Origin of the sequence: Acinetobacter sp. SM34 (genome assembly GCF_022012365.1) — a bacterium.
GTDB lineage: Bacteria > Pseudomonadota > Gammaproteobacteria > Pseudomonadales > Moraxellaceae > Acinetobacter.
Genome location: NZ_JAKLTP010000012.1, coordinates 57,672 through 114,883, shown reverse-complemented (window position 1 = coordinate 114,883; position 57,212 = coordinate 57,672). Strand labels below are relative to the sequence as shown.

Here is a 57,212-nt window from a genome sequence, read left to right as displayed (position 1 = left end):
CAAATAGAATCTTATAAGGACTTAGATAAAGCCAGGATTTTAGAGGTGGCTTATGACGATTTATATCTGCAATTGATTGGAACTCAAGTTGAGCCAGGTTTTGCCCAGCCACGGTTACGCCAGTTATTGAGTTTGCGCAGTCAAATTGATTTTGAAAAACAGCGTCAACAACCGCTACGGCCGAAAATGGATCCGACGCAGGCTCATGATGCACGGCATTTTTTGCTAACGATGGGCGAAGTGCAGGGTGAAAAATTTATTGAGCTGGGACAGCGTCAGGCTTATCATGACCTGATTGATCCGCAAGGCGGTTTTCGAACCGGTACCCAGTTATTGTTCTGGGATGGTTCAATCCAGTATCGCGATGATGAATTGAAACTGGAGCATTTTGATTTTCTGAACGTGAATTCTTATAACCCGCTAACTCCCTTTAAAACGCCACTCAGCTGGGGTTTTAATTTTGGCTGGAAGCAGGAGGCTTTGGATCAAAATGGTCAGTTCAGTGAACATGAGCAACATGGTATTGCCAATTTACAGGTTCAGATGGGCTATAGCTATGCAAACCCGGAGCGTGAGCATTTGTGCTATATCCAACTGCAAAATCATATACAGGCAGCTAAGGCTCTGGATCAGGGCTGGCGTATCGGTATGGGGCCGACACTAGGCTGTCAAAATATCTGGTCAGATCACGTGAATAGCTTGGTACAGCTTGAATTACCGTATTGGCAAGATAGTCAGCAATGGCAACTTAAACTGAATACCCAGTGGCAATATGTCATTAATTCACAAAATGCACTTCGATTGAATTGGCAATATCAGCAACAAGACCATAAGGACTGGATGAAAACCAGTCTGGGATATGTGCGTTTCTTTTAGAATAAGTTGTTCAATAAATGTAAGTTTTTTCTCATTATTCATATAAAGCAAGCATGAGTTCACACGGTATTTTTTATCATTATTTGTTATATTAATAACGTAATTTTCTCGCTCTCTAAAAAAGTCTTGGAATAAATGGTATGAATACTGAAAGTATTGCCGTGCTTGCTGCGCAATGGAAGTCGGTTTGTCAGGACTTTTTAATAACTGATTTAAATGACACTTTTCAATTTATTCAAGCGCATTCCCAGACACTGGTTTATGAATTTTATAAAAATATCATGCAGGAAAAGGAAGCTTCCTATTTTTTATCCGATGATATTGTTCAGAACCGCTTAAAAACCACGCTTAATCAGTGGTTAATAGATTGCTTTCAGGTGCCCTTGCAGCAGAACTTTACTGAGATTGTAGAAAAACAGCTGATGGTCGGAAAAGTCCATGCACGTATCGGTATTCCTTCCTGGCTGATTATGCGGGGTATCGGTGAAATTGAAAAGAAAGTCTTTTTGCTTCAGACCGAGCAGACGCAAGAAAACCGTCTGACCATTGCAGCGTATATTGTGCAGATACTGGGTTTTGCTTCGGAAATTATGTGTCGCTCCTATGAAGTCAATCTGGAAAAAAATAATGATACAAAACATACCTATCGTTTATTTTCTGCCATGCAGGATGTGTCGGCGCAAAAGGACAAGCAACGCAGCTCATTATTAGACTGGGAAAATGAGCTGATGTTTAAGGTATTTTCGGATGAGCCGAAATTTACACATCCTTTGCTGTCAAAATCTGAATTTGGCTTATGGTTTATCCATAAAGCTGCTTATGCATTTACCGGGACCGAGCAGGTCTCGACCATTATTGACCGTATTCACCAGATTGATCTGCTAAGCCAGCAGGTTTTAAATGCTGCCAAAAAAGATAAAGCCATTCAGTTGATTCAAGAGATTCGTGATAAAAATAGAGAAATTCAGCATCTGGTCGATCAACTTTTTCAGGTGGCAGACTATATCGACTCGGGCAGTGATTCCCTGACTCAACTGCTCAATCGACGTTATTTGAGTACCATTGTTTCGCGTGAAATTAATTTTTCCCGTAAAAATAATGCGCCGCTGTCTTTGCTGGCCCTAGATGCAGACCACTTTAAACGGATTAATGACAAATTCGGACATGCAGCGGGTGATTTAGCTTTACAGTTTATTGGTGAAGTCCTGCTGGAGTCCATTAAGGGAAGTGATTATGCATTCCGGATTGGCGGGGAAGAGTTTTTATTGTTGCTGGTTGATAGCGATTTAATCCGGGCAAAAGAGATTGCAGAACAGATCCGTAGCCGGATTCAGGAAACCACTGTTGGTAACCGACAGGGCAGCAGTTTTAATTTTACCGTTAGTATCGGTTGTGCACTTTATGATGGCCATCCCGACTATCAGCGTTTTCTGGATGCTGCTGATACTGCACTGTACGCAGCCAAGAATAGTGGCCGAAATCGGGTCTATGTGGCTCAAACCGAGTTACAAGCCTCAACTATGACTGTACAGAGTTAACAAAGCGCCTAGCTATTGGACTGCTGAAGCCAGGCTTTGAATTTCTGTTTCTGTGCTACATATTCGGGATGGGCTTTGGCTGCATCCCATTTTTGTTTAAAAATTCTTGCCGCTGCCGCTTTGATGGAATCTTCTGTTTGACGCGGCAATTGCTCACGCTCATGTGCACCGCTTAACCCTTTTTTATCATTAGGCACAGATCCATCATATTTTTTTCCACCTTTATGATTGGCATAGCGCCGTGCGCGGGTATAACCCATTTGTAAAAACTTGCGCGCTATATCGGCACCGACAAAATCGTGCTGTTGTAAATAGCCTAAGAAAAGCTGATAAATTTTTTCACTGCTGATTCGGGCTTTATCTTCATCGGCAAAACGCCAGTAGGGCAGGATTTCTGATTTATAAGGTTCAACCAAAAGCACGCCTTGTTCCCCACGACCAATTCGGTACAGTTCAGGCTGTTGTCTAAAATCAATTTTCTTAAAGTCGAGTGAGTAGTCAAAGCTTGTCGAGACAACCCGTGATTCCCGACGTGGCGTGGCCTCAGAAAAGGTTTTTCTGGTCATAGTCTCTCTGTGCTTTTTAGCCCTTTAAGTCATTATGAATAAGACATGCGGCATGATGTTATCTAAATTTTGTTCAGATTTTTATCTACTATTTTTCTGATGCTTTCATTTGTGTGATCATTCAGTTAAACGTTTAGAAGAATGTGATCAGTAATAAGCTAGAGAGAAGGGTTCATGTTATAAAATGTACTGAGTACGCGACTGATTACTCGTTTAAAATTTTTATAAAAACCTGAAAGAAAAAAACCAGTATCCACAGGTTTTAAGCTTCAACCACCACGAAATATTTTTTAACCGCTTCAACCACTTCAAATTTTCCAGTAAAGCCGGGTGGAATAATGCCAGCCTCACCTGCTTTAATTTCGACAAAACTTTGCATATTGGCATCATGCAAGCGTACTACACCTTCAATAACTTGAAAGAATTCCTGTTTGTTGGCAGCAAATACAATATTCCATGCACCTGCTTCGCAGCTCCAGATGCCACAGTTCATATTGGGATGTTTATATAAACTTTCGGTTAGGCGTTTAGGATTGCCCGCAACCAGACGATCAGGACGCGGATAATCAACAGTTACTTTGCTCTGCGTTAAACCTTGACCTGCTAACCAAATAGATGACATGATTTATCCTTAAAATCGAAAAGTTGCATAAACAAAAGAAATTAAAGCACAAATAAAAAAGCCTCAACAAGTGTTGAGGCTTTTCAATGATGAATTAATAAGATTCAGGTAGCGCACTTAAAAACTCTCGGCGTTCCTCTTTATTGGTTTTAAAATCACCGACAAAAGAAACCGTACGGGTAGTGGATTCCTGTTTGCCTACACCACGCATCATCATGCACATATGCGCAGAATCAATCATCACCGCCACACCACGTGCTTTGGTCACTTCAGCTACGGCTTCTGCAATTTGCTGAGTCAGGTTTTCCTGAATTTGCAGACGACGGGCAAACATTTCGGTAATGCGTGCAAATTTGGATAAACCCAACACATTGCCTTCAGGTAAATAGGCAATATGCACACGGCCATAGAACGGCAGTAAATGATGTTCACAGAGTGAATAAAACTCGATATTTTTGACCAATACCATTTCACGGTTATCGGAAGGGAAGACCGCACTATTGGTCACTTCTTCCAAAGTTTTGCTATATCCAGACGTTAAATACGAAAAAGCTTTAGCAGCACGCATTGGCGTATCTTTAAGACCAGGACGATTAAGATCTTCACCAACGGCAGTTAAAATGTTGGCGTAGGATTGCTGCATAGACATAAGACGTGTTCACTTACACTGATATTGAACAAGGACGGCATTGTAGCAGAAAACCACTCCAATGCCTGCTTTTGAGGAAAAATCCGATTACTGTTTGAATTTTGGGTTCTTTTCTGCACGTTTCAGCAGAACCAGAACTGCACCCGTGCCGCCTTGCTTTTCAGGAGCACTGACAAAGGCCAAAACATCACGGTGCTGACGTAGCCAGCCATTCACATAGGTTTTTAAAATAGCTTCAGGCCCTTTGCCATGTACAATCTTAATGACGTTCTGATTTTCATCTTTGGCCATTTGAATAATCTGTAGTATAGCTACACGGGCTTCTTCTACGGTACAGCCATGTAAATCGACTGCTTCAAACCAGCGCAGGTTGCCTGCTTTTAAATCTTCAAAAACTTTATGCTGTAACGTGGCAATGCGATAGCTTAACGCCGCTTGGCTGGCTACCGGATTAAGCATGGCTTGAGTATCCGACAGCTCCGCCTGATCGGTTTCCATAGGGCCGGTTGCGGCTGCACGTTTGGCTAAAATTTTTGCATCCGGTTTTTTCTTTTTGTTCTTTTCAATCTTTGCAATATTACTGCTGTCGATTTTTTTGACACCTTGCATCGATTTCTGGAACAAAGCGAAATCATCTTCCTGCTCTTGCTGAGGCTGAGCTTTAGGCTCAGGTTGCTTGGCAATGGCAGGTGAATGCGGATTGGTAATTTGCTTTTTAAAAGATTTCAGTAAATTGTACTGATCTTTCGAAAGCGAAGAATCATGTTTACTCATAATCTTAATTATTCATCAAACAGTTTCAGGCTGACCAAACAATGCCGTGAAGGCATGGTCTGGACGAGGCTGTTTCATAAAACTTTCACCCACAAGGAAGGCATGAATATCATGTTCTTGCATTATGTGGACATCATCTGGAGTGGCAATACCACTTTCAGTCACCAGTAAACGTGAAGGCTCAAGCAATTTTTTCAAGCGTAGTGATGTGTTTAAATCGACATCAAAGGTTTTTAAATTACGGTTATTCACGCCTAACAGACAACGCTCTGAAAGTCTCAGTGCACGTTCAAGCTCAGCTTCATCATGCACTTCAACCAGTACATCCAGATTGTGTTCAAAAGCGGTTTTAGACATTTCTTCGAGTTGCTGGTCAGACAGGCACGCCACAATTAAAAGAATGCAGTCAGCATGCAGGGCACGTGCTTCAATCACGCCATAAGGGTCAATCAGGAAATCCTTGCGTAATGCAGGCAGGGCACAATGCGAACGGGCAATCTGGATATTTTCGTCCGCACCTTGGAAAAAGTCCACATCTGTCAGTACAGACAGGCAAGCAGCACCTGCCTGTTCATACTGCTGGGCAATTTCAGCAGGATTAAAGCTCTCGCGAATCACGCCTTTCGAGGGGGAGGCTTTCTTGATTTCAGCAATCACGCCTGGACGCTTGTGTTGTAAAGACTGCGCAAAACCACGCACAGGTGTTGCCGCTTGAGCCAGTTCTTCCACATCTTTATAGCTGTGTTGCTTAAGACGAGCAGCAAATTCTTGCTGTTTACGATCCACAATTTTGCCTAAAATTGTATTTGCGATATCTACCATGATCTTTGTCCTACCGTCTTAAGCTTCGTATTCTTTTAAAGTTTTTGTGTATTCAGACAAAATGCCCATTTTTTCCAAAGCTTGACCGCCATAGATAATGTCATGTGCCAAAGCAACGCCTTGCTTATAGCTGTTGGTCAAACCTGAAACGTAGATCCCTGCACCGGCATTCAGTGCCACCATATTTGCCGCTTTTTCACCCAGGGCAGACTTTTTCTTGCCTAATGCATCTTTAATCAAAGCCAGACTTTCAGCTGCGCTATCTACAGAAAGGCCAGTTAAGGTTTGCGATTCAATATCGACCGCTTCGGGTTGAATTTCCCATTCGGTAATTTCACCATCTTTCAGTTCAGCCACATGAGTGGAAGATGCGAGACTGATTTCATCCAGACCATCTTTAGAATGCACCACCATGACATGTTCTGCGCCCAGCTGTTTCAATACTTCAGCCATCGGAAGACAAAGTTCGGTAGAAAATACGCCAATCACAAAACGTTTTACCCCGGCCGGATTCGTAAGCGGGCCAAGCAGGTTGAAAATACTGCGGAAGCCAAGTTCTTTACGCGGGCCAGCAGCATATTTCATCGCTTTGTGATGATTGGGTGCAAACAGGAAACCGACGCCCATTTCACGGATGCAACGTTCAGTCTGTTGCATGTTGAGATCAAGGTTAATTCCGGCCTGTTCTAAAAGATCAGATGAGCCTGACTTGGATGACACACCACGGCCGCCATGTTTGGCAATGGTTGCCCCAGCAGCTGCAATGACAAAACTTGATGCAGTCGATACGTTAAACAGGTTTTGACCGTCACCGCCGGTACCGACAATGTCGACTAAATGTGGAAGATCGCTGACATCAATTTTAATCGCAAATTCACGCATTACACGAGCAGCTGCGGTAATTTCGTCAATGCTTTCGCCTTTTAAGCGTAGGCCCATCATTAAAGCACCAATCTGTGCATCAGTGGCTTGACCATTCATGATGGTACGCATCACTTCTTCCATTTGCGGTTGAGTGAGCTCGATATTTTTAGTGATGTTATTTAAAGCTTGTTGAATATTCATAATCTTGATAGCGCTCGTTATGCGTAAATTTCTAAAAAGTTTTTGAAGATTTGGTGACCGTGTTCACTCAGAATGGATTCAGGATGGAACTGCACGCCTTCAACCGGCAATGTCTTATGTTTCACGCCCATGATCTCTTCCATAGAGCCATCTTCTTCATTGGTCCAGCAGGTCACTTCTAGGCATTCTGGCAATGTCGCCTGATCAATCACCAGTGAGTGATAGCGCGTTGCAGAAAACGGGGAAGGCAGATTGCTGAAAATCCCTTTATTGCTGTGATACATGTCCGATAAACGTCCATGCATGACTTTTTTGGCGCGAACCACATCTCCACCAAAGGCTTGTCCAATACTTTGATGTCCCAAGCACACTCCCAGTAAAGGAATTTTGCCGGCAAAGTGCTGAATTGCAGGAATGGAAATGCCTGCTTCGCTTGGTGAACACGGGCCAGGACCAATAACGAGATACTTCGGTTGCCATCGCTCGATATCTTCCAATGTAACGGCATCATTACGGACTACTTTTACTTCCTGATTTAACTCGCCAAAATACTGCACGATGTTATAGGTAAAAGAGTCATAGTTGTCGATCATTAAAAGCATGAGCTAACCTATTGAAATTTGCGCACTTAACTGTGCTCGAATAGTCCAAGAATACTCGCATGATTCGAGTTTTCACTGCATAGTCTTATTTAAACTAAAAGCAGTCAAAACGGCTAAAAAAATGGAGTGCGAATAATCATAGCAAAAAATAAACATTTTCTGCTGAACTATTTCTATGATAATGATTTTAGAGAAATCACTGCGAGTGAATAAGCTGATTTATTTGCATTTTATGGTGAATGAAATTCATTGAAGATTGTTTCAATAATTTGATGCTATTTTGAAATACGATGCAGGGGGAGAGGGCGATATAAAATCAATGAAGAAAAATCAGTCAATATATTTTGGTAATATGCTATCTATAAGTAAGTAAAATGGCTAAATTTGATTCATTGGAATTCCTTCATAAATCATTTTCCAATTACGATAAGTTATTCTTGAGGCCAAAATTAAACATAGATTTTAGCAAGTATTGGAGTCACGAGTGCGGCATGGATGTCACACGTTTTCCATCATTTGGGGCAGTGCTGATTTTAAAAATCGAATATTTTTTGACTTACGTAAGTTATCTATTGAAGCTTGGCTTCATAAAGGAACATAAATTACTGGACATTAGATTTATATGTTGTCACCAAAATGGCGCAGAGTGTTTCATAATTTTGAAACTTTAAAATAATTAAAGTTTAACAGCTGAAAAAATAAAAAATATATAAATAATAATAAGATATAATTTATTTGTGGTTTAATGGGTTTTTAGCTTAAAAATTAAAATTCTGAAAATATTTATTAATGAAATCATTAATATGACAGAGAAAAAAATTATTAAGTATTTATTTTAAGCGGAACCGATACATATTTAGTCAAATGGCAAGTAAAGCAGGGCTTTTATTAGAGGTAGAAAATAAATATGCACCAATTTAGTACATTAAAAGCAGCTTTTTAAGTAAAAGCAATTAAGAGTGTTTGAATATGGTGCATTTGCTTTTGTACACAGTATAATAGCCTCAAAGCAAAGCGATTAAATCTTCTATTCTGATAAAGAATTCAGTATTTTATCTTTGTTTTTTTAAAGTTGGTATGAGAATTGCTTAACAGATACCAACTACTAACACGCACTTAGCAGGTGCAACAAAAATCATCGGAGCAAAATGAGCATGGCGAACAAGGTCCTTCAACTCATCCAAGAAAGTAGCGCAAAATGGGTCGATTTTCGCTTTACTGATACTAAGGGTAAAGAGCAGCATGTAACTTACCCTGCAGATTCAATCGACGAAGATACATTTGAAGACGGTAAAATGTTTGATGGTTCTTCAATCGCTGGTTGGAAAGGCATTGAAGCATCTGACATGATCTTACGTCCAGATGCAGAAACTGGTTTTGTAGACCCGTTCTTTGCTGAGCCTACAGTTGTTGTGACTTGTGACGTAATCGAGCCATCTACTGGTCAAGGTTATGAACGCGATCCACGCTCAATTGCTCGCCGTGCAGAAGAATACTTAAAATCAACAGGTATTGGTGATACTGCATTCTTCGGTCCAGAACCAGAATTCTTCGTATTTGACGAAGTGAAATGGGACATCGACATGTCTGGCGCGCGCCACACATTGATCGCTGAAGAAGCTGCTTGGTCTACTGGTAAAGATTACGAAGCTGGTAACTCAGGTCACCGTCCACGTGTTAAAGGCGGTTACTTCCCAGTTCCTCCTGTAGATTCTTCACAAGATATGCGTGCTGATATGTGTGCTCGTATTGAAGACATCATGGGCCCAGGCCGTGTAGAAGTACATCACCATGAAGTTGCATCTTGCCAGTTAGAAATTGGTGTGAGCTTCAACACCATGGTTCGTAAAGCGGACGAAGTTCAACAGTTTAAATATGCGGTTTGGAACGTTGCTCACCAATACGCTAAAACTGCGACTTTCATGCCTAAACCAATGGTAGGTGACAACGGTTCTGGTATGCACGTTCACATGTCTATCTCTAAAGATGGCAAGAACTTGTTTGCTGGTGATGAATATGCAGGCCTTTCTGAAATGGCATTGTACTTCATCGGCGGTGTGATCAAACATGCTCGTTCATTGAATGCAATTACTAACCCTTCTACAAACTCGTACAAACGTTTAGTTCCGCACTTCGAAGCTCCGATCATGCTTGCTTACTCAGCACGTAACCGTTCTGCTTCTATCCGTATTCCTTACGTTTCTAGCCCTAAAGGCAAACGTATTGAAGCACGTTTCCCTGATCCAATGATGAACCCGTACTTAGGTTTCGCTGCATTGTTGATGGCCGGCCTTGACGGTATCCAAAACAAGATCCACCCAGGTGAAGCTGCAGACAAAAACTTGTATGATCTTCCTCCTGAAGAAGAAGCTAAAATCCCTACAGTGGCTCATAGCCTAGATATGGCGCTTGAAGCTCTTGCAGCTGATCATGATTACCTTCTTAAAGGTGGCGTGTTCACTAAAGAAATGCTTGATGCGTATATCGAACTTAAAACTGAAGAAGTACGTCGTCTTAATACGACTACTCACCCAGTTGAATTTGATATGTACTACAGCTTGTAATTCATATTCGAATTTAAGTTCAAGAAAAACCCGCGCTTGTCGCGGGTTTTTTGTATGATGGGGTGAAAATTTACAAGAGTCATCACCTTATGGCGAAGCCACGTAAAAAACAGACCAGCTTTTATCCTTGGATTGATCCGCTTGATCACGACAAGGGATTTAAAATGAATTTCTCGACTGTGGAATACATGGAAGTGGGTCGTACAGTTGAAGGTTATAAGCAAGCAGAGTTTATAGGGCTTAAAAATCCTGAATTGGCTTTGGATTATACTTATCCTGAATCATTTTATTTAAGTGCTGAAGGCATGATTTTAATCAAGACTCCGCAGGGGAAATTTGAAGTGATAGCCAAGACAGACAACTGTTAAATCAAGATTTTGTTTTAAATTGAATGATGATAAGTAAACTCAAGTCTTCTGAATATCATTTAAACTGTGTATAAACTTCCACATTTTCAAGAGCTTTAACGTTATGCGTGAACCGCGTGCATACGCAAATCAAAATTCAATCATTTTACCTGTATTAAAGCCGTGGTTATATGCTTCAGGTTCACTGACACAGCAATTAACCGATTTTGCGGGTGGGGTATTCAAGGTTCAGCCCATTGAAGAGCATTATCAGCGGCTTCTACGTGCAGATGCGCAATGGATGAATATGCCGCATCAGCATACTTCGTGGGTGCGTGAAAGCTATCTATATGGCTGTGAAGATGCACCGTGGGTCAAAGCCAAAAGTATCTTTCCAATTTTAAGTTTGCAATCCCGGGCACGCATCTTTCAGCATATTGGTAAAAAACCAATCGGATGGTTTCTATTTCAACGCACCAATCCGGTTTGTCAGCGGCGGGTAATTCTACTTGAAGATGGCTGGACACGACAAAGTTGCTATACTTGGCATGGTTGTAAATTCATTGTGCAGGAAACTTTTTTGCCTGCATTTGAACGCTTTATTCAACAAAAAATTAAACAGTAACCTGGTTAAGGAATGTCATGGCAACTGCGCATCAAATTACCTGGCTTGAACGTCTGGAAGCTTATTATTATCTCTGTCGTTTTGATAAGCCGATTGGCACGGAACTGGTGTTCTGGCCAACCATGTGGGCACTTTGGGTGGCTAATCAGGGAATCCCAGGCATCGGGATTTTAATCCCCATGATACTAGGTACCATTTTTATGCGTGCTGCGGGTTGTGCCATTAATGACTTTGCTGACCGAAAAGTGGATGCGCACGTAGAAAGAACAAAAAACCGTCCTTTGGCTACTGGTGTGATCAGTGCCAAAGAAGCCATTTATGTCTTTTTGATTCTTGTGGCTGCCAGTGCCTGTATGCTGTTTTTCTTGCCTATTGAAACGTTCTACTGGTCATTTGGGGCGCTGTTCCTTGCATTTATCTACCCCTTTATGAAGCGCTATACCCATTTGCCACAAGTCTTTCTTGGCGCGGCATTTTCATGGTCCATTCCGATGGCTTATACCGCAGTGGGACAGACACCGGATTTAAGCTGCTGGCTTTTGTACTTTGGCAATTTGGCATGGACAGTGGCGTATGACACGCAATATGCCATTACCGACCGTGAATATGATTTAAAGATCGGGGTGAAATCGACGGCCATTTTATTTGGCAAATATGACATCGAAATCATTTCTTTATTACAGGTCAGCAGCCTTGTGTTAATTGGCAGTGCCATGTATTTGGAAAATCTGTTGATGCCATTTGGGCTGATTGTACTGCTGGCAGTTGCTGCTGATTTTATCTATCAATGGAGCAAAACCCATGACCGTGATCCGCATCACTGCTTCTGGGCGTTTCGGCATAACCGCTGGGTAGGGGTCATGATTTTTGCTGGAATTTTCCTCGCTTTGCTTTAGCGATCATTTGAAGTAAAAATCGTCAAAAAAAGTATCGATAGGGACAATGCTATCCCACAATTTAAATTTTATTTCAGTATTGAATTAACATGATGACCTGTTGTTTTTAAATATATGATATTTATATTTATATTTAATTTTTTTTACAGCCTTGTCTTTTCTTTAAAAGTTTAAGTGACTTTGTGTAGGCTGAACCCTACTTTTGACAGACCAAAAGTAGGCAAAAGTCTTTATTCCCCATACACGACATCCTGTCGTGATGGGGAATGTGTGGCATCCCTGCCACACTCACGAATCTAACACCTGGACTTTAACTCGGTGACCGTAGTATCCATGCGGATACTTTTTTATTATGGGTTGAAGATACAAGCATCAGCTCAATTGAGTTTGCATTTTCAGCTCCTTAGTAATGAACTGAAGTGCGGTATTTTTTGAGTTTTTCCTGAAACTGGCATACAGCTGCAAGGTAGGAAGCTCAAATTCGGTCGCCACCACCTGCACATGATCGCCTAGAAATTTCAACAGATATTCCGGAACGAAACTAAAGCCCATGCCCATATTGATCATGTTGATATGTTGCAGGACATTGGTCACCCAAAGCATCTGATGATGCGGTAGATGTTTAAGCTGCAATTGTTGATTGATCTTTTCATAAAATACTGGCGAAGCACTTTGTTCGCACATGATGATGTTCTGTTTGCTCAAGTATTCACGACTGATTTGATGTTTGGAAGGATGTAATTTTGCTGCTGCAACGACATAGATTTTTTCAGTCAGTAGGCACAGGTTTTCATAATCATCATGCTGAATGGCGTAACGGGTAAAGGCTAGATCCAGTTCAGCATTTTTTAGACGCTGAATCTGTTCAAGACAGGTCAGGCTTTGCACATGGATCTGCAGATCCGGAATTTGCTGCTTGAGTTTGTCCAAAATCAACGGCATGACCTTCAGTTCTGCCACATTTAAAAAGCCAATATAAATCTGGTTGTTTTTATTGTAGGCAACTTGACGTGCAGCAGAGATAGCTAGCTGGGCATTTTCCAGCGCATTCTGTGCATAAGGTAAAAAGGCTTCACCTTCATCGGTCAGACGGATTTTTTTAGAGGAGCGATCAAATAGTAATACTCCAACTTCTTCTTCCAGATCTTTAATCTGCTGGCTTAATGAGGGTTGTGCAGTAAACATCTTTTCAGCAGCTTTGGTGAAGCTGCCTTGCTGGGCCACACTGACAAAATATCTTAAATGACGTAATTCCATAACTGACCGCACGTTTAAACCCGATTGCGCAGCTTCATCCTATGCTGATACTGCGAATACGATTATGAAATGTAACAGACTTAGAAGCTATGCAACCATAGTTTAAGCCTATGGGTGTTCTGTAAAATAAGGATGTTGCATACACTGAGATCAGACAGCTGAAGGGTAGCATGGAAAAGGAGTATGTGATGTCTGAGCAATTTGATGCGGATGTGCTGGTGGTAGGAACAGGTCCTGCTGGGTCAACCTTGGGACTGGCATTGGCCAATTATGGCATTAAAGTCCAGCTTTTTACCCAGTTTAGCTGGCTGGCCAACAGTCCACGTGCGCATATTACCAATCAGCGTGCCATGGAAGTATTACGTGATCTCGGTATAGAAGAGCAAGTCAAGCAAATTGCCACGCCTTGGGAACAGATGGGAGAAAGCCTGATTACTACTAGTCTGGTCGGGGAAGAAATAGCCCGTCTTAGCGCCTGGGGTACTGGGGATGAGCGACATGGCGATTATGTCAAAGGCAGTCCATGTCCGCTGGTAGATTTGATCCAGCCTAAAATGGAAGCATTGTTAGCAAAGAATGCCGCCGAACGCGGTGCGATTTATAACTTTAATACCGAATATCTGTCTCATACCCAGGATGAACACGGTGTGACGGCAACTTTTCTAAACCGGATTACCAATACCGAGTTTAGCTTGCGGGCCAAATATCTGGTGGGTATGGATGGTGCACGTTCTAAAATTGTCGAGCAGTTAAATCTGCCGCTGGAAGGCATCATGGCACGTGCTGGTACAGTGTATGTGACCTTCAAGGCGGATTTAAGCCAATATGTGCAGCATCGTCCGGCGATCCTGCAATGGATTGTCAATCCCGAAGCCAGCTTTGGTGATTTGGGGATGGGGCTGTTGCGTGCCATTACGCCATGGAATCAATGGATCATGGGCTGGGGCTTTGACATCAGTAAAGGTGAACCGCAGGTGACTGAAGCACAGGTACGTGCCCGCCTGAATGCCTTTGTCGGGGCGGAAGTTCAGGATGTAGAAATTGAAAAATTGTCTTACTGGTATGTCAATCAGACCTGGGCCACAGAATATTCGGTAGGGCGGGTATTTTGTGGTGGTGATGCCGTGCATCGTCATCCACCTTCTAGTGGTCTGGGGTCAAATACCTGCATGCAGGACGCATTCAACCTGGCTTGGAAACTGGCCTATGCTGTTCGTGGCTGGGCCAAAGAAAGCCTGCTGGATTCTTATACGGTCGAACGTGCACCTGTAGGCAAGCAGATAGTCGCCCGTGCCAATCAATCCCGTTTTGACTATAAGTATCTGAAAGAAGTCTTTGGTTTTGATCATGGTGTAACGACACAGGCAGAGATGTTACAGCGAATTTTTGCTGAAGATGATTCTGGTGCTGAAATTCGTCAAAAATTATTCAAAGCTCTGGAAATTAAGCATTTCGAATTTAATGCGCAAGGGGTAGAGCTGAATCAGCGTTATGATTCATATGCGGTGATTGCCGAGGTGACAGCAGAAACCTTTGCTCAAGACTCACAGCTTTACTTGCAGGCAACGACACGCCCGGGTGCAAAACTGCCACATACCTGGCTGATTGATGCTAAAGGACAGAAGCAATCAACCCTGGATATCGTGGGACATGGCCGTTTTAGCTTGCTCACCGGACTGTCTGGTACAGGCTGGAAAAATGCGGTACATGCCCTGAATCTGCCTTATCTGGACGTGATTCAGATTGGTTCCCGGGAATATCGCGATGTTTATGGGACATGGAACCAGAAATCTGAAATCCATGAAGCGGGGGCTGTACTGGTACGTCCGGATGGTTATGTGGCTTGGCGGATGCAAGACAAACCGGAAGCTGACTTTGATTATCAAGCAGCCTTACGAGAGGTACTGTTAAAAATTCAGCTTACTGTTTGACTTTGATGGGTTTTGACTGGGAAAAAGCCGGTTTCGACCGGCTTTTTTTATAAGAATCTAAAAAACTAGGCTGATAAGTGGTTGAGACAGTTTAGGGTTTTGTTATATTGGACGGTAAATTTAGTGTGTAAATAAACTGACAGGTATTGATTATGTCGCAATCAGGGTCGAAGCCAAATCCCAAAAAGATGATCATTCTGATGAGCCTTGGGCTACTTATTCCGATTTTTCTTGTCTCTATGGCCTATCTGGCAGTCAGTAGCGATGAGAAAAACCAGCAGAAATATAAGCAGCAACAGGCTGAAATGCTGGAACGGATCAAAGCCCGTGAGGCGGCAGAAAGATCTGCTTCTGCGGCGACTGTAGAACCTTCTACTTCTACCCAGCAAGGCAATAAATAATTCATCGTTATATTGAGCTTATTGTATTGGGAGCCACCGCATCATACGGTGGCTTTTTTATGACGAGCACAGATTAATTGAGAATATCTTTTTTTAAGCTATGAACACTGGGGATATCGGTATAGCGATAGACCTGATAGCCGGCTTCATGCAGCATGGCATCGCGTTCGGCATCTTCCTGCTCTTTGCCTATATGGCTTGGATCATCCAGTTCAATAATAGCGACTACCTCAAGTTTTTGATTGAGTAAAACGAAGTCGGTGACTTTACGATTAAACTTGTTGCGGATTTTAAAGTTATTGTTGGTGATGAGAGCGCTAAAAGCCACTTGAGCCAGAAGATGATGTTGGGGGAAGGTTTCTTTGAGACGAATAAACATCTTGCTTTCGAAAGGCGTGATTACGCGTTTGGGAAAGAATTTTTGCCGTGGCTTGAACAGTTGCTGAAAAACAAGGGTCAGCAAGGCTAGGCTGGCAATACAACCAATAAGGAAAAAAGTGAATTGACTTGAATCGAACACAGCACAATCTTGATATAAGAAAAAACCCACTCAGTTGAGTGGGTTTTTAGAATCTGGCTCTCCAACCTGGGCTCGAACCAGGGACCTGCGGATTAACAGTCCGTCGCTCTACCGACTGAGCTATTGGAGAATCTGGTACGCATTCTATGTATCTCAGCGTACAGGGTCAAGGGCTGAGGGTTAAAAAAACCATGAAAATGAATTGAATGTTTTAAAAATAAACTTATTACTGATTATTTAAGTGCTTTTATTAGGTTTATATAATTTTCTTTGCTTTGTAAGGGCTCTGCAGCACGGCATTCATTGATCAATTTCATCAGCTCGGCTTGGCTGAGCTCAGGCTTGAGCTGTTGTTGAATGTGTTTTAAAACCTCCGGGTTCTTTTGCGGTAAATTACGGGTGCAATGAAATAAGCGTTCATACATGAGCGCGGAAGCCTGCTTTTTATTTTCAGAATTTTGGCTGCATTGAAACACTGCGAACATGACAACAATCAAAATAATCCAAAAAATGAGAGATTTTAACCAGGTTGCATTCATAGAGTTTTATTAAAGTCTTTTTATTAGAATGAACATAACTAAATTTTAATCGGCGAACAATAGATAGGTGAATGGTCAACAATTTGGAGGCTGGTAGTTAAGCCAAAAGTTTAAAAAAGTATGGGTTATATAAGAAGCGAAGCGAAATTTAACCAATAAAAAAAGCCCACTTCATCATGAGTGGGCTTTTTAGAATCTTGGCTCTTCCACCTGGGCTCGAACCAGGGACCTGCGGATTAACAGTCCGTCGCTCTACCGACTGAGCTATGGAAGAATAGATGGCTCTCCAACCTGGGCTCGAACCAGGGACCTGCGGATTAACAGTCCGTCGCTCTACCGACTGAGCTATTGGAGAATCTGAAGCGCATTTTAGGGATGAAAACTCAAGTCGTCAACCAGATAATGTAAAGAAATGAATCATTTGCTTTATTAATATTCATTTAGAATGCAAAAGCAAAAAAATCACCCATAAAGGGTGATTTTTTAAACGGAAAAATAAAATAATTTCAAATCTTATTTTTCAACGCCCGCAGCTTGACCTGCAAGTTTAGCGTTAGCGTAGTCCCAGTTTACCAAACTTTCTAGGAAAGTTTTGATGTAAGCAGGACGTGCATTACGGTAGTCGATGTAGTAAGCATGTTCCCAAACGTCAATAGTCAACACAGCAACTTTACCGTGAGCAAGTGGAGTATCAGCATTTGAAGTTTTAAGAATAGATAAGTTGCCATTTACTTGGTCAGCAACTAACCAAGCCCAACCTGAACCGAATTGAGTTGTTGCAGCAGCAGCAAATTCTTCAGCAAATTTTTCGTAAGAACCGAAAGCTTCATCAATTTTAGCAGCTAAAGCACCAGTCGCTTTACCGCCACCGTTTTTAGCCATACAGTTCCAGTAGAATGTATGGTTCCAAACTTGAGCAGCATTGTTGAATACGCCAGCTTTAGCAGCATCACCAGCAGTTGCAGTGATGATTTCTTCTAAAGTTTTACCTTCAAGGTCTGTGCCTTTGATCAGGTTATTCAAGTTTACAACGTAAGTGTTGTGGTGCTTGTCGTGATGGTATTCTAAAGTTTCTTTGCTGATGTGCGGAGCAAGATCTTCATAACCGTATGGAAGTGCCGGTAAAGTAATCGTTGTCATGTTTTCAATTCCTTGCATTTTGCTGGGTTTTAACATTAAGTGGCTTTATTGTAATAGATTCTTGAGGGAAATTGCGCATTGCTTATAAATAACAATACAGAATAAAGCCTGAATTTATACGTATAAAGAAAATGTAAAACCGCTCATGTTGAATTAAATCGGATTGTTTAATTCGAAGTAACTATACTCAATATCAAACTGTTCTGAAATAGCTTTTGCCAGCCTTTGCACACCATAACGCTCGGTTGCATGATGTCCGCAGGCATAATAATGCACATTCAATTCCTTGGCTTCATAAAACGTCCGTTCACTGACTTCACCGGAAATATAGGCATCACAGTTTTGCTCCGCCGCTTTGCCAATAAAATCTTGCGCGCCACCGGTACAGAAACCGATTTTCTGGATTGTTTTTTTATCCGCAGCAAGATGAATGGCATTAAAACCTAAACATTCCGATATATACTGCTTAAAGTCTTCGGCAGACATGGGCTGTTTTAAATAACCAATATTGCCAATCGGGTTGCGCTCGCCAGGATCTAAAGCTTCAATCTGTTCAAGTTCTAAAATGTCAGCAATGGCAGCGTTATTGCCTAAAGCAGGATGTGAATCTAAGGGCAGGTGATAGCCTACCAAAGAGATATCATGTTGAATTAAGCTTTTAATGCGTTTGCCGCGCATACCCGTAATTGGGTAGGGTTCACCTTTCCAGAAATAGCCATGATGAACCAAGAGCAAGTCCGCACCTTGTGCAATGGCTGCGTCAATCGCATCTTGTGATGCAGTCACCGCACACAAAATTTTATTGACCTCGGGTTTGCCTTCAATTTGCAAACCATTTGGTGCATAGTCTTTAAATTCGTGTGATTTCAGGGTCTGATCACACCACTGAATAATCTCGTTGAGCTTTGCCATAAATGTCCCGGAAGCCTAAATATTTAATCTCATCAAACCATATTTTAAATTGTAACTAAAGCATCACAAAACTCTTGAATTATTTTTATGTTTCCATCTCTATTTCATTTTACAATGACACATAAATTACTTAGTCATCAACGAATTAAAATATTGTTAGAGGAAATTAACGTGCGTCGCACCTTTTCGTGGTTACCTTGGGTTTTACTCATTTTGGTTACTCTCGGTTTTCTAGTATGGCAGCAAAATCAAAAGCCCAAAGCACCTGTTGCGGCTGATGGTATAAAAATGCCTGTGGAAAAAGTAGAGCCATTAGTCAATACCAACCGAACAGGTGGAGTCAGTTCTTATAGTGCAGCAGTGAAAGTTGCAGCACCTGCCGTGGTGAATATTTTTACTACTCAGAAAGTGAATAAGGCTGAGCATCCGCTGTTAAATGATCCTGCATTTCGTGAGTTTTTTGGTGATCAGGTTCCAGAACAATTTGGTCAGGAACCAAATGAAAATAGCCTGGGTTCAGGAGTTATTGTTCGTGCAGATGGTTATATCTTAACCAATAATCACGTAATTGCTCAGGCTGAACAAATTGTGGTGGGATTGAATGATGGACGTCGTGCAGTTGCAAAAGTGATTGGCACAGACCCGGATTCAGATCTTGCTGTGATTAAGATCGAGCTGGATAAGCTTCCGGTGCTACCTTTTAAATTGAGTGGAAATGAAGTCGGGGATGTGGTGCTTGCGATTGGTAACCCGTTTGGTGTGGGACAAACCGTAACCCAAGGGATTATTTCTGCAACCAACCGTTCGGATTTGGGTATCAATACCTATGAAGACTTTATTCAGACCGATGCAGCCATTAATCCGGGTAACTCTGGTGGTGCATTGATTGATGTAGCGGGTAATCTGATTGGTGTAAATACCGCTATTTTCTCTCAATCCGGTGGTTCGCTCGGGATTGGTTTTGCCATTCCAGCCAAGGTTTGCCAGCAAATCCTGAATTCAATTTTGAAAGATGGTCGTGTGGTTCGTGGCTGGCTGGGTATTAGCCTGATGCCGGTGCAACAGGAAAACATTCTTGAGCCTAAGCAAAATGGTGTGGTGGTTGCAGACGTGTTGCCGAATGGTCCGGCTGCAAAAGCGGGTATTCACAAAGGTGACAAGATTATTCAGGTCAATGGTGAACTCATTACTTCAGCTTCTCACCTGATTAATTATGTCGCGTTGCAAGCCCCGAATAGCCGCATTAACGTTGAAGTGGTACGTGATGAGAAACCATTAACGCTGAATGTGGTGGTGACCGAACGTAAAGCACAGAATAATAATTCACAATATATTCCTTTACCTCAGCAATAAGGCAATCTTTAGATTGATCAATATTGAGATGGGGTAAATAGATAAAAAGCGCATTTCGATGCGCTTTTTTATTGGGTGATTTTCATGGTTATTAAAGCAGAGTTACAAATAATCAAGGCAAAAAAAAGCCCGCTTTAGTGCTGCGGGCTTTTTCGTATTTGGCTCTCCAACCTGGGCTCGAACCAGGGACCTGCGGATTAACAGTCCGTCGCTCTACCGACTGAGCTATTGGAGAATCTGCATGCGATTATAAGGAGATTTTTCAGGGGGTCAAGCTAAAAGTGTCATGATTCCTTAATTTTTCTACCGTATGCTTTTTATTTAAACAACTAAATTGAAAATGTTAAAAAAACTTGCACAGCCAAAATGGGCTTGTTAGATTAAATTCATAACAGAGCGTTTGAATGAAAGTTCAAACAGTGTGGATTTCAACCAACTTGCCAGCACTAAAATGGCTAAACAGGAGAAAGCGAATGCATACGCTGACCATTGCCGAAATTTTTTCAAATTTATCTTTTTATCAAGACAATTACCTTTCAATTATTCACGATCCAGAGTGCTATCAAACAGCCGTAGAGGATGCTTATATTCAGGTCTGGCCTGTGGGCACTCAGGCTTTATATCTGGGCGATTTATTGCAGTTGTGGTTTAGTGATAAATGGTTAATCGATTCACCCTGTCAATTGCTCCTGGACAGCTATTCCAAGGGACGTAAGCAGCCCTTGCAGCGTGAGCATGACCTGTATTTGTATCAATTAAATGGTAGTGCTTTATCGGGACGCAATAACTCTAAAGTCTGGTCTGTTTCAGAACAGAAGAAACTCTCGGTTTCTCTGGATAGCGTATTTAAGTATTTATGTATCTATAAGGGAACTTCGCGTCCGGAAGTGTCTTTATCAGCACTCACAAAATCGTTTAAATCAGCCGTTTAATTATGCATAAACAATCATGCATTAGCATAAGAGCTTAGGAAATGACTTAAGCTCTCTCACCATCTTTCAATACTCATTGAATGATCAGGATGTGCTATGGACGGATAATCATGCAAGTTGCAGTGGCATGAGCATAAAGTTTGCCATCTTCATCGACAATTTTCCCTTCAGAAATACCCAGGTTCTTACTGATATTAATGATCGTGCCAATTGCGAGGAGTTCTTTGTTCTGCGGAATTGGACGGCACATTTTTACATTTAAATCGATTGTGCCGTAGCCAATGCCTGCTTCCAGCATGGAAAAAACTGCACATCCGGTAACTGAGTCTAAGACTGTGGCGGCAAACCCGCCGTGCACGCCGCCAAGCGGGTTTAAATGGCGCTGATCCGCTTTGACTTTAAAATGCACTTCACCCAGTTCAACTTTTTCAGTCAGCATGGGAATGGTTTCGCTCATTGAGGGTGCTGGAAGTGTTCCGGCGCACATTGCCTGCATAATTTCTAAGCCAGACATTTGTTGAGGATTCATTCTGTTCGTCCTTAATTTGAATTAGGTTCCTTTTTGGAACTTAAATCCAATTAATCAAAAAACAGACTGAACGTCAACGCGTGTAAATGGAACGGTCAGTCCATTCCATAGGATTTGAATTTGCACTTATAAGATAGATAGATTTATTTAGTGGCTATAAGACAGATAAGTTTTATCAAAGCTGTCAAATTGCTGCAGAATTTTCATGGCGATTTCCTCGCCTGTGGCCCAAGTGGTGACTGATGTTTTTGGGTTAACATCAATAATGTCTAGATTCAGACAGAGGGTCTGCGGGCTTTCAATAATAATAAACTGAGGCGAGCGGGACTTTAAGCACTTGGCAATATAGCGTTTAATATTTTCTTTTTGATATACATCAATAATTTTATAGCGCATGTGCTGCCCTCGATTGTCTATCTGCATTATTTGAACGTATTTTAAAGTTTAAATGAAACTTTTTACAAAGGTATTAAAAAGTTAAATGTATCAAGAAAGTATTTTATTAGATTTGAACAGTAAGAAATCATGCAGCTTAAGCGTCGATTTTAAGTGCTTAGTGAGCTGAATGTTGCTGTGCTATTTTAAGCTGGCTAATCTATGAATTGAATAAGCATAAGTAGAAAAGCCTTATGGATTTCATAAGCGGAATTCGCTATATCTAAGCGATGCTGTTGAATAGGGACGCTCAACCATGTTGCTTAAAATCATGATTGCCATGCTGGCTTTTGCTGCGAATTCGGTTTTATGTCGTCTGGCGCTTGCAGAACAGCAGATTGATCCCATGAGTTTTAGCCTGATTCGGGTATGCAGCGGTGCAGCTGTTTTGTTGCTGCTCTATATGCTTTCTGGGCATAAAGCCAAAATAAGATGGAATATTAAAAACGGATTTTTTCTAGCGCTGTATATCATTGCTTTTTCATTGGCTTATTTGCATATCGATGCAGGTGTAGGGGCATTACTGTTATTCGGCACAGTCCAGTTAAGCATGGTTGGCTATGGCTTGTGCCATGGTGAAAAAATCAATATGCGACGTGGCTTAGGATTAGCTATTGCGATTTTAGGCATTCTGATTCTTTTACTTCCTGGCGCCTCGGCACCTCATTTAGGTTATGCCGCGATAATGGTGCTTTCAGGAATAGGCTGGGCGATGTACAGCATTGCGGGCAAGAACATGCAGAATCCATTGGCAAGTACATTGGCAAATTTTGTGATAGCCATTCCTTTTGTGTTGCTGGCGTACATCGCTTTTTACCCCCAGAGTTTTGTGCATATTCAAGGGATACTTTTGGCACTGTTATCTGGCGGTTTAGCTTCCAGCGGGGCTTATGTGCTGTGGTATAGCATTGTGAAGCGTATTGATCGTGTAACAGCCAGCAGTGTGCAATTGTCTGTACCTTGTTTAGCTATTTTAGGTGGTGTGCTGTTTATTGGTGAGACTTTAAGCTGGAGAATTATTATTTCTGCGGTGATTGTTTTGGTGGGAATTGCGCTGGTTGTTTGTGATAAGTCTGTGTCAAATTCAGCGCTTAAAGTGAAATCATAATTTAAAATTTTAGCTATTTTTAGTGTTGTTTATAATTCTTTACATCTGAAAATATAAAAAACCCGCTTCAAGAGCGGGTTTTTCTCATCAAACTTATTGCTAAGTCAGATTATTTTTCAGCAGCAATTGAAGCAATCGCAGCGTCAACGCCTTCGATTGAATCAGCAGCTTTCTTGATACGAGCAAGCGCATCTACAAGTACTTCGTCAGCAGTTGCATAAGAAATACGCATGTAACCGCCTAGACCGAATGCATCACCAGGAACAACGGCAACACCAGTTTCTTCCAATAACCATGCAGAGAATTCTGTGCAAGATTTTAAACCTTTGGCACGAATTAACGGTTTGATATTGGCATAAGCATAGAATGCGCCGTCAGCAGGTAAGCAAGTAATACCGTTGATGTCGTTCAAGCCTTTCACAACCAGGTCGTGACGGCGTTTGAATGCTTCAATCATTGGTTCAAGAACGTCTTGAGGGCCATTTAATGCAGCTTCAGCAGCAACTTGTGAAATTGAAGTCGGGTTAGAAGTGGATTGAGATTGGATTTTTTTCATTGCGCCAATCAATTTAGCAGGACCCGCTGCATAGCCAATACGCCAGCCAGTCATTGCATACGCTTTAGACACACCATTAAGTACGATTACGCGATCGTAAAGGTCTGGTGCAACAGTAGCGATGTTATAGAATTCGTCGTCCCAACGGATTGGTTCGTACATATCATCAGAAGCAACGAGAACTTCTGGGTATTTACGAAGCACTTCAGCCAAAGCTTCTAATTCAGCTTTAGTGTAGATCATGCCAGTCGGGTTAGATGGGCTGTTTAATACCACTAAACGAGTTTTGTCTGTGATCGCAGCTTCTAATTGAGCCGGTGTGATTTTGAAACGTTGTTCTTCACCACATTTAACAACTACAGGAACACCTTCAGCAATGATCACCATGTCTGGATAGCTTACCCAGTATGGTGCAGGGATGATGACTTCATCACCTTTGTTTAACAAAGCAAGTGCCAGGTTAAAGAAGGATTGTTTACCACCGCAAGAAACCAGGATTTGGTTTGCTGCATAGTCAAGGTTATTGTCGCGTTTAAATTTCGCGATAATCGCTTTTTTAAGACCTGGAGTACCGTCAACAGCGGTATATTTAGTAAAACCGTTGTTAATAGCAGTAATGGCTGCATCTTTGATGTGTTGTGGGGTGTCAAAATCTGGTTCACCTGCGCCCAAACCAATTACGTTTTTACCAGCAGCTTTAAGTTCAGCAGCTTTATTGGTAACAGCAAGTGTAGGGGACGGTTTGATGGCATTTACACGATCAGAGAGACGTACGTCCACGGCAGTATTCCTTCTTATAGGGATTAAAAAATAAAAAGCACACTATCTTAGCCTAAATTGCGCCAAAAAGGGGAGCTCGAATATAGCAATATTGGAAAAAAGTATTTAATCCGGTTGAATCAGCTGAGCAATAAAAATTAATAATTAAGTATTTAGTCTGAATAAAAGGGCTGAGAATGACTGAAAAATGGTGGTAAAAGTGATAATTAAATGTGAAGGACTAAGTGAAAAAGAACACTACAATTAGATGGTGCACTATTTAATTGTAGTGTGTGTAGTGTTAGCAAGTTGTCACAAAAATAAAACATCAATAAGCATAATTCAGATCGGTATAATCATTTAAGGATTTTTGCAGATGGGTATTAATGAACTCATGTACATCAGCAGTAGTCATCGGTTGCCCCTGTTTGGTAATGACATGTTCAATCGGCTGCTGACCTTGGGCTGTTAATGGTATAAACAAAATTACGCGTCACTTTGAAACCTGCTTCTTCTTTGAGGATGCAAGTCACATAACGATAGCTATGCTCAAAGTTTAAATCGGTATGTGAAAATACAAACTGATCAAACAGTTTCATATTTTGACCGTCAGCCAAAGCTTTGAGTTCATCCACAATGCTGGAACTAAATTTCATGCCGTAACGTTCAGAGATAGGCTTTTGATCAATCAGTAGTGAAACGGTGTCATCATCATTTTGGGTTACGGTGACATTGCTAAAATCGGACATGAAAAATCCCTATGTTAAATTGAATTGTGCTGCAGTATGTGGAAAATAAAGTGAAAATCAATTGAGGGTGGTACAGATTTTCAGCAAAATGTTTAACTGAAGATGACTTCAAATAAAAATGGCTACAACAGGTGCAGCCATTTAAATCAATTTGAAATGAATTTATTGATTAAAGCGTGACAGATCTTCTTCAGGACGTGCAGTCAGTATTTCAACACCGGTTTTAGTCACTAAAAGGGTATGTTCATATTGTGCTGACAAGCTGTGGTCTTTGGTCACCACCGTCCATTTGTCACCTAAAATTTTGGTTTTCCAGTCGCCGCCGTTTACCATCGGTTCAATGGTAAAGGTCATGCCTTCTTCAAGCACCATACCGGTATTGGGTTGACCATAATGCAAAACTTGTGGTTCGTCGTGGAATACGGTGCCAATACCATGACCGCAATATTCACGTACGACGCCAAAGCGTTCTGATTCAACATATTTCTGGATGGCATTGCCAATATCACCAATGGTAGAACCTGGTTTTACCGTCGCAATACCGAGGTACATGGCTTCTTGCGCCACTTTGCATAAACGATCGGCAAGAATTGAAGTTTCACCGCCGACGATATACATCATGTTGGTGTCGCCGTGATAGCCGTCTTTAATGACAGTGACATCAATATTCAGAATATCGCCTTTTTTCAGGATTTTGCTTGCAGCTGGAATGCCGTGACACACTACATGGTTGACTGAAGTACAAATGACATGCTGGAATGCCGGGCGGCCAGGTGCTGCACCATAACCAAGACAGGCAGGAATGGCATCCTGTTTATTGACGATATAATCGTGGCAGATGGTATCCAGTTCGAGTGTAGATACACCCGGTTTGATATGCGGTTTGATCATATCCAAAACTTCTGCCGCCAGTCGACCCGCCACACGCATTTTTTCAATTTCTTCAGGGGTTTTAATGAGTCGACGGGGAGCTTCGTAAGTACTGTTCATGATCTTTAAAAACTTTTGGAAATTTGTGTGTGACTATGGTATAAATAGCCGCCCATTTTATCAAATGCTTTTTCGTGAATAAATTTCACGGGCTTTGTGCGATGGGGCAATAAAATCCGCACATATATCGACACATTTCTCTGGGTGCTCGCAAGAGTGGAGAATGCGGATATATGGAGGCCTAACCCAAACTTTAAGGTAAAGAAAATGGCAGATTACAACGTAAGCATGCGCGACCTTCTTCAAGCAGGCGCTCACTTCGGTCACCAAACTCGTTTCTGGAACCCAAAGATGCGCGAATACATCTTTGGTGCGCGTAACAAAATTCACATCATCAACCTTGAGCACACTGTTCCTGCGTTAAATGATGCTTTGAACTTTGTTAACAATCTTGCAAGCAAAAAGAACAAAGTATTGTTTGTTGGTACTAAACGTGCTGCTTCTAACATCATTCGTGAACAAGCTCAACGCGCTGGTCAACCATATGTAGACCACCGCTGGTTAGGTGGTATGTTGACGAACTGGAAAACACTTCGCCAATCTATCAACCGTTTAAAAGATCTTCAAACTCAATCTACTGACGGTACTTTCGCTAAGCTTACTAAACGTGAAGCGTTAGAACGTACTCGTGAAATGGAAAAACTTGAACGTGCTTTAGGCGGCGTTAAAAACATGGGTGGTTTACCTGACGCATTATTCGTAATTGACGTTGACCACGAATCAATCGCGATTAAAGAAGCTAAAAACTTGGGTATTCCTGTAATCGGTATCGTTGATACAAACTCTAACCCAGACAACGTAGATTACGTTATTCCTGGTAACGACGATGCGATCCGTGCGGTTACACTTTACGCTTCTGCTATGGCTGATGCTATCCTTGCTGGTAAAGAGTACGCTCAATCACAAGCAAATGCTCAAGCTAAAGGCGAAGAAGCTGCTAAAGAAGCTCCAGAGGCTTAATGCGTTTTGACGCAGAATTGTCATTTTTGCGACATGTAATCGTGGCAAATTAAGCGTCAAGCAAGCAAAACGGCCCAGAGAACACTTTGGGCCGTTTTTGTTGAACAGATTCATTTTCTACCGTATTTAGGAGAATAACATGACTGCAGTTACTGCGAGCATGGTAAAAGAATTGCGTGACCGTACTGGCCTAGCAATGATGGAATGTAAAAAAGCATTAACAGAAGCGGACGGTGATATCGAATTAGCGATTGATAACCTTCGTAAATCTGGTCAAGCAAAAGCAGCTAAAAAAGCTGGTAACATTGCTGCTGACGGTGCAATCACTATCGTTCAAGAAGGCAACAAAGCGATTCTTGTAGAAGTAAACTGCCAAACTGACTTCGTTGCTAAAGACGAAAACTTTTCTGGTTTCTCTGCTAAAGTTGCTGCTGCTGCTCTTGCTGCAAATGAAACTGACGCTGCTAAAATTGCTGAATTGAAACTTGAAGATGGTTCTACTGTTGAAGAAGCGCGTATTGCTCTTGTTCAAAAAATCGGTGAAAACATCCAAGTACGTCGTGCGAAAATTGTTGAAGGTGAAAACCTTGCAGTTTACAAACACGGTTTAAAAATCGGTGTTGTTGTATCTTACAACGGTGATGCTGCGACTGGTAAAGGTATTGCAATGCACGTTGCTGCGTTCAACCCGGTTGCTGTAAATGCTGAAGGCGTATCTGCTGATCTTATCGCTAAAGAAAAAGAAATTGCTGAAGCGAAAGCATTAGAATCTGGTAAACCAGCTAACATCGTTGAAAAAATGGTGACTGGTTCAGTTGAAAAATACTTGAATGAAGTTGTTCTTGAGCGTCAAATGTACGTAATCGACAACGACAAGAAAGTTGCTGATGTTCTTAAATCAACTGCTACTACAGTTGTTGAATTCGTTCGCTTCGAAGTAGGTGAAGGTATTGAGAAAAAAGCTGAACTTTCTTTCGCTGAAGAAGTTGCTGCTGCTCAAGCTGCTGCAAAATAATCTCTGATTATTTGCAAAAAAAGCCCTCTAACGAGGGCTTTTTTTATGAATAGTTTAAAATTTTGAGGGAAGAATAAAGATGGCGAATAAAGCCCAGATGGGAATCGGTGTGGTGATTATTGTTTTAATTGCTGCCTATTTTGGAGTGGATTTACAAGAATAATTTTCTTTCACTCCACCTTTTTAAGACTTAAAACCACAAAACCAAATTCAGGTAGAGGAAGAATGTCCTCAAGCTCACGAGGATTTTAAATCTAAAAATTTACCGTTTGGCAATGATAATGCAAAAATTCAGCAGGCATTTCGAGCACAAACAAGCAATATTCAGGTACAGGCTACCGGACGAGCCAAAGCGGTTTTAGCGGATGATAATAACCGCTCACGCCATCAAAAATTTATTCTGCAATTGCAGAAGGGCTTAACCGTTTTGGTGGCTCATAATATTGATTTAAGTTCCCGTATTGATGGTTTGCAAAAGGGAGATGCAGTCGAGTTCTATGGGGAATATGAATACTCTGAAAAAGGTGGAGTAATTCACTGGACTCATCATGATCCACAACAAAGACATGTGGATGGTTGGTTGAAATATAAAGGAAGAACCTATCAATAAAGGTTCTTCAGAAGGCTAAAACGATAATAGGTCTTAAATTGCGCTGATTTGCGATTTTTGACGTGTTTTATATTTTGGTAGTAGTTTGCTTAGATAGGTATTCATGCACCATGCAGGGTCAATGAGGAGGAATTGGAGGTCTTTGAAGAATGAAGGTTTTTTCCCTTCGACTTTGTGTCCATAAAATTGCCCAATCCAGGCTAAAACGAAAAGTGCAATATAAAATCCTGTTCCTACAGGCAAAATAAAAATAAGCCATACCATGACTGCAATAAGAGTAGCCATTGCGACAGCAAGGACTAAGTCTAGGCGTACATAAAAGAGCAAAGTTAAAATCAAAAGTAGGGCTGTCAATAACGCGCTGAAATGAGCCAAAATGCCAATAATGGAAAACAGGATGGTGGGCACGCAAACCCAGTGAATGGCTTTGTTGGTTTTGTTCTGATGGCTCTCACTATATTCATCTAACCATTCTGTCATTGTTTTCATTTTTCACTCCAGTTTTTTATTGATGAGCATCCATCAATCTAAACCTTTTTTATTGAGATAAAATATAAACGAGAAAACAGTGCCGTTCAAAATTCAGCACCAGCAATTCATCACTCATATGATGCACGGTGGAGTGATGCTGCATCACAAAGTGAGGGAGAAGGCGGAGGGATTGCACTTTTGGCCAGGCATTAAAAAAGCCACAAGAAGTGGCTTTTAAGTCAAATGTATCAGGAGTCTGGCAAGTTCTTATGAATTTGGACCATCTACACGTTCGATATTCACTTTTGCAGTACCTGCATTGGTAATACCTAACTGTTTTGCAGCGCCATAAGACAAGTCTAGAACACGGTTACCATGGAATGGGCCACGATCGTTTACTTTTACGACTACGCTCTTACCATTGTTTTTATTGGTTACGCGAATATAACAGTTCAATGGCAAGCTACGGTGAGCTGCAGTCAAACCATTCATATCGTATGTTTCACCACTTGCAGTTTTACGGCCGTGGAATTGACGACCATACCAAGAAGCGGCACCAGTCTGGCTAAATTTACGTACTGTGTTAGATGCGACAGTATTTAGCTTTTCAATCACTGAAGGCTCATCGTTAGGGATTTCAATTTTCGAAGCAATGGTTTGACGACGAATTTTATCACCAGAACGCTCAGTGATTGAGAGGCTGTTTAAGTTTGAAAAGTGCGAGTTAAACGTTTGAGCATCTTTATTTAATACACGCGTGGCTAAACGTGAGTTGTCATGATCCGTATTGAATGATGACTGTACCAGTTCTGCTTGAGACTGACTCAGGGCAAAAGTGGCCGATAAGGCTAAAATATATTTTATTGAAGACTGCATTATTAAACTCCTAAAGACCGTTGCTTTTATTTCAATTAAGCGATTGAAAGTTAAGCTATCAAGTCTGTTAATTCTCTTTTGCAACTACATTCGACGAGATGGATAATATTCATGCCAAGCTAAAGCTGTCTACTCTTTAATTAAAATAATTACAAAAACCACAGAAATACATCGTTTTTTGATCAAAATATGATCAATATTGTAACATTGTATGTAAAAGGTCTAATTTGTGAGCTAATTTATAAAAAAAATTATTGACTTTATTACTTTTTGGTAAAAACCAGCCTTAACGGCTGGCGATTTCAGTGCCTAATTGCCATACCGCTGTGGCATACATTCGACTCTTGTTATACGTCGTAATCACCTGAAAATTTGGATAAGTAATATAGTAAATAGGGCCATAACTATCTTGAAGTTGAATAATATTTACCATATCCAGGTCATCAATTTTTACAATCGGATTGGTTGGAGTAATGCCTTGATTTTTTAAGGCACCATAGGGAGTAGGTTGTTCCAAATCTTTGGCAATAATAGAAGTAGGATTATTGCCACTATAGCGGCCAGCAAAGCCGATCGGTTGGTTACGTTGCCATCCATGTTGGGCTAAATAGTTGGCAATAGAGCCAATGGCATCCACGGCAGAATTTCTTAGGTCGATATGTCCATTTGCATCATAGTCCACCCCCAATTTTGTAATGTTACTCGGCATAAATTGCGGATAGCCAATAGCACCGGCATAGGATCCTACCACCGAGCTGGCAGGTACCCCATCTTTATAGGTCCATGCAATCAATGCCGCGAGTTCATCCTGAAAATATTGCGCACGACGTTCATAGCCAAAACCTAGGGTCGCCAGGACATCACGGGTGATGAAATTGCCTTTATTGGCCCCAAAACCGGTTTCTACCCCTAAAATGCCTAAAATGACCGATTGTGGTACACCAAACTGCTGTTCGGCACGGTTTAAGGTATCGGCATACTGAGTTTTAAAGTGCACCCCACGCTGAATGGTGCTTTCGGCCATAAAATTGGTTTTATATTCGTACCAGGGCTTACTTTCCCCAGGGCGATTCATAATATTGATGATATTAGGCAGGTTTTTTGACCCATTCATGGCCCAGTCGACTTGTTCTGCACTTAAGCCATAGGTCTGCATGGTTTTTTGCTTAAAGCTGTTATAAGCAGGATCGTTGTAAAAATCATTGGCCTGGCAGAAACTGGTGATGGAAAGTGCACCGAGAAGTAAAGGAAGACGTTTCATTTTGTTATAAAAGTTGATACTTAACATATTACTCAAAGTTCCAAAAACATAATCAGTGTGTGTAAATCGACATCACGATGCTAAAAGACAGCATTACAAATATAATTGCCGAAAATCCATCTCATGAAAGATAACGGAATTTTTCTAAGGGGCTAAGATAGCATTGACCAAGGCTATATCAACAAGTATGCATACAAAAAAAGACAAACATGGAGAGACTGCGCGTAAATCCACCTCTCAGGCGGATACTCTAAGCCGGGCTTTATTATCCTGATCAGAACAATAAAAAAATTGAGCAATTTTCATCAATCTGACCTAATCTTTACATGACTTATCATAATACGAGCTATCTCGGTTTCGAGTAAGGAATTTAGTCACGATTGGACATTTTCAAATGGTGTTTGGTTGAAAAACCGTCAGTCTTTATCACTATTTAAAAAGTTAGAAATAGCACACTTACGTATCAATAATAGCTAAGGATGTGGAAGTTTAATCTTGCTCTTTATTCACCTTGCTATAGAAGTTGGAATAGGTAAAATTTAGGAATAAGTCATACTCTAAGAGAAAACAAAATCGGGCAGAATTCAACTTTCATCATCACTTTATATAGCAATAATCTGGATATAAAAATAAAAGGAAAAAAGTAATGCAGAAGATGTTTCTGAAATCAATACAGTAAAAATCGTAAAGTAGGAATTGAGTCAAGTTAAAGGCTCATAAAATGATGAATTCTTTATCATTTGAGCATGAAATTGGACAATAAAAAACCTAGCCATGGCTAGGTTTTCGATGGTTTTATAAATGCTTAAGCATGGAATAAAGTATCGTGATATTCAGCAAGTGCCTTCAACTCATCTTTATTCAGATTTGGAATGATTTTATCCACTGCAATATGCACGGCTTTAATCACTGCAGCAGAACCAAGATCTGCCGCTTTGCGTTTAATCATGCCTAAATCAAGGGTCTTGTTAAAGTCGCTCATAAAATGACGTACAGTCGCTTCAGCAAATTGCTTATACGATTCCGTGAGCGCTGCCTTATTGACGTCATTCCCGGCTTTGATTTCCGCATAACTATGCTTAAGATTAGTCACCAGGCTTGCATCTAATGACTCACCTACGCGGAAGTTGCCTTCAGCATCTTTAAACAAGCTTTTTTCAGAAAACTCAATCGATTGCTTGACCACATCATTTGAAGATTTACTCATTAACTGTTTCAATAAAACAGCAACGGTTGATTTGATATAACCCGCAAGTTTTTCAGCTGTATCACGTTTATCACTGGCTGGAAAACGACGCACAAGCTCAGTCAAAATAGCATCAATGATTTCTTCATTAATCAGCAATGCTGTTTTGTCGCGTAAAGGGTAAAGCGGTTCGCTGGAATTTCTCTTTTCCTGAGCTGTTTGAATACTGGTTAATAATTCTGCAGTCGGAATAAAACCAAAAAATGGCATGTTAAAAAACCTCAATATTCTTCATTTTATTGTCGCGCCAAACGAATGGGGCGAGGCATCCATGTCGCATCCGATACACGGCAAGGGTTGATGTCTAATCCGCCACGACGTGTATAAGTTGCATATACCATCAGTTTATCTGGAGCAAGGTTTTGCCAGATGTCGGCAAACATCTGTTCCACACATTGTTCATGGAATCCATTATGCTGACGGTAAGAAATAATATAAGCTAAAATACTGCGATAACAAGGTTTTTTACCCTGATATCGAATAAAAACTGTGCCCCAATCGGGCTGGCCAGTGACTGGGCAGTTACTGCGTAATAAATGCGAATATAGTTGAACTTCAACTTGTTCACTATTTTCTGAATCTAACTTTAATAAAGTCGAGTCTGGATGATTCTCTAAGCGTTCAGGGCTTAAATCATCAATACAGATCCCTTCCGGTTGGGCAATGGTTAACTCATCGGCCTGAAATAAAGTCAGCGTGATCGGTGCACCTGCTGCCGCAGATAAATCTTTTTCAACTGTTGCAATAAAAGCGTCTTTTGAATCAAATTGGGTGAAGTTCATACTATTAAAGTAGAGCTTTAATGATTTTGATTCGATCAGGTTGGGAGAAGATGCTGGCAAAGTGATACGACCAATCGCAACTTGAGGAATGCCGGCCGCATTGAGCCAGGAAATTTCAAAAACATGCCACCAGTCTTTGCCGTGTTGAATGCCTTCAACATGGGCATATTTTTCACGCGCTTGTGCACGTGCAATGGGAAACAGAATATCGGGCTGATATTCTGTTGGATAATTGGTGTCTTTACCTAATAGAGAATGTTCTACACTCATTATTCACGCATTCCTGAACCACGAGAAAGTAAATAGTAAGCTATACCGTAAAGCACAACACAGCATAGGGTAATAACAGTCAATGAAATGGAAACATTGACATCACTATGACCCAGAATGCCGAAACGGAAGGCATTGACCATATATACGATCGGGTTAATTAAAGAGAGATTTTGCCAAAAAGGACTTAAAGCACTAATGGCATAGAATACACCACCTAAATAGGTGAGGGGAGTCAGCACAAAAGTGGGAATAATTGAAATATCATCAAATGATTTTGCATAAACTGCATTAATAAAACCACCCAATGAAAATAAGAAGGAGGTAATAAGTACTGTATATATAGTTACGAACCAGTTGGTAATATATAAGTCGGTAAAGAACATGCTCATGGCAGTCACAATAATGCCGACCAGGGCGCCGCGACAGACCCCACCGATCACATAACCCCAAAGAATCATATGCAGGGGCACAGGACTCATAATCAGTTCTTCAATGCTTCTTTGAAATTTTGCACTAAAAAAACTGGAAGAGACATTGGCATAACTGTTGGTAATCACCGCCATCATAATCAGGCCAGGGACAATAAACTGCATGTAGCTAAAGCCACCCATTGTGCCAATCCGTGAACCCACCAGATTACCAAAGATCACAAAGTACAAACTCATGGTAATGGCAGGCGGCAATAGGGTTTGTGGCCAGATACGCATAAAGCGGCGTATTTCTTTATGCACAAGGGTATAGAGCGCAACGCTGAGTTGATTAAAGTTCATTGCGCAGCTCCATCAAGATTTTTTTCGACCATTTTCACGAACAGTTCTTCCAGGCGGTTCGACTTGTTACGCATACTGCGGACTTGAATGCCTTGCGCTTCCAGAAGTTGAAACAGTTCGTTCAAGGTATGAGCTTTGTCCATAGTCACTGCTAAGGTGACAGGATCAATTAAATTAAAACGAACGCCGATAATTTCCAGATGCAGCGGTTGAATCGGTTCAACCAAGTCGAAAATAAAGGATTCTTCACTGAGCTGATTGAGGAAAGATTTCATGCTGGTATCTTCCTTAATTACGCCGCGGTCGATAATGGCAATTCGACGACACAACATTTCAGCTTCTTCTAGATAATGCGTGGTCAGAATAATAGAGGTGCCTTTTTCATTCATTTCTGTGAGGAAATCCCACATGGAACGACGTAATTCAATATCGACCCCTGCAGTCGGCTCATCTAAAATAAGAAGTTTAGGCTGGTGCATCATGGCACGGGCAATCATTAAACGACGTTTCATCCCACCAGAAAGCATACGCCCCTGTATACTGCGTTTTTCCCATAAACCTAATTTTTCCAGATATTCTTCAGCACGGCTTTCTGCGGTTTTTTTAGGGATACCGTAATAGCCGGCTTGGGTGACTAAAATATCAAAGGTTTTTTCAAACTGGCCAAAGTTAAATTCTTGCGGCACCACACCTAAGCATTGTTTTGCTGCTGAAGGATGGGTATCCAGATTGTGGCCAAAAATTTCCACTGTACCGGAGGTTTTTTTTGTCAGTGAGCTGATAATGCTGATGGTGGTTGATTTTCCTGCACCATTAGGACCAAGAAGGGCATAGAACTCACCATCGGGTACCGTTAAATTAATACCTTTGAGTGCCTGAAAACCGTTGCGATAGGTTTTGGATACGTCCTTCAAAGTCAATGCATCAGTCATGAAATTCTCACCTGGTGAATAGTACGAGTATTGTGAGTGATCTGGCTGAATAAACCAAGTAAATAAGCAGGAATTGTGTGTTGCAATTCTGGAACATTGATCAAAGTGTAAGCACAAAAAATGATGAGTTCTATATAGTTGCTTTACCTTGCTGATTTTTTTGTTATGATGTGCACGCGCGCTCATAGCTCAACTGGATAGAGTACAGGTCTCCGAAGCCTGTGGCGTGGGTTCGAGTCCCGCTGAGCGCACCAATTTCCCGTTTTACCCCATCCAAAGAAATACGAAAAACATTAAAAATAAACAACTTACGTATTTCTTTTGTCCGATATTGTCCAAGCGTGTTTTAGGTTATTTAAGTTTTTTACGGTAATTTTTGCGGTAATTTCAAAATTATTGCAGAGGCTTACCGCAAAAATGCCAAAAGTAATTGTAAATCTGACAGATACACAGATTCGTTCAGCTATAAATTCACATAAAAAATTATCAACCAAGGTTCAAATTAAACTTGCCGATGGTAAAGGACTATTTTTTATCATTGATAAAAATGGCTATTTGTATTGGAGATGGGACTATGTTCGCCCAATCACTAAAAAACGCAATAGTATTTCTTTCGGGACATATCCAGAGGTATCGTTATTAAATGCACGAGCAAAAAGAACAGAGTATCGTGAATTACTCACTCAAAATATAGATCCAGCAGTTCTGAAGAAAAATGACGAAGAAGCTAAATTAGGTAAAAATACTTTTGCTTTAATCGCGGATGAATATAGAAAGACAGAGGAGTTAGAGCCTAGCACTCAGCGAAGAAATCAATTTGTTTGGGGGAAGTTGTATGCTGCAATTGGGGATTATCCAATAGACAGTATTACAACATCTCAAATTTTAGAAGTTTGTCGTATTTACGAAAGGCAGGGTAAGACAGATTCAGCAAAGCGCATGAGAAGCAAAGCTGCCCAAGTCTTTCGTTATGCGATTGCTTTATGCTTGTGTCAATTTAATGTGGCAGACCAAATTAGTGGGATCTTAAAAGTCGGTAGAACCAAGCATAGATCTGCGATCACAGATGAGCAGAAGCTAGGACAGTTATTGAGGAATATTAATAATAGTGTTGGCCGTGGTGATATAACAATAGACTATGCCGTGAGAATATTACCTCATGTTTTTGTACGTCCAGGAGAATTAAGAGGAGCGAAGTGGGCAGACATCGATTTTGAAAATCGAGTTTGGAAATACACTCCTTCAAAGACGAAGAATCAGACAGCATTACAGCATATTGTTCCTATGTCAGATCAAGTCCTGAAGCTATTCAAAGAATTGCACCAGATAACGGGTTATACGGAGTATTGTTTTGTATCGATGCGGGATCAGTCCAAAACGATTAGCGAGTCGACGATTAACAAACGCTTGAAACAATATGGTTTTGAAAATGGTGAAACGACAGGTCATGGCTTTAGGGCGACTGCCAGAACCTTATTAGATGAAGTTTTAAAATTTCCTATTGAGCGTATAGAACAACAGCTTGCTCATCAGGTTCGCGATATGCATGGACGAGCGTATAATCGTACAAAATACTTAGAAGAGCGTACAGTGATGATGCAAGCATGGTCTAATTATTTAGATCAATTGGTGTGTAAATCTAAAGACTGATCAGTGAGTTTAGGTGTACAAGCGAATTCAGTTTCCGCCATCTCCACCAAAATTCAATTCAGAGATGTTCGACTGAATGTAAAAAAGCCCTTAAATTCAATGTTTATGGGCTTTTTTATTGGCTGTATTGTCCGATCCTATCCTAAGCTGTGTGACCCAATTTTTGCCTTCTGCGGGTAATTATTGGGAAAATTTACCCAATTATTTTTTAGTCTATATAAAGGGTAAATACAGATGAAACTCACAGATACAGAATGCAGAAAAGCGCAACCACAAGATAAGCGTTACCGTCTTTCAGATGAGAATGGGCTATCGCTTCTGGTGATGCCAGCAGGGCAAAAATATTGGAATGTACGCTATACCGTTCATGGTGAGCGTAAGTCTGAGTCACTTGGCCCATATCCAGACATGAGTTTAAAGAAAGCAAGAGAGCTTGCCCTTGAGCTGAAATACAAGCATTCCAAATCAGTCTTATACGAAGACATCAAGCCATTTTTTAAAGAGGTAGCAGGAGATTGGTTTGATAACCAAAGAGAGACTTGGTCATCTAAACATATTAGTAATGTACGAGCATCTTTGGATGAGCTTTACATTGCTCTCGCAAATAAACGAATCAATCAGATTCAAGCACCTGAGATCTTGCAGGTTATTAAAAAAATTGAAGCCAGAGGTTCTACTGAAGTAGCTAAACGTACGCTATCTCGATGCGGTATGGTGATGAAATATGCTATAGCCCACGGTTATCGATATGACAATCCAGCCAGTGATTTGGTGTATGCACTTAAGAATAAAAAAGTAAAAAATTTAGCATCATTACCTGAAAGTGAAATGCCCGAATTTCTTAGGCGGATTAGAGCCTATCCAGCAGATGCTCAGACTCACCATGCAATAATTCTGATTATGCTAACTGGTGTCCGAGTAAGTGAGTTATTGCAAGCATGTTGGGATGAATTTGATCTAGAAGGTCGGAAGTGGGATATCCCTGCAGAGCGTATGAAGAACGGTTTGCCCCATCGTGTACCCTTAACAGATATGATGATTGATGAGCTTCAGGCATTACGTTTGACACATAACCAAGATTTGTTGTTTCCACATCGTTTGAACAATAAAGAACCCATGCGTAGCGAATCAATTTTGGCTGTGATCAAGCGGTCTGGCTATGCTGGTAGAATGACAACTCATGGTTTTAGATCACTGTTCAGTACTGTACTGAATGAGTCAAACTTGTTTAATTCTGATGCCATTGAACGTCAGCTTGCTCATGTACCACAGAACCGTATTCGTGCTGCTTATAACCGAGCACAATACTGGGATGAGCGTGTAAAGATAATGGAATGGTATAGTGAAGTAGTAAATAAATGGACTGCGGGGGCTGCCTTATAATTAAACGTAATTAGTGTAATTCTATAAGTGCATGATTTTATAGTGCTAGCTCAAACCTAATCTACAATTTTCTGATTTCATTTTGATTTATGATGATTTTGGGGTATTAATAATTCTAGTTGATATTTATTCTACTAAATCTATTAATACCATTATTATTATAATAAAAAATTAGAATAATAATTTTTATTGTTATTCTTCTTTGTGAAAATTGGCATGCTGATCAAAGCCTAAATCTTCATTTAAGTTTGACTGATTTTTCATTATTAAAAATTGCTTTTGCTCTGTGCAGTTTTTTCGAAATTGATCTTTTATTTCGTTAATTGCTTCAGGTGCAAGAGCTCCATTTATGCTTTGTCGGTCTATTGCCGATATATCACCTATATACGCTTTAATATTTTCTAACTCAATGATTTTACTTACAGCTATTTGAACTAAGTATTCCTCATATTCTTTTGCAGATCGGCTCATATTTTCTTGGATGGTATTTTTTTGCTGCTCAAGCTTGGTTTTAATTTGAGCAATTTCTTCATCCTTTAATTCTAGCTCTTTCCTTAAAATAGAATCATTATTTTTGCTTTTATCCTTTTTAAGAGTTGATATTATTTTATTTTTTTCTGTTAATTTTGAGTTTTGCCTATCAATTAAAAACTCTAAACAGTTTTTAAGGCTTTTAAATTTATATTTTTCTTTAATTTTATCAAGTTCTTTTAATGTCGTTTGATCAAGTGTGATTTGTTTAATGACATAATTATTTTCTTTGTTTTTGTGGTTGTATTTAAATAAAAGGAACTTCTTTTTTAAAATTTGAAAATGCGCATCATTCATCTCAATGATAAATTCATCGTTTTCAAATTTTGGAAGGTAAGGGAATATTTTATTTATAGGATCTGACTGGGATTGACTGTTTCGAGAAGTAAAGTCTTGAACATCACTTGACCTAGTCGACAAGTCCTTTTTAGATAAATAGTGATCCTTTTTTCCGGACGCCACAATCTTTCTTATCAGGCCAGATTTCTCGCTGGATTCTAAATCTAAGAATTCTTTTTTTAAATCTGTGTGAGCAGATAACCATTTCTCTAAAGTTAAATGTGGTCGCGCCATTGTTAATTTACATTAATATTTACTTAATATTAATGTATAGCAGAAATAAAAATTAAGTAAATATTAATTAAATGATAATTATAAAAACACCAATTATTAATTATCATTTTGTGCCTATCATAGTTGGTGTATGATACTTATGCCTGAGATATAGGTTAATGAAGTAGAGATTTTAATTATGGACTGTAAGGTTTCTGAGCAGCATTTCTTAACCTTATTTATGGCTTTCTATCAGAGGGTAGAAGGGCAACTTTCAGCCTACGCCGTTTGGACGCTAATAACTTTTATAAGAAATTTTGGAGCTGAGAGTACATCATTGCCGCTTGCCCAATTGACGAAAGCCACTGGCATACAGACTAAAAAATTACGGGTTGTATTGCATGAATTGGAGCAGCATGGAATATTAAAGATAGATTTCCCTGAGACGGGAAAACGTGCCAGAGTCCGTCACTTACAGCTTAATCTTACTTATATTAGCGATGATTTAATAATGTCTGTTGATAGCCTGGATAATATTATTAAAAGAATGTCTAGAAAATTTCCTTTATTGAAATTTATTGCACTTCTATTTATAAAAAGTGCTGAGATGAAAATCAGCAATTTACCTAAAAAAACAGAGACTGATTGCAATCTTGATTATCGAAGTTATCTTGTTTTATTGCGGTTAATTTATGGTGCAGATTCGTTTGGGATTGTTGTGGGGTGTGGAATATCTGAAATCGAGCGGGCAACGGGTTTAAACAAACAATCTATTTATCGGGCTATACAGCAGCTGAAACAATTCGGATTTATTCGATGTCAGGCAAATGGAGCAATTCGAAATAGTTTTATTCAGATAGAGTCTCCAATTTACGCTTTAAACCTTTCACATAAATTTTGGGGCGATGTTGCAATTTACGGTAAATTTTATATTTTAAAATACCCGCAGCCACATGTTTTTGAAGTTCAAAAGGTAGCCTCTATTTTTACTTTACTTGATCAAAAGGGTGGCTTATTTTTAAACAATGAAAGCGAACATTCAGATGCTGGTTTGAATATTCTAAAACATAAAAATAACTATTTGCTGTGTGATCCTTTGTGTTGGATGAAGCCTGTTCTATACGAAAAGAATAATAATTTTAATGTAATGCAAAATTGGGAAGTAATGAAATTCTTTGATCATTATTTAGAGTTAAAGCAATTGCATCCTGAGAATTCATTATCTACTGCCTTTAATTTAAAGCCTCATGAAAATATTCTGGATGATGAGGTGGCTTTAGACAGTTTAGAATCTACTAAGGCTATAAAACTCAGTGGAATGCATAACCGCTTAGGTCTTTTTCAAAGTTTACTTGAGCAGTGGTGCTGTCAGATCTATAGCCAGAATAAATCCTTTTTTAAAATGTTAAGAGATGCTAATCCAGTAGTAATTGATGATGAAAGTTTTGAACGTTTAGAGTGCATTGACTCCCTCTATCCGTATTCATTGCATGATAACCAAATCAAAATAATCAAAAAAGAAATGGAGTTAAAGAATGAATCGGACAAAACTCCATCGAGGATCGCAACCAAATTAAAAGCAGAACAGTTCAGGGTTCATCAGTTTTTAATGGCTCTTATGGATCTCATTGCATATAACCAAATTTACTTTTTTCAGCAATGTATGACTAAATATTCCGATATTGATAATACGACTAAGAGGGGGTTGGACCGAGTATTTGCTGAGGTAAGAGAAATAGTAAAGCCTTTTAGAATTCTACCTCGGTCGTTTATTCAGAACACGTACAGCTGTTGCTTTGTTCCTGATCAAGATGCAAAAGCTGACAAGTATTTCTTATGCGAATTGGGATTTCAAAAAGCATTGCAAGATGCGACTCCATTTGACTTTCCGGTACAGCAAATGACAGAAATATCGCCAACACTTGATGAACTTAAAAATTATGGATTACTGCATCATCGCTGTTTATCATTATTTGAGTAGTATGCATGCTTGATTTAGGTTTATAACTAAAATATTCAAAAAACATTTTTCTGACTTAACTATCGTAACGATGAAATATCTAAAAAACCTAGCTTAGCCGATGGTTTGAAAATCGGACTGCTCGGCTGGGCTATATTTTTTGTATCTGCAACAAGACGGTTTTTTATATTATTAATATATAGAGATTAATACTAATAATAGACTTGTTACTATAGATCATAGAACTATAAGTATTAGATATATCAATACAATCACTATTACTCATACAGATAACAAGAACGGTTAGATATGTCATACAGATCTGAATAGATACCCCAAGATAGAGGACGCTATTGATCAATAGCCCATGTGGGATGAGATCACTATTCGATACGTGTGCATATCGGATGATTTGTCCTTACTCTAGATCAGGACAGCATTTAAAAAAATAAGTCGATTGCTTAACTATGACGTAAATCATAGTTAAGGAAGTTTAACGTGTTCCCATTCAATTTAGACCATCAGGCAGGGGCGATGTATGCCATTCATACCTTTGTCGATGTATGCCTTAATTTCGACTTGTCTGATGAAGATTTCATTTTTGATCTAGAACGCTTGTACTACGCATTTGAAGAGTTTAAACGAGAAGGGGTTGAGTACGCAGCATCGATTAGGGCGTTCATTGCAGTCACTGAATACGTCAATAGCCAGCGTGGCATGCTTAGCTTTGGTGAATATCTATCACGGTTGTCTATGGGCGAATTTAAAGCTCTAAGACAGATCTTGCATGCACATCGAGGGTTTGTTCTTGAAGAAATTGAAAAGTATAGAAATCAGGAAGAAGATAACCAAAAGAGCTTTCTTGCAGAAATCAATAACGTCATTGTTGATCGGAGCTCTGTATTGATTGTGCGTGTGGATTTGTCCTATGCAGTTGAGTCATTAAGTGCTGTGACGATTGATGCGTTTGATTTACACATCCAAAGCTTACGTAGGGCACTGAAAGATAAAAATGGCTGTTTTAAGCATTTACTGACTTTTGGACTGGCTTTAGAGCATGGCGCCACAAAAGGCTTTCATGCGCATTTGATGCTAGTTTATAACAGTTCAAAAATCCAAAAAGATGTCTACTATGGATTTGAGGTTATTAATAAATGGAGTGAGATTGCGATGACCAATGGCGGATGTACTGGCATTGGGTTTAATGTGAATTGGGACAAAAAGAAATATCAGGAAAAAGGTACTTTGGGCGTTGGTGAAATTTCAAGAGATTCTACAGTACAGCAAGCGAATGCATTGCGTGTTGCTGAATATTTGGTACGGCCTGAAAAATATAGCCAAATGATGCTCATCAAGCTGGGAGTCAAGAACACGTTTACTAAGGGTAAATATAAGCCTCATGGGAGGACATATCAAACTCATTATAAGCAAAAACAGTTGGGCTGCAGTGCCATAAATCTTGCAGATGAAGACTAAAAAATATCGGTCGATGTTGATGTGGCATAAAAAAATATGACGATGCCTGTTCTATGAAGTTAATTTATTCATAGGACAAAACATGAGCTATACAGAATTTGAGTTTGTGACAGCTCCGCGCTTGGAACAGGATGTTATCGAGTTTTATCAAACGATTCGATTTGCTCCCATTCCAGAAGGTATTGAATACGATGCTCATCACAAGAATATCGATGATGAGTTTAAGCTGAAACTGTCTGGTTATTTTTCAGCATGGCGCAGGATGATGGCTGTTGGCATTCAAGAGCATTTATCTTTTTCCTTTTGGGCAGATAAGTTCTTTCAGGCTTACTGCAGCGTGCTGACAGAAGAGAAGCTTCGTTTCTTTGAGGTCACGGCACAAAGAAACGCTGGTTTATATATCAATAAGATCGTAAAGCGGCTGAGAGTGCTGTTTGAAAGCACCGGCTTGACTGAAGAAATGCATAAGCTGAATGAGCGATACGGTAAGCGGATTGAAAAACTGAGAGAGTCTTATTGTAATACAAGCCAGATGTATCCCGATGCTGCGGATTTAAAGCTGGAACTCAGTCTAAATGAGGTGGGAAATGAAATTATCGATTTGCGACAGTTAGAGCGATTTTTCTCAAATTTCCAAAAATGTCTAGCGGCTGAGTATTGGTATCGAACACAAGCCGTTTACCGCTTTTATCAGATCGTGCGGGATGATGTTCAGCAGCGGTATGTGATCCACTTTTATCTGAGCTTTAATCGATCACTCTATTCTGATCCATTATTTTATTGCAGTGTCATAGAGCGTTGTTGGGCTCAGGTCACGAATTATATGGGTACCTGCAGTTGCCTGAGTCTGACAGATCAAAATAGTGTAGTTGATGCTGAACAGATGTTTCGGATTGATCGAATTATTCAAGAAGACGCCCAATGTCCGCTGAGCGCATTAAATAGTATGCCGGAAAATCAAACAGGAAGGAGTGGGCTTGCGAATAGAATCTGCATCTCCCCCAAAGGGTTTAAATGGTTTGATGGAGCAACCATACGGTGTTAAAAAATTATATTGCATTCCTGCACTTGCTTGACGCTCTACATTGTGCAGATTATCCTTAGCCTGCTGACCTACATCGTCAGCGGGTTTTAGCAGACCCATTAACAAAGACAATATGTGAAATCTCATTTTGCATGTTGTGGACCCGTTCGTCCCCCTTTCTTTGCGGTAGGGCGGAGGGGGGACGCGCTTGCGCGTGCTGGTTTCTTTGTTACCAGTCTGCTAACCCTCCTTCGTTCTGCCACCATCATATTAGCAGTGATTTGGCAGGATTCTTTTAAAACAAAGGAGTACGCCATGCGCTTACATCAATACCATCCCTTATTTTTCTCTTTTTTAATATTTGTGCCAATTGGTTATTAGACCGCGTGCTGTGCATAGCTGTGTCTATCGCTTTTTAAGAATAAAACTTTTTCAAATACATATTACCGATATGAAGATGAATCTCTAATGCTGTTTTGAGCTAAGTAGATCTGTACGCTTTATCGTCTATAAAAAATTCAAAAACTTAGATATTCATTCCAACAAATATTACATGGGGGACACTGGATCTGCCGAAGACCAGTGATGCCTGTAAAAAGAGAAAATGACTATGTTTAAAACTTTCCTAAAAACTACCCTGATTTCATCACTGCTTGCAGGCGCGTCATGGGCGCAGGCAGGCTGGTTTGCACAAGCCAGTGAGGCCTATTTTGTTCAGGCCCGCAATTTGGGTGGCGGGGTGTATCAGTGCATGTATAAAACCAATCCGGGCAATCGCGGCTGGCGTAATTTTACGGTGAACTTTCAAGGCGGATGCCCGCGCTTCGTTCACTTTAATGCTCAGAATGGTCAAGTCTCTGTACCGAACTAAAAGGCGGGAGATTTGAGATGAACCAAAAAACCATATTGGCCTTAGCCACTATTGTCGCTTTGACTATTGTGATTGTGTCCGGATTCTATTTTTTCAGTACTAAGCCGAACGTTCAGAAGCCTTTGCAAACAGCTGCAGCCGCCGCGAGTGATATGTCAGTTTCAGAAGCAGCTGCTTCAGAAGGCATTCCTGCTGCGGAAGTTGATGGCACTGATGTAGAGGAATTGACTGCTGGAATCAAGCAACCAAGCTCTACTCAGCATGAACCTAAGTTGCTTAACTTTGAGCTGGATCAAAGCCTAAAAGCGGCAGATACCTTGCTGTACATGCTTGCTTATGCAGACCTACCTGAATTTGAACAGAAAAATGTAGATAAGTACCAGCAGCTAGTCTTTACAAAAGTTGCGAAAGATACGGGTAAACCCGTGAGCGGTTTTAGCTTGCAGGAACACGGCGCATTAGAGTCGGAACAGGCGGGCAACCGTTACTACGTCTATAAATTTGATAATGGGGAAGACTGTGAAATCCATCTGGTCAGTATTGATTTAGAGACAGGTGATTACGGCGTGAGCTACAACTACTGCTGAGGATAAATTTTATGAAGCAATATTTAAAACCCATCCTGCTGGCAGTAGCGGCTGCTGCAGGCATGATGCTGTCAGGGTGCAGTTCTAGCCTTGATCCTAATACGTTTACTGTTGAAATGAATGTAGTAGATACTAGCAACTGGTATGCGCAGAACCAAGCGGCAAATGTCATCAGCATTCGTTCTAACAGTCCAGATCCAATTAATGTCACCAATGTGCTGATTAACAACGGTGAATGCAGTTACGAAGGCTATCGCAGATCGCTGGAATATCCGCAGCATTTTAAAATGGGCCTGCGTTTAAGGCTGAAATTAACCGGTTGTGGCTATGACAATGTCGTGCGCGTGGATGTTGAAACAGAAAAAGGCACTGCAAGCTATAGCTTTCAATAGTGGCTTTTAACTCTAAAAGACGAACCAAAATTTAAATCAAACCGTGTCCTTAATAGGCACGGTTTTTTTATGCCCTTAATTCAGCTTGTCGTACTCAATTCATTTAACAAGGAATATTCAATGTCCTTAATTCAATGCCCTTATTGTCAGTCTACTCATGTCAAGCAGATGGATTCAAGTCATGCAAACGCCAATTATTTCGAACAACTGCAACGCAGTATTTCACCGACACAGATGGCGCTGTTCGGCATGCAGCTTGCCAAAAAGGCAGGATTTCCGCCTTTTACAGGCGCTGCCATCGGTGTTGTGGTGGGTGGTGTATTGATCATCGTCAGTCAGTACTGCTATGGAAAATATTATAGCAATGCGGAGCAGTATATCTGTCAGGACTGCCATCAGCATTTTGCTTGGGCCAAGCCTTAACACCTTTTACAGCTGATTATTTTTAAATATTTTAATTCAAACAATTTATAGGTACAGGAATTAACACTATGGCACATCAAATTGAAAAAATGGCTTATGTCGGTGAAACCCCTTGGCATGGTCTTGGCAATCAGCTCGCACAAAATCAACCGATTGAAGTCTGGGCGAAACAGGCAGGCATGGATTGGCGTATTGAATCATCCATTGTCAGCTACATGGCACAGAATGAACGCGGGCAAAGCATCATCATGCCCTATGAAGAACAGCGTGTACTTTACCGTTCAGATACCCATGCACCTTTATCTGTGGTCAGTCAGCGCTATCAGGAAGTCCAGCCTGCTGAGGTATTAGAGTTCTACCGTGATTTAACTGAACAATCAGGTTTTGAACTAGAAACTGCAGGTGTATTGAAAGGCGGAAAGAAGTTTTGGGCTTTGGCTAAAACGGGGCAGACGGCAGCGCTCAAAGGCAAAGATGTCAGTAATGGTTATATCTTGCTGGCAACGGGCTGTGATGGAACACTAGCGACAACTGCACAATTCACTTCAATTCGTGTGGTATGCAATAACACCTTAGCGATTGCGTTGAAAGGACAGAACAGCAGCGTCGGTGTGGTTAAAGTTCCGCATAGCACCCGCTTTGATGCCCAAAAGATTAAACAGCAGTTAGGTATTTCAGTGCGTGCATGGGATGAACATATGTATGAAATGAAACAGCTCAGTCAGCGTAAAGTAACTCAAAGTGAGGCAGCAGCTTATTTTGATGCCGTGTTTAACAACAGCAGCTTGAGTCCGATAGAACAGGACGAAGGTATTATTCAGTTCTACCGCAACGTAGCCACACAATCCAATTCAGCCACTAAAGCTGAAAATAAGATGGAACCGAATGGACGTGCTATGTCGAAAGTCATGACTATGTTTAATGGGCATGGACGTGGGGCAGAACTCAGTTCAGCTAAAGATACTGCTTATGGCTTACTGTGTTCTATTACGGAATTCTGTGACCATGAAAGAAGAGCCATGAGTCAGGACCATCGACTTGATTCAGCTTGGTTTGGTGCAGGTGCAGGACTCAAGCAGCGTGGGTTGGAACAAGCGTTACGTTTGATTATATAAATTTTCTTCGTAAATATGGTTTTCAGAAATAACTTAGCTGAATTTAATAACAAGCTTAAATGTCATTAATTGCATAGAATTCCAAGTAGTAACATTGAAAAGACTAAATGAAACTCCACTAACTATTAGCAAGATAAATAGTAAAATGGAGAGTAAAGTGAGTAGAAATTCAATTAAGCAATTAGGGGATGAAAAGTTTTTATTAAAAATGAAAGATAAAAAATCTTTTGATATTTTAGTAGAGACAATAAAAGGTAGTTTTGGTTACTCCTTTAATCAAGGTCTTCAATTAAATGCAGACCTTTTAGAAATTAAAATAGAAGGCGTTTCTGAAGAAAACCTAAAGCGACATTTAGCAGTCGTCTCATTTTAAAATAGATCCATTTAGAAATATCAAACCATATCTTCGGATGTGGTTTTTTTATGCCCAAAATTTAAAATAGAGGAATTCACAATGAATCATTTATCAAATCTACCTGCAGCATCTGCACAGCCTAAAGTATTTAGTCCTGCTAAACTTTTCAATGCTAAACGTTTTGTGGAGACTAAGAAGCTCAGTCAGGCCGAATGGCTAGAAGTGCGCAGACAAGGCATCGGCAGCAGTGACTGCGCAGCAGCCTGTGGGCTCAACCCTTATATGTCGATGCTGGAATTGTGGATGATCAAGACAGGACGGATCAAGCAATCGATTGAGGATGAAAGTGAAGGTCATGCTCCGCTGTATTGGGGTAAGCGTTTAGAGCCCTTGGTCGCTGAGTATTACAGCATGCATACCAACTATAAAGTCCGCCGTGTCAATGCTGTGCTGCAGCATCCTGATCCAGACAAGCATTTCATGTTAGCAAACTTAGATTATTCTGTAGTGGGTGACGCAGATGTGCAGGTTCTAGAATGTAAAACCGCAGGGGAATATGGCGCTAAGCTGTGGCGGGATGGTGTGCCTCTATATGTGCTGTGTCAGGTTCAGCATCAATTGGCGGTGACTGGAAAGAAGGCAGCCCATATCTGCGTGCTGATTTGCGGACATGAAACCCGCATATTTAAAGTGATCCGTTCAGAATCGGTGATTCAGCACATTGTGAATGCGGAACGTTACTTCTGGGAGTGCGTGGAAAAGGATACACCGCCAGATGCAGATGCCAGTGAGTCGGCCGCTAAAGCTTTGCAATTACTGTATCCTGAGCATGTACCGCTTAGTACAACAGATTTCTCGTTAGATGATCAAGCTAACCAACAGTTTGAGCAGCTGATCCAAGCACGCAATCATATTGAAAAACACCAAGAGCAATTCGATCTGCTGAAGCACCAGCTGCAGGCCAAGATGCAGGAGGCCGAACGTGCGACCTTTAAAGCTGGTTCGGTGACATGGAAAAAGGCCAAAGACTCGATTAGCTTAGATAGCAAAGCACTACTAAAACAGTACCCTGAATATCTGAACCAATTCCCACAAAGTAAATCTGGTTCAAGACGCTTCAATATTTACGCAGATGATGAATGAGATGAAATCAATCTTCGCTCTTCACAAGCAAATCAATTTAAGGCCATAACGATCCCATGCCAAACAGCATGGGATTTTTTATGCCGATTTCATTGTTAAAAAGAGAAATATCATGATTAAAGGTTTAGCAATCACACCGCCTATTTTAGGGCGAATCAGCATTGGCCGAATGGTCGAAAAGAATGGAAAGCGTCTGCCTGAAAAGGATGACCAATTCACCATTACCAGTCAAATCCAAAGTAAAGATAGTGGTTGGATCAAACATCCGTTAGATGAACAGCTGCGGGCTAAAGCATCCAATCAAAAACTCCGCTCAATTCCTGTACGGATGGTCTTCAATGATCCTGAGCTGAATCTGCGTGCAGAGTACAGCTTATTTGACCGTCAAACCGGACGACCCGTTTGTGTGGGTAATGGTGAAACCTGCCAGCGCTTGACTAGTAAAGGTGTAGAGCAGCATCCTTGTCCATCACCTGATTTATGCTCAATGGCTCAAGGCGGGCACTGTAAGCCTTATGGGCGACTGCATGTCAATTTAGATGAGTCGGATGAGCTTGGCACATTTATCTTTAGAACCACGGGTTTTAACAGCATAAGGACCTTAGCTGCACGGCTGAGTTACTACCATGCAGCATCGAATGGTTTACTTTCATGTTTGCCATTGCAACTGACCCTTCGGGGTAAATCCACGACCCAAAGCTATCGCCAGCCTGTGTATTACGTGGATTTAACTTTACGTGAAGGAGTCGATTTAAAGTTAGCAATACAGACTGCTAAAGAAATTGATCAACAGAGTAAATCGAGCGGTTTTAATCAGGAAGCTTTAGATCACAAGGCGAGACAGGGTTATGCAAATGCAGTTTTTGAAATGGATTCAGGTGATGGGTTAGACGTTATTGAAGAGTTTTATCCATCTGATGAAGGCATCGATGATGCTCAACAAAAGAAAACCACAAGCTTGAATTTACAGAATGAGTTACAGCGTTCTGTTCAAACTTTGAATTGAATGATTGTTGAGGTTTAAGCAGATTAAATTTTTACGGAGCTGCATATCATTTGAGCGAATAACTGCTCGCATGAATGATTAGGAGTAAACTCATGAATGCGTTTGTTGGTCAAACTTTTCAAATGAATCAACTCATCAGTATTAAACAAGTTGTAGAAATTGTAGGTGTTGCACGTTCTACCATCTATGAAATGATGGATGAGAACTCCCCCTATTATGATCCAACTTTTCCAAAGAAAGTAAAGATCACCCAAAACCGTATCGGCTGGTCAGCTTTAGAGATCCATCGGTGGATTGAAAATAAGTTGGCAAGCCGTGAATAATTGGGGAGCTGATGCTCCCTTATTTTTTTGTTTTCGAGTAGACTGAATATGTCTTATAACCTAATAGTTATTAATGAAAACAATAGATTACTACAATAATTTTGCAGATGCTTTTGCTGAAGCAACTTTGCACGTCGATATGGCTGGTTTATACCAACCATTTTTAACTGAGTTGCCTAAAACAGCTCGTATCCTTGATGTTGGTTGTGGGTCAGGTCGTGACACTTTAGCTTTTAAAAATAAAGGTTATGAGGTTGATGCAATTGATTATTCAGAAGAGCTTGTAAAGAGAGCGACTCAACTTACTGGTGTTCACGTGAAGTTTAAGAGCTTTTATGAAGTTAATGAACTCGAGGTTTATGATGGAATTTGGGCATGTGCATCTTTATTGCATTGTGAGCGTGATCGCTTAGCTGAAGTCATTGGGCAGTTGATAACAGCCTTAAAACCAAATGGTGTGCTGTATATGTCATTTAAGTATGGCGACAGTGACCGAGAAAAAGATGGTAGGGCTTTTACGGATTTAGATGAGGCTCAGGCAAAAGCATTACTTCAGCTCTTTGATGATGTTGAACAAAACCAGCAATGGATTACGCTAGATCAGCGACCTGATCGTCAAGAAAAATGGCTCAATTTGCTTTGGAAAAAACATGGCTGATTTAATTCCTACAGCACAAGAACAGCTCAAATTTCTAAAGAATATTCAGCTGATTTTACAGTCAGGAAATTTTAGCAGTACCTATAAGTTTGCTTTACTTATTAGCCTAAGCCGATTGGCGATTGAAAAAGGTGAAGACGCAGGTGGAAGTCTATCGCTCGAATATACAGATATTGCTGAAAAGTTTATCGAGTTGTATTGGAAGCAGACTGTGCCATATACCTTTAATGATGAAGGTCAGCTGATCCTAAATCAAAACAATGGCAAGCAAGCAGCCATAGTGAATCGCATTATTGCATTAAGGCAGAGCTACTCATCTCTTGGATTATTAAGACGAGATTCATTGGTGTGGCTGAAGTTAGTTAAAGATGTGGCTCGCACTGTGAGAGAAATGCCTGTCCGTTATCTGCAAAACATCAATGGTCAAAATTTTGAGTTTATATTTCAGCTTAATCAGTGCGGAAAGAAACTCATTCTTTTGCCTCAAGTGATGTATTGCTTACGCCAATTTAGCGAGATTATTGAAGAACTTTGTCAGAAACGGTGGATTGATTACATCCGAAAGAACAGCAGTAATGCACAAATTCTGAATCAATTACCGAACCTTGAACAATTCATGTTTGAGCCGAGTCGGAGCCAGTTAAATGCTGTGGCAAATGTTTTGGTTGAGCTACAAGACTGTAAATGCTTCTACTGTAATAAGCCAATGAAAAAAGGCAATTATGCAGTTGATCATTTTATCCCTTGGTCAATGTATCCATCGGATACGGGGCATAACTTTGTATTGGCAGATTCAAGCTGTAATTCTAAGAAAAGTAATTTATTAGCTTCAGATGAGTTTTTGCGTAAGTGGAAAGAACGTAATGAAGAGCATGATTTGATTATTGTGGATCAAATTTCTGTGCTGGGCTTTCTGACTGATAAAGAGCGTTCGCTTAAGGTGGCGGAGTGGGCTTATGCTCAGGGACGTGAAAATGGATATGTTTTTTTCAACTAATAATTAAAGTCTTTAAATCTTAACTACAGCTTGTCCAACATTTCGATATTTAAGTATAAATCAGAAGTTTCTATGTTTTAATTTAAAAAGTTTTACAAAAACTATTTACAGGTTGGTTTGTTGAGGCTAATATCTGCTTATGGTTTAAAAATAGTTTTTATAAAAACAATTTTGAGGTAATTATGAAACTAAATGAATTATGCTTGAGTATTATTGTTGGTATCAATAAGTTTAACGATGCCGAAGCAGAAAATCTTGTGAAAGCATCTTTGCTGACAGGGCAGAGCCTGAATGACAATGGTTTTCTTAATGTAAATATTGATACAACAAAAATAGTATTTGTTGATCAAGACCTTATCGAAAAAAAGAAACTCAAAGCAGGTGATATTGTCTTCTTATCGAAGGGAACAAGTCTACGTGCTGCAATTGTGACATCTGAACAGGAACAATTAAATCTGTTGGCTCCCGCAACCTGTCTAGTGATCAAGGTTAATTCAAACCTTGTGTTGCCTGAATTTTTAACCGTGTTCTTAAATAGTGAGTATGGTCAAGCTGTACTCACTAGCCTGAATAAAGGCACTGTAATTATGAATATCCCTGTCAGTGGCTTAAAGGATATTGAAATCAATTTACCTGACCTTTCTAAGCAAGAAATTATTGCGCAAGCATTATACCAACATCATCAGGCATTGATGTTATTGGATGAGATGAAAAAAGCGCATTTAAACGTGATGGAAGCAACAATCCAGAAGCTGATTGCTTAGGAGGCTATGAGAATGAATATTTCAAAAGAAATTTTAAAATATGTAGATTTACTACGTGGTGAAATGCCTATACAAGAATCAGTGCAGTTGTTTTCAGTCATTGCTGTCATGGTAAAAAATGATGTGGATGGGATCAGTAATTTATTACGCTTAAATAAGCAAGACACTGTTGATCAACTGAAATTAAAGACAGCATCAGATGAAAAATTACAGTGGTTTAATTCGAACTTGTTTACCGTTAGTAGTGCACAATTGCAAGAAATCATACAATTTTTTGTAGATCTGAATCGTTCTAATTCAGACTATGAGATTCAAGTATTTACAATGCTGAAAGAGCTATATCTCTCATTAAAATTTGAAAGTATAGATTCTGAGGTGATTAGTAATATATTTAAGAAGATGGTTGGATCATGCAAGGGTAAAACCTTATATGACGGAGCCTGTGGACTTGGGGTTACGTCAATAGCATTACAGGCTGAGAAAACAATTTTACGAGATATTAATACTACAACTACTGGTATTGCTTCTATCTTAGCTGACTTAGCAAGTATGAATGTTGATATTAAACGTTCAGATTCATTGGTTGATAATGAAGTCTCACATGGTGTTGATCTTGTTGTAAGTAATCCACCTATTGGTGTACGAGTACAATCGCAATTAGTGTCAGGTAATGAATACTTAAAAGAGCAATTTATTCAGGCAAAAATTCCTTCAAGTGCATCTGAAAGCCTGTGGATTCAACAAGCTCTTTATCAGCTCAATGCTCAAGGGAAAGCATATTTACTTATTATCCCAGGTTGGTTATTCCGAGGGGGATATGATGCTGAGCTACGTGAAAAACTAGTTGAAAAAAATTTGGTTGAATCTGTAACGCTTTTACCTGCTGGTACGCTTTTAAATTCAGCTGTGGAAATGAGTATATTAGTTTTGAATAAGGCGAAAGACTCCCATGACATTCGCTTAGTTGATGGTCGAAATTTTGGTGTCAAAAAACGAGGCAAACTTGTACTTACTGATGAAGAAACTCAACACATTGTCAATTTAATTAATGGACATGATACCGTATCGAATTTGGTGAAAGACGTTTCGATTCAAGAGGTTCGATCTAAGAAGTATAGCTTGCACTGTTCAGAGTATTTTGAGCATGAATTGAATCTAGCAGAACTTGATTTGGATGAGCAGTTGAAAGCATTGGTTACTTTGCAAAATGAATATTCAATCACTCAAGCTAAACTTAATCAATTGCTTAGCCAAATTTAAGGGAGAGATGTCATGTACGATACCAAGCATGTTCAGAAACGAGCACAACAGCGTGGCATTACCAAAGACATGATCAACTTTACTTTAGATCATGGGGTCATCCAAGGTGATCGATGGTTCCTGAATCGGAAATTGTTGAATGAAACAATTCATGAGCTCGAAGCTCAATTAAAAGTTGCCAAGCGACTCAGAGATAAAGGTGGAGTGGTTGTGGTAGCAGATGGAGAGGCTTTGCTGACGACCTATGACTATGACAGTCGCAAGATGGCGTATTAAGTTGGGTTTCAACATTATCGAACGTAAGAAAATTTTCAAATCAAGCTTTAGCGACAATAAATGTCGCTAAGCTGAGAAATTGTCATTTGCTAGCGATTATTCAAATGTAGAATAGGGTTAGTTAAATGCAAGTTATTACAAAATATATATTTTTAGGTTAATACATGGATCATTTAGTTCACAACAAATTAGTTTCTTTTATCTGGTCAATTGCAGATGACTGCTTACGTGACGTTTATGTACGTGGTAAGTACCGTGACATCATTTTACCGATGGTAGTATTACGTCGTTTAGATACCTTATTGGAACCAACCAAAGCTGAAATCTTAGCCGAAGTTCAAGACCAACAATCTGAGCCTGATTTTGTTGAATTAGATGATCTACCACTGCGTCATATTTCAGGCTATGTGTTTTACAACACCTCGCAATGGACGCTTAAAAGCCTATTTGAAACAGCAACCAATAATCAGCAAATTTTATTGGCAAACTTTGAAGACTATTTACGTGGTTTTAGCGATAACGTTAAAGAGATTATCGACTGCTTTAATTTGTTTGCTCAAATCCGCCACATGGCAAATAAAGACGTATTGCTTGATGTATTAGAAAAATTTGTATCGCCATACATCAACCTCAGCCCATTTGAAACACAAGATCCGAATGGCTATAAGCTCGGTGGTTTGTCCAACCTTGGTATGGGTTATGTCTTTGAAGAACTGATCCGTAAATTTAATGAAGAAAATAATGAAGAGGCAGGAGAGCACTTTACCCCACGTGAAGTGATTGATCTCATGACGCACTTAGTCTTTGACCCAATCAAAGACCGTATTCCGTATGCCTTGTCTGTATATGACCCTGCTTGCGGTAGTGGCGGTATGCTCACCGAAGCGCAAAACTTTATTGAAGAGCGTTATAGCGATGAAGATCGTGACATCTTCCTCTATGGTAAAGAGATTAACGATGAAACCTATGCCATTTGTAAATCTGACATGATGATTAAGGGCAATAACCCTGAAAACATTCGTGTGGGTTCAACACTGGCAAGTGATGAGTTTGCTTCAACACGTTTTGACTTTATGTTGTCTAATCCTCCGTATGGTAAAAGCTGGGCATCAGATCAAAAATACATTGTTGAAGATAAAAAAGTTATCGACCCACGTTTTAAGGTTGAGCTTAAAAACTATTGGGGTGAGTTAAAAGAAGAAGATGCAACGCCACGTTCAAGCGATGGTCAGTTGCTTTTCCTGATGGAAATGGTTAGCAAAATGAATTCGCCTGAGCAAAATGGTATTGGTAGCCGTATTGCTTCTGTTCATAATGGTTCGAGCTTATTTACAGGTGATGCAGGTGGCGGTGAATCCAACATACGTCGTTACATCATTGAAAATGATTTGCTGAATGCCATCATTCAATTGCCAAATAACTTGTTCTATAACACGGGTATTACCACCTATATTTGGTTGTTATCCAATAACAAGCCTGAATCACGTAAAGGTAAAGTACAACTGATTGATGCAAGTTTGCTTTACCGTAAGTTGCGCAAAAACTTAGGGCAAAAGAACTGCGAGTTTGCGCCTGAGCATATTGAAGAAATTTTAAATGTGTACCTCAATGGGCAAGATGTTGAGCGTGGTTTAGATGCCAATAACGATCCAGTTGGTTTAGCATCTAAAGTGTTTATTAACAGTGATTTCGGTTATTACAAAGTCAATATCGAACGTCCTGACCGTCGTAAAGCGCAGTTTAGTTTGGAGCGTTTACAGCCATTACGTTTTGATAAGTCTTTGCTTGAGCCAATGGAATATATGTTTGCTGAATATGGTGAGGCGATTTACCAAGCAGGCAAGCTCAAAGAAGTGGAAAAAGATGTTTTAGATTGGTGTGAGAAGCAAGAGATTAGCTTAAATACCAAAGCAAAAGCGAAGCTGTTTGATATTAAACATTGGATTTCACTCAAGACATTATTCGAATCTGCTCATGCGATTATGGCGCAAGTGGGTGAAGCGGAATCAAGTGACTTTAACGTATTTAAAGACAACGTAGATAAAGCAATTAAAGCCCTTGGTTTAAAGCTGTCTGCTTCTGAGAAGAACGCTATTTTAAATGCCGTAAGCTGGTATGACGAAACAGCTGAGAAAGTGCTGAAAAAAGTCGAAAAACTGAATGAACAAAAGCTAGCACAGTTACTTGAGAAATTAGGCTGTGAAGAGTTTGACCTAGCCGACTTTGGTTATTATGCAACAGGCAAAAAAGGCGAATACATCACCTATGAAAGCAATGCTGATATTCGTGACAGTGAGTCTGTACCGTTAAATCAGCATATTCACCAATATTTCTTAGATGAAGTAAAACCGCATGTGGATGAAGCATGGATTAATTTGGATTCTGTGAAAATTGGTTATGAGATCAGTTTTAATAAGTATTTCTACCAACATAAGCCGTTGCGTTCGCTTGAAGATGTGGCTCAGGATATTTTGAATCTTGAGAAACAAGCTGATGGTTTGATCGCACAGATTTTGGGTCTTTAAGGGGAAAGCATAATGTTTAATAGATATGATGCTTATAAGGATTCAGGTATCGATTGGGTAGGAAAAATTCCTGCTCATTGGAACGTATTAAAATTGGGGAGTATTTTTGAGCAAAGAAATCAAAAAGTTTCAGATCAAGATTATCCAGCTCTTTCTGTCACGAAAAATGGTATTGTCCCACAATTAGATAATGCAGCTAAAACTAAAGATGGGGATAACCGTAAATTAGTTCTGAAAGGTGATTTTGTCATTAATAGCCGTTCAGATCGTAAAGGTTCAAGTGGATTATCTTCGCTTGATGGCTCTGTATCATTAATTAATATTGTATTAAAGCCCAAAAAAATTGAACCGAAATTTTCTCATCATCTAATGAAGTGCAATGCATTTATTGAAGAGTATTATCGAGTTGGTCGAGGTATTGTGGCTGATTTATGGACAACTCGATTTGAAGAAATGAAAACGATGAATTTAGCCCTTCCAAGTGTAGAAGAGCAAAGACAAATTGCGGATTTTATAGATCAAAGACTAGTTGAAATCGACCAAGCCATTGCCATTAAAGAACAGCAAATTACTTTACTCAATGAACGTAAGCAGATTGTGATTCAAAAAGTAGTGACGCAAGGTTTAAATCCAAATTTACCAATGAAAGATTCGGGCGTGGAATGGATTGGGCAGATTCCTGAGCATT

Annotated in this window: 58 protein-coding genes, 5 tRNA genes and 2 pseudogenes (2 of these 65 cut by a window edge); 36 read left to right on the top strand and 29 right to left on the bottom strand. The window is 40.1% G+C overall.

Annotated elements, in window-relative coordinates; all coding sequences use genetic code 11:
• Together LZZ98_RS11395 and LZZ98_RS11390 are read left to right on the top strand one after the other, a co-directional pair.
• On the top strand, positions 1-876 hold the final stretch of the coding sequence (locus LZZ98_RS11395; RefSeq protein ID WP_237787946.1) for an Lnb N-terminal periplasmic domain-containing protein. It extends 1,011 nt beyond the left edge of the window; 876 of the gene's 1,887 nt are visible here — the last part of the coding sequence; the start codon falls outside the window, past its left edge; its stop codon occupies positions 874-876.
• Positions 877-1,016: 140 nt separating this feature from the next.
• Positions 1,017-2,414 carry a diguanylate cyclase gene (locus tag LZZ98_RS11390; protein ID WP_237787945.1) on the top strand — a complete coding sequence of 466 codons (1,398 nt, stop codon included), beginning with the start codon at positions 1,017-1,019 and terminating at the stop codon, positions 2,412-2,414.
• An 8-nt stretch (positions 2,415-2,422) separates the two neighbouring features.
• Here the strand turns inward: LZZ98_RS11390 and LZZ98_RS11385 are convergent, their stop codons facing one another.
• The 7 genes from LZZ98_RS11385 to LZZ98_RS11355 form a co-directional block, all read right to left on the bottom strand.
• Positions 2,423-2,980, bottom strand: coding sequence for a DUF4385 domain-containing protein (locus LZZ98_RS11385; RefSeq protein WP_237787944.1), 558 nt, complete (start codon positions 2,978-2,980; stop codon positions 2,423-2,425).
• A 262-nt stretch (positions 2,981-3,242) separates the two neighbouring features.
• Positions 3,243-3,602, bottom strand: coding sequence for a cupin domain-containing protein (locus tag LZZ98_RS11380; RefSeq protein ID WP_237787943.1), 360 nt, complete (start codon positions 3,600-3,602; stop codon positions 3,243-3,245).
• A 94-nt stretch (positions 3,603-3,696) separates the two neighbouring features.
• Positions 3,697-4,245: a GTP cyclohydrolase I FolE gene (gene folE, locus LZZ98_RS11375; protein ID WP_171264006.1), complete on the bottom strand. Its 549-nt coding sequence runs from the start codon at positions 4,243-4,245 to the stop codon at positions 3,697-3,699.
• A gap of 93 nt (positions 4,246-4,338) precedes the next feature.
• Positions 4,339-5,025 (bottom strand): Smr/MutS family protein, encoded by a 687-nt coding sequence (locus tag LZZ98_RS11370; protein ID WP_237787942.1) that lies wholly within the window; start codon positions 5,023-5,025, stop codon positions 4,339-4,341.
• 15 nt (positions 5,026-5,040) lie between these two features.
• Positions 5,041-5,847 (bottom strand): indole-3-glycerol phosphate synthase TrpC, encoded by an 807-nt coding sequence (gene trpC / locus LZZ98_RS11365; RefSeq protein WP_237787941.1) that lies wholly within the window; start codon positions 5,845-5,847, stop codon positions 5,041-5,043.
• An 18-nt stretch (positions 5,848-5,865) separates the two neighbouring features.
• On the bottom strand, positions 5,866-6,912 hold the full coding sequence (gene trpD, locus LZZ98_RS11360) for an anthranilate phosphoribosyltransferase (protein ID WP_237787940.1): 1,047 nt from the start codon (positions 6,910-6,912) through the stop codon (positions 5,866-5,868).
• Positions 6,913-6,929: 17 nt separating this feature from the next.
• Positions 6,930-7,514, bottom strand: coding sequence for an anthranilate synthase component II (locus tag LZZ98_RS11355; protein ID WP_237787939.1), 585 nt, complete (start codon positions 7,512-7,514; stop codon positions 6,930-6,932).
• A gap of 1,148 nt (positions 7,515-8,662) precedes the next feature.
• Between LZZ98_RS11355 and glnA the strand changes: the two genes are divergently transcribed.
• The 4 genes from glnA to ubiA all read left to right on the top strand — a co-directional run bounded on the left by glnA (position 8,663) and on the right by ubiA (position 11,946).
• On the top strand, positions 8,663-10,078 hold the full coding sequence (gene glnA / locus LZZ98_RS11350; RefSeq protein WP_171264001.1) for a type I glutamate--ammonia ligase: 1,416 nt from the start codon (positions 8,663-8,665) through the stop codon (positions 10,076-10,078).
• A gap of 89 nt (positions 10,079-10,167) precedes the next feature.
• Positions 10,168-10,446, top strand: coding sequence for a hypothetical protein (locus LZZ98_RS11345; protein ID WP_237787938.1), 279 nt, complete (start codon positions 10,168-10,170; stop codon positions 10,444-10,446).
• Positions 10,447-10,549: 103 nt separating this feature from the next.
• Positions 10,550-11,050, top strand: coding sequence for a chorismate--pyruvate lyase family protein (locus LZZ98_RS11340; RefSeq protein ID WP_237787937.1), 501 nt, complete (start codon positions 10,550-10,552; stop codon positions 11,048-11,050).
• A 17-nt stretch (positions 11,051-11,067) separates the two neighbouring features.
• Complete coding sequence (ubiA, locus tag LZZ98_RS11335; RefSeq protein WP_237787936.1) at positions 11,068-11,946, top strand: 4-hydroxybenzoate octaprenyltransferase; 879 nt, start codon at positions 11,068-11,070, stop codon at positions 11,944-11,946.
• Positions 11,947-12,318: 372 nt separating this feature from the next.
• Here ubiA and LZZ98_RS11330 read toward each other — a convergent pair whose 3' ends face one another.
• Entirely contained in the window at positions 12,319-13,203 is an 885-nt protein-coding gene (locus LZZ98_RS11330) for a LysR family transcriptional regulator (RefSeq protein WP_237787935.1), read from the bottom strand.
• 188 nt (positions 13,204-13,391) lie between these two features.
• Here LZZ98_RS11330 and LZZ98_RS11325 point away from each other — a divergent pair, with 188 nt between their 5' ends.
• Both LZZ98_RS11325 and LZZ98_RS11320 read left to right on the top strand, forming a co-directional pair.
• Positions 13,392-15,134 (top strand): FAD-dependent monooxygenase, encoded by a 1,743-nt coding sequence (locus LZZ98_RS11325; protein ID WP_237787934.1) that lies wholly within the window; start codon positions 13,392-13,394, stop codon positions 15,132-15,134.
• Positions 15,135-15,286: 152 nt separating this feature from the next.
• Positions 15,287-15,535 (top strand): hypothetical protein, encoded by a 249-nt coding sequence (locus LZZ98_RS11320; RefSeq protein WP_237787933.1) that lies wholly within the window; start codon positions 15,287-15,289, stop codon positions 15,533-15,535.
• Positions 15,536-15,608: 73 nt separating this feature from the next.
• Here LZZ98_RS11320 and LZZ98_RS11315 read toward each other — a convergent pair whose 3' ends face one another.
• From LZZ98_RS11315 to LZZ98_RS11285, 7 genes are all read right to left on the bottom strand, one after another.
• Positions 15,609-16,055 (bottom strand): DUF2726 domain-containing protein, encoded by a 447-nt coding sequence (locus LZZ98_RS11315; protein ID WP_237787932.1) that lies wholly within the window; start codon positions 16,053-16,055, stop codon positions 15,609-15,611.
• Between the two features lie 54 nt (positions 16,056-16,109).
• Positions 16,110-16,185 (bottom strand) — tRNA-Asn (locus LZZ98_RS11310).
• Between the two features lie 103 nt (positions 16,186-16,288).
• Positions 16,289-16,540, bottom strand: coding sequence for a hypothetical protein (locus LZZ98_RS11305; protein WP_237787931.1), 252 nt, complete (start codon positions 16,538-16,540; stop codon positions 16,289-16,291).
• A gap of 252 nt (positions 16,541-16,792) precedes the next feature.
• Positions 16,793-16,868, bottom strand: a tRNA-Asn gene (locus tag LZZ98_RS11300).
• A gap of 5 nt (positions 16,869-16,873) precedes the next feature.
• Positions 16,874-16,949 (bottom strand) — tRNA-Asn (locus LZZ98_RS11295).
• A 158-nt stretch (positions 16,950-17,107) separates the two neighbouring features.
• Positions 17,108-17,734, bottom strand: coding sequence for a superoxide dismutase (locus LZZ98_RS11290; protein WP_086175333.1), 627 nt, complete (start codon positions 17,732-17,734; stop codon positions 17,108-17,110).
• A 153-nt stretch (positions 17,735-17,887) separates the two neighbouring features.
• A complete protein-coding gene (locus LZZ98_RS11285) occupies positions 17,888-18,646 on the bottom strand; it encodes a Nif3-like dinuclear metal center hexameric protein (protein WP_237787930.1) in 759 nt (252 codons plus the stop codon).
• A 171-nt stretch (positions 18,647-18,817) separates the two neighbouring features.
• Here LZZ98_RS11285 and LZZ98_RS11280 point away from each other — a divergent pair, with 171 nt between their 5' ends.
• Positions 18,818-19,999 carry a S1C family serine protease gene (locus LZZ98_RS11280; protein ID WP_237787929.1) on the top strand — a complete coding sequence of 394 codons (1,182 nt, stop codon included), beginning with the start codon at positions 18,818-18,820 and terminating at the stop codon, positions 19,997-19,999.
• A 159-nt stretch (positions 20,000-20,158) separates the two neighbouring features.
• On the opposite strand, the gene LZZ98_RS11275 is transcribed toward LZZ98_RS11280, so the two are convergent.
• Positions 20,159-20,234 (bottom strand) — tRNA-Asn (locus tag LZZ98_RS11275).
• Between the two features lie 238 nt (positions 20,235-20,472).
• Here LZZ98_RS11275 and LZZ98_RS11270 point away from each other — a divergent pair.
• Entirely contained in the window at positions 20,473-20,931 is a 459-nt protein-coding gene (locus LZZ98_RS11270; protein WP_237787928.1) for a hypothetical protein, read from the top strand.
• A gap of 94 nt (positions 20,932-21,025) precedes the next feature.
• Here LZZ98_RS11270 and LZZ98_RS11265 read toward each other — a convergent pair whose 3' ends face one another.
• Entirely contained in the window at positions 21,026-21,460 is a 435-nt protein-coding gene (locus tag LZZ98_RS11265; protein WP_237787927.1) for a PaaI family thioesterase, read from the bottom strand.
• Positions 21,461-21,607: 147 nt separating this feature from the next.
• Complete coding sequence (locus LZZ98_RS11260) at positions 21,608-21,856, bottom strand: hypothetical protein (RefSeq protein ID WP_237787926.1); 249 nt, start codon at positions 21,854-21,856, stop codon at positions 21,608-21,610.
• 295 nt (positions 21,857-22,151) lie between these two features.
• On the opposite strand from LZZ98_RS11260, the gene LZZ98_RS11255 reads away from it, so the two are divergent.
• Entirely contained in the window at positions 22,152-23,003 is an 852-nt protein-coding gene (locus LZZ98_RS11255; protein ID WP_237787925.1) for a DMT family transporter, read from the top strand.
• A 109-nt stretch (positions 23,004-23,112) separates the two neighbouring features.
• Here the strand turns inward: LZZ98_RS11255 and LZZ98_RS11250 are convergent, their stop codons facing one another.
• The 3 genes and pseudogenes from LZZ98_RS11250 to map all read right to left on the bottom strand — a co-directional run bounded on the left by LZZ98_RS11250 (position 23,113) and on the right by map (position 26,057).
• Complete coding sequence (locus LZZ98_RS11250) at positions 23,113-24,339, bottom strand: pyridoxal phosphate-dependent aminotransferase (protein WP_237787924.1); 1,227 nt, start codon at positions 24,337-24,339, stop codon at positions 23,113-23,115.
• A gap of 307 nt (positions 24,340-24,646) precedes the next feature.
• Positions 24,647-25,067 (bottom strand): annotated as a pseudogene (locus tag LZZ98_RS11245) (hypothetical protein).
• Positions 25,068-25,229: 162 nt separating this feature from the next.
• On the bottom strand, positions 25,230-26,057 hold the full coding sequence (gene map / locus LZZ98_RS11240) for a type I methionyl aminopeptidase (protein ID WP_237787923.1): 828 nt from the start codon (positions 26,055-26,057) through the stop codon (positions 25,230-25,232).
• Positions 26,058-26,264: 207 nt separating this feature from the next.
• Here map and rpsB point away from each other — a divergent pair, with 207 nt between their 5' ends.
• The 3 genes and pseudogenes from rpsB to LZZ98_RS15620 form a co-directional block, all read left to right on the top strand.
• On the top strand, positions 26,265-27,017 hold the full coding sequence (gene rpsB / locus LZZ98_RS11235) for a 30S ribosomal protein S2 (RefSeq protein WP_086175302.1): 753 nt from the start codon (positions 26,265-26,267) through the stop codon (positions 27,015-27,017).
• A gap of 139 nt (positions 27,018-27,156) precedes the next feature.
• Positions 27,157-28,032: a translation elongation factor Ts gene (gene tsf / locus LZZ98_RS11230; protein WP_237787922.1), complete on the top strand. Its 876-nt coding sequence runs from the start codon at positions 27,157-27,159 to the stop codon at positions 28,030-28,032.
• A gap of 274 nt (positions 28,033-28,306) precedes the next feature.
• Positions 28,307-28,642: pseudogene (locus tag LZZ98_RS15620) on the top strand (DUF3465 domain-containing protein); the annotation flags it as partial.
• Positions 28,643-28,675: 33 nt separating this feature from the next.
• Here LZZ98_RS15620 and LZZ98_RS11220 read toward each other — a convergent pair.
• The 7 genes from LZZ98_RS11220 to LZZ98_RS11190 all read right to left on the bottom strand — a co-directional run bounded on the left by LZZ98_RS11220 (position 28,676) and on the right by LZZ98_RS11190 (position 35,253).
• Positions 28,676-29,131 carry an Mpo1 family 2-hydroxy fatty acid dioxygenase gene (locus LZZ98_RS11220; RefSeq protein ID WP_237787921.1) on the bottom strand — a complete coding sequence of 152 codons (456 nt, stop codon included), beginning with the start codon at positions 29,129-29,131 and terminating at the stop codon, positions 28,676-28,678.
• A 249-nt stretch (positions 29,132-29,380) separates the two neighbouring features.
• The gene (locus tag LZZ98_RS11215; RefSeq protein WP_086175305.1) at positions 29,381-29,989 is read right to left on the bottom strand and encodes a septal ring lytic transglycosylase RlpA family protein; all 609 of its coding nucleotides are present in this window, start codon (positions 29,987-29,989) and stop codon (positions 29,381-29,383) included.
• 286 nt (positions 29,990-30,275) lie between these two features.
• Positions 30,276-31,277, bottom strand: coding sequence for a lytic murein transglycosylase B (gene mltB, locus LZZ98_RS11210; protein ID WP_237787920.1), 1,002 nt, complete (start codon positions 31,275-31,277; stop codon positions 30,276-30,278).
• Between the two features lie 778 nt (positions 31,278-32,055).
• Complete coding sequence (locus LZZ98_RS11205; protein WP_237787919.1) at positions 32,056-32,706, bottom strand: hypothetical protein; 651 nt, start codon at positions 32,704-32,706, stop codon at positions 32,056-32,058.
• A gap of 26 nt (positions 32,707-32,732) precedes the next feature.
• Entirely contained in the window at positions 32,733-33,548 is an 816-nt protein-coding gene (gene queF, locus LZZ98_RS11200) for an NADPH-dependent 7-cyano-7-deazaguanine reductase QueF (protein ID WP_237787918.1), read from the bottom strand.
• Entirely contained in the window at positions 33,548-34,321 is a 774-nt protein-coding gene (locus LZZ98_RS11195; protein WP_237787917.1) for an ABC transporter permease, read from the bottom strand. Before LZZ98_RS11195 ends, queF begins: the two co-directional genes overlap by 1 nt.
• Positions 34,318-35,253: an ABC transporter ATP-binding protein gene (locus LZZ98_RS11190; RefSeq protein ID WP_237787916.1), complete on the bottom strand. Its 936-nt coding sequence runs from the start codon at positions 35,251-35,253 to the stop codon at positions 34,318-34,320. Before LZZ98_RS11190 ends, LZZ98_RS11195 begins: the two co-directional genes overlap by 4 nt.
• A gap of 178 nt (positions 35,254-35,431) precedes the next feature.
• Here LZZ98_RS11190 and LZZ98_RS11185 point away from each other — a divergent pair.
• The 3 genes from LZZ98_RS11185 to LZZ98_RS11175 all read left to right on the top strand — a co-directional run bounded on the left by LZZ98_RS11185 (position 35,432) and on the right by LZZ98_RS11175 (position 38,286).
• Positions 35,432-35,507 (top strand) — tRNA-Arg (locus tag LZZ98_RS11185).
• Positions 35,508-35,670: 163 nt separating this feature from the next.
• A complete protein-coding gene (locus tag LZZ98_RS11180; RefSeq protein WP_237787953.1) occupies positions 35,671-36,903 on the top strand; it encodes a tyrosine-type recombinase/integrase in 1,233 nt (410 codons plus the stop codon).
• Between the two features lie 234 nt (positions 36,904-37,137).
• Positions 37,138-38,286 (top strand): tyrosine-type recombinase/integrase, encoded by a 1,149-nt coding sequence (locus tag LZZ98_RS11175; protein WP_237787915.1) that lies wholly within the window; start codon positions 37,138-37,140, stop codon positions 38,284-38,286.
• A gap of 192 nt (positions 38,287-38,478) precedes the next feature.
• On the opposite strand, the gene LZZ98_RS11170 is transcribed toward LZZ98_RS11175, so the two are convergent.
• Positions 38,479-39,390, bottom strand: coding sequence for a hypothetical protein (locus LZZ98_RS11170; protein ID WP_237787914.1), 912 nt, complete (start codon positions 39,388-39,390; stop codon positions 38,479-38,481).
• A 178-nt stretch (positions 39,391-39,568) separates the two neighbouring features.
• Here LZZ98_RS11170 and LZZ98_RS11165 point away from each other — a divergent pair, with 178 nt between their 5' ends.
• From LZZ98_RS11165 to LZZ98_RS11075, 19 genes are all read left to right on the top strand, one after another.
• On the top strand, positions 39,569-41,350 hold the full coding sequence (locus LZZ98_RS11165; protein ID WP_237787913.1) for a hypothetical protein: 1,782 nt from the start codon (positions 39,569-39,571) through the stop codon (positions 41,348-41,350).
• A gap of 477 nt (positions 41,351-41,827) precedes the next feature.
• On the top strand, positions 41,828-42,805 hold the full coding sequence (locus LZZ98_RS11160; RefSeq protein WP_237787912.1) for an inovirus-type Gp2 protein: 978 nt from the start codon (positions 41,828-41,830) through the stop codon (positions 42,803-42,805).
• Between the two features lie 82 nt (positions 42,806-42,887).
• Entirely contained in the window at positions 42,888-43,850 is a 963-nt protein-coding gene (locus LZZ98_RS11155; RefSeq protein WP_237787911.1) for a hypothetical protein, read from the top strand.
• A 589-nt stretch (positions 43,851-44,439) separates the two neighbouring features.
• A complete protein-coding gene (locus LZZ98_RS11150; RefSeq protein WP_237787910.1) occupies positions 44,440-44,700 on the top strand; it encodes a hypothetical protein in 261 nt (86 codons plus the stop codon).
• A 17-nt stretch (positions 44,701-44,717) separates the two neighbouring features.
• On the top strand, positions 44,718-45,287 hold the full coding sequence (locus LZZ98_RS11145; RefSeq protein ID WP_237787909.1) for a hypothetical protein: 570 nt from the start codon (positions 44,718-44,720) through the stop codon (positions 45,285-45,287).
• 11 nt (positions 45,288-45,298) lie between these two features.
• Positions 45,299-45,679, top strand: a complete 381-nt coding sequence (locus tag LZZ98_RS11140; protein WP_237787908.1) for a hypothetical protein — start codon at positions 45,299-45,301, stop codon at positions 45,677-45,679.
• A gap of 120 nt (positions 45,680-45,799) precedes the next feature.
• On the top strand, positions 45,800-46,102 hold the full coding sequence (locus LZZ98_RS11135; protein WP_237787907.1) for a hypothetical protein: 303 nt from the start codon (positions 45,800-45,802) through the stop codon (positions 46,100-46,102).
• 68 nt (positions 46,103-46,170) lie between these two features.
• Positions 46,171-47,217 carry a DUF932 domain-containing protein gene (locus LZZ98_RS11130; protein ID WP_237787906.1) on the top strand — a complete coding sequence of 349 codons (1,047 nt, stop codon included), beginning with the start codon at positions 46,171-46,173 and terminating at the stop codon, positions 47,215-47,217.
• Between the two features lie 157 nt (positions 47,218-47,374).
• A complete protein-coding gene (locus LZZ98_RS11125; RefSeq protein ID WP_237787905.1) occupies positions 47,375-47,590 on the top strand; it encodes a hypothetical protein in 216 nt (71 codons plus the stop codon).
• 81 nt (positions 47,591-47,671) lie between these two features.
• Positions 47,672-48,715, top strand: a complete 1,044-nt coding sequence (locus tag LZZ98_RS11120; RefSeq protein WP_237787904.1) for a YqaJ viral recombinase family nuclease — start codon at positions 47,672-47,674, stop codon at positions 48,713-48,715.
• Positions 48,716-48,827: 112 nt separating this feature from the next.
• The gene (locus LZZ98_RS11115) at positions 48,828-49,721 is read left to right on the top strand and encodes a recombination directionality factor (RefSeq protein WP_237787903.1); all 894 of its coding nucleotides are present in this window, start codon (positions 48,828-48,830) and stop codon (positions 49,719-49,721) included.
• A 92-nt stretch (positions 49,722-49,813) separates the two neighbouring features.
• Complete coding sequence (locus tag LZZ98_RS11110) at positions 49,814-50,044, top strand: helix-turn-helix transcriptional regulator (protein WP_237787902.1); 231 nt, start codon at positions 49,814-49,816, stop codon at positions 50,042-50,044.
• 73 nt (positions 50,045-50,117) lie between these two features.
• Positions 50,118-50,702 carry a class I SAM-dependent methyltransferase gene (locus LZZ98_RS11105; RefSeq protein WP_237787901.1) on the top strand — a complete coding sequence of 195 codons (585 nt, stop codon included), beginning with the start codon at positions 50,118-50,120 and terminating at the stop codon, positions 50,700-50,702.
• On the top strand, positions 50,695-51,699 hold the full coding sequence (locus LZZ98_RS11100) for an HNH endonuclease domain-containing protein (protein WP_237787900.1): 1,005 nt from the start codon (positions 50,695-50,697) through the stop codon (positions 51,697-51,699). Before LZZ98_RS11105 ends, LZZ98_RS11100 begins: the two co-directional genes overlap by 8 nt.
• 182 nt (positions 51,700-51,881) lie before the next feature.
• On the top strand, positions 51,882-52,463 hold the full coding sequence (locus LZZ98_RS11095; RefSeq protein ID WP_237787899.1) for a restriction endonuclease subunit S: 582 nt from the start codon (positions 51,882-51,884) through the stop codon (positions 52,461-52,463).
• Between the two features lie 12 nt (positions 52,464-52,475).
• Positions 52,476-53,723: an N-6 DNA methylase gene (locus LZZ98_RS11090; protein WP_237787898.1), complete on the top strand. Its 1,248-nt coding sequence runs from the start codon at positions 52,476-52,478 to the stop codon at positions 53,721-53,723.
• 12 nt (positions 53,724-53,735) lie between these two features.
• A complete protein-coding gene (locus LZZ98_RS11085) occupies positions 53,736-53,999 on the top strand; it encodes a DUF4258 domain-containing protein (RefSeq protein WP_154320573.1) in 264 nt (87 codons plus the stop codon).
• 164 nt (positions 54,000-54,163) lie between these two features.
• Positions 54,164-56,524: a type I restriction-modification system subunit M gene (locus LZZ98_RS11080; protein ID WP_237787897.1), complete on the top strand. Its 2,361-nt coding sequence runs from the start codon at positions 54,164-54,166 to the stop codon at positions 56,522-56,524.
• Between the two features lie 12 nt (positions 56,525-56,536).
• Positions 56,537-57,212, top strand: the 5' portion of a protein-coding gene (locus LZZ98_RS11075; protein WP_237787896.1) for a restriction endonuclease subunit S. The gene runs 614 nt beyond the window's last position; the window shows 676 of its 1,290 coding nt (coding positions 1-676); the start codon lies at positions 56,537-56,539; the stop codon falls past the right edge of the window.

What these genes read in the sequence shown, in the direction of transcription:
- LZZ98_RS11340 (WP_237787937.1), top strand. Translation starts at nt 10,550, where the DNA reads ATGCGTGAACCGCGTGCATACGCAAATCAAAATTCAATCATTTTACCT.
- map (WP_237787923.1), bottom strand. Translation starts at nt 26,057, where the DNA reads ATGAACAGTACTTACGAAGCTCCCCGTCGACTCATTAAAACCCCTGAA.
- LZZ98_RS11355 (WP_237787939.1), bottom strand. Translation starts at nt 7,514, where the DNA reads ATGCTTTTAATGATCGACAACTATGACTCTTTTACCTATAACATCGTG.
- LZZ98_RS11090 (WP_237787898.1), top strand. Translation starts at nt 52,476, where the DNA reads ATGAATATTTCAAAAGAAATTTTAAAATATGTAGATTTACTACGTGGT.
- trpD (WP_237787940.1), bottom strand. Translation starts at nt 6,912, where the DNA reads ATGAATATTCAACAAGCTTTAAATAACATCACTAAAAATATCGAGCTC.
- LZZ98_RS11095 (WP_237787899.1), top strand. Translation starts at nt 51,882, where the DNA reads ATGAAACTAAATGAATTATGCTTGAGTATTATTGTTGGTATCAATAAG.
- LZZ98_RS11080 (WP_237787897.1), top strand. Translation starts at nt 54,164, where the DNA reads ATGGATCATTTAGTTCACAACAAATTAGTTTCTTTTATCTGGTCAATT.
- LZZ98_RS11325 (WP_237787934.1), top strand. Translation starts at nt 13,392, where the DNA reads ATGTCTGAGCAATTTGATGCGGATGTGCTGGTGGTAGGAACAGGTCCT.
- folE (WP_171264006.1), bottom strand. Translation starts at nt 4,245, where the DNA reads ATGCAGCAATCCTACGCCAACATTTTAACTGCCGTTGGTGAAGATCTT.
- LZZ98_RS11175 (WP_237787915.1), top strand. Translation starts at nt 37,138, where the DNA reads ATGAAACTCACAGATACAGAATGCAGAAAAGCGCAACCACAAGATAAG.
- LZZ98_RS11085 (WP_154320573.1), top strand. Translation starts at nt 53,736, where the DNA reads ATGTACGATACCAAGCATGTTCAGAAACGAGCACAACAGCGTGGCATT.
- LZZ98_RS11270 (WP_237787928.1), top strand. Translation starts at nt 20,473, where the DNA reads ATGCATACGCTGACCATTGCCGAAATTTTTTCAAATTTATCTTTTTAT.
- LZZ98_RS11260 (WP_237787926.1), bottom strand. Translation starts at nt 21,856, where the DNA reads ATGCGCTATAAAATTATTGATGTATATCAAAAAGAAAATATTAAACGC.
- LZZ98_RS11390 (WP_237787945.1), top strand. Translation starts at nt 1,017, where the DNA reads ATGAATACTGAAAGTATTGCCGTGCTTGCTGCGCAATGGAAGTCGGTT.
- trpC (WP_237787941.1), bottom strand. Translation starts at nt 5,847, where the DNA reads ATGGTAGATATCGCAAATACAATTTTAGGCAAAATTGTGGATCGTAAA.
- queF (WP_237787918.1), bottom strand. Translation starts at nt 33,548, where the DNA reads ATGAGTGTAGAACATTCTCTATTAGGTAAAGACACCAATTATCCAACA.
- LZZ98_RS11265 (WP_237787927.1), bottom strand. Translation starts at nt 21,460, where the DNA reads ATGAATCCTCAACAAATGTCTGGCTTAGAAATTATGCAGGCAATGTGC.
- LZZ98_RS11305 (WP_237787931.1), bottom strand. Translation starts at nt 16,540, where the DNA reads ATGTTCGCAGTGTTTCAATGCAGCCAAAATTCTGAAAATAAAAAGCAG.
- glnA (WP_171264001.1), top strand. Translation starts at nt 8,663, where the DNA reads ATGAGCATGGCGAACAAGGTCCTTCAACTCATCCAAGAAAGTAGCGCA.
- LZZ98_RS11130 (WP_237787906.1), top strand. Translation starts at nt 46,171, where the DNA reads ATGGCACATCAAATTGAAAAAATGGCTTATGTCGGTGAAACCCCTTGG.
- LZZ98_RS11170 (WP_237787914.1), bottom strand. Translation starts at nt 39,390, where the DNA reads ATGGCGCGACCACATTTAACTTTAGAGAAATGGTTATCTGCTCACACA.
- LZZ98_RS11290 (WP_086175333.1), bottom strand. Translation starts at nt 17,734, where the DNA reads ATGACAACGATTACTTTACCGGCACTTCCATACGGTTATGAAGATCTT.
- LZZ98_RS11150 (WP_237787910.1), top strand. Translation starts at nt 44,440, where the DNA reads ATGTTTAAAACTTTCCTAAAAACTACCCTGATTTCATCACTGCTTGCA.
- LZZ98_RS11380 (WP_237787943.1), bottom strand. Translation starts at nt 3,602, where the DNA reads ATGTCATCTATTTGGTTAGCAGGTCAAGGTTTAACGCAGAGCAAAGTA.
- LZZ98_RS11220 (WP_237787921.1), bottom strand. Translation starts at nt 29,131, where the DNA reads ATGAAAACAATGACAGAATGGTTAGATGAATATAGTGAGAGCCATCAG.
- LZZ98_RS11285 (WP_237787930.1), bottom strand. Translation starts at nt 18,646, where the DNA reads ATGGCAAAGCTCAACGAGATTATTCAGTGGTGTGATCAGACCCTGAAA.
- LZZ98_RS11105 (WP_237787901.1), top strand. Translation starts at nt 50,118, where the DNA reads ATGAAAACAATAGATTACTACAATAATTTTGCAGATGCTTTTGCTGAA.
- LZZ98_RS11215 (WP_086175305.1), bottom strand. Translation starts at nt 29,989, where the DNA reads ATGCAGTCTTCAATAAAATATATTTTAGCCTTATCGGCCACTTTTGCC.
- LZZ98_RS11255 (WP_237787925.1), top strand. Translation starts at nt 22,152, where the DNA reads ATGTTGCTTAAAATCATGATTGCCATGCTGGCTTTTGCTGCGAATTCG.
- LZZ98_RS11145 (WP_237787909.1), top strand. Translation starts at nt 44,718, where the DNA reads ATGAACCAAAAAACCATATTGGCCTTAGCCACTATTGTCGCTTTGACT.
- LZZ98_RS11140 (WP_237787908.1), top strand. Translation starts at nt 45,299, where the DNA reads ATGAAGCAATATTTAAAACCCATCCTGCTGGCAGTAGCGGCTGCTGCA.
- LZZ98_RS11100 (WP_237787900.1), top strand. Translation starts at nt 50,695, where the DNA reads ATGGCTGATTTAATTCCTACAGCACAAGAACAGCTCAAATTTCTAAAG.
- LZZ98_RS11110 (WP_237787902.1), top strand. Translation starts at nt 49,814, where the DNA reads ATGAATGCGTTTGTTGGTCAAACTTTTCAAATGAATCAACTCATCAGT.
- mltB (WP_237787920.1), bottom strand. Translation starts at nt 31,277, where the DNA reads ATGTTAAGTATCAACTTTTATAACAAAATGAAACGTCTTCCTTTACTT.
- LZZ98_RS11320 (WP_237787933.1), top strand. Translation starts at nt 15,287, where the DNA reads ATGTCGCAATCAGGGTCGAAGCCAAATCCCAAAAAGATGATCATTCTG.
- LZZ98_RS11345 (WP_237787938.1), top strand. Translation starts at nt 10,168, where the DNA reads ATGGCGAAGCCACGTAAAAAACAGACCAGCTTTTATCCTTGGATTGAT.
- LZZ98_RS11135 (WP_237787907.1), top strand. Translation starts at nt 45,800, where the DNA reads ATGTCCTTAATTCAATGCCCTTATTGTCAGTCTACTCATGTCAAGCAG.
- LZZ98_RS11180 (WP_237787953.1), top strand. Translation starts at nt 35,671, where the DNA reads ATGCCAAAAGTAATTGTAAATCTGACAGATACACAGATTCGTTCAGCT.
- LZZ98_RS11120 (WP_237787904.1), top strand. Translation starts at nt 47,672, where the DNA reads ATGAATCATTTATCAAATCTACCTGCAGCATCTGCACAGCCTAAAGTA.
- LZZ98_RS11190 (WP_237787916.1), bottom strand. Translation starts at nt 35,253, where the DNA reads ATGACTGATGCATTGACTTTGAAGGACGTATCCAAAACCTATCGCAAC.
- rpsB (WP_086175302.1), top strand. Translation starts at nt 26,265, where the DNA reads ATGGCAGATTACAACGTAAGCATGCGCGACCTTCTTCAAGCAGGCGCT.
- LZZ98_RS11165 (WP_237787913.1), top strand. Translation starts at nt 39,569, where the DNA reads ATGGACTGTAAGGTTTCTGAGCAGCATTTCTTAACCTTATTTATGGCT.
- LZZ98_RS11370 (WP_237787942.1), bottom strand. Translation starts at nt 5,025, where the DNA reads ATGAGTAAACATGATTCTTCGCTTTCGAAAGATCAGTACAATTTACTG.
- LZZ98_RS11115 (WP_237787903.1), top strand. Translation starts at nt 48,828, where the DNA reads ATGATTAAAGGTTTAGCAATCACACCGCCTATTTTAGGGCGAATCAGC.
- LZZ98_RS11195 (WP_237787917.1), bottom strand. Translation starts at nt 34,321, where the DNA reads ATGAACTTTAATCAACTCAGCGTTGCGCTCTATACCCTTGTGCATAAA.
- ubiA (WP_237787936.1), top strand. Translation starts at nt 11,068, where the DNA reads ATGGCAACTGCGCATCAAATTACCTGGCTTGAACGTCTGGAAGCTTAT.
- LZZ98_RS11155 (WP_237787911.1), top strand. Translation starts at nt 42,888, where the DNA reads ATGAGCTATACAGAATTTGAGTTTGTGACAGCTCCGCGCTTGGAACAG.
- tsf (WP_237787922.1), top strand. Translation starts at nt 27,157, where the DNA reads ATGACTGCAGTTACTGCGAGCATGGTAAAAGAATTGCGTGACCGTACT.
- LZZ98_RS11330 (WP_237787935.1), bottom strand. Translation starts at nt 13,203, where the DNA reads ATGGAATTACGTCATTTAAGATATTTTGTCAGTGTGGCCCAGCAAGGC.
- LZZ98_RS11385 (WP_237787944.1), bottom strand. Translation starts at nt 2,980, where the DNA reads ATGACCAGAAAAACCTTTTCTGAGGCCACGCCACGTCGGGAATCACGG.
- LZZ98_RS11205 (WP_237787919.1), bottom strand. Translation starts at nt 32,706, where the DNA reads ATGCCATTTTTTGGTTTTATTCCGACTGCAGAATTATTAACCAGTATT.